The sequence below is a fragment of the Streptomyces sp. NPDC005752 genome, assembly GCF_040630715.1.
Taxonomy (GTDB): Bacteria; Actinomycetota; Actinomycetes; order Streptomycetales; family Streptomycetaceae; genus Streptomyces.
Genome location: NZ_JBEXYB010000005.1, coordinates 56993 through 114663 on the forward strand (window position 1 = coordinate 56993; position 57671 = coordinate 114663).

Below are 57671 nucleotides of genomic sequence, written 5' to 3' on the forward strand. Positions count from 1 at the left end.
ATCCTCGCGCGCCACAGTTTGCGGCTGGCGGCGGCCAGCAGCCGTCCGTCCTCGAACACGGTGAGCTCGAATCCACCTTCGGACGTCGCGTTGCTGCCCACTCCGACCGCCTTCATCACATGGCTGAAGCGGCCGGGGTTGAGGACGGCGTGGGGGAACCTCTGCCCCGGGGTGTCGGACCTGAGGAACACCCCGAAACCGGCGTGCGCGTTGACGAAGCCGGACGCCCCGCCGGCCACCAGCCCCGACCGGGCGTCCAGACCGACGCCTCCGGTGCTCCGGTCCAGGATCCGGCTGAACGGCGGGTGGCCGTTCCCGTCGTGCCAGGCCCAGCTGAAGTCGTACGGCGGGACGAACCCGAGGGAGCGCAGCTCCGCACCGTGCGGTCTCATGGGCGCGGTGTCGAAGGCCGAGGCGGACACACCGCCGTCGCCGAGTGTGGCGGCCGCGTCGGGGCGCACGAGTTCCCGGGAGCGCAGGCGCTCGAGTGCCCTGACCGCCGAGGGATCGCCTTCGATCAGCTTCACGAGGGGTGCGTCCAGTGGAGCCGTCAGCTCCGCCACTTCGGCTTCCGAGGCCCGCTCACGCGCGACCGCCGAGGCGGACCGCTCGACGAGCGCGGCGACGGAACGCTCCGCGTTCTCCCGATCGGCCGGGGCCGCGTCGTCGCGGATGGAGATCTGAAGATCCATCGACGACGCGTCCGGGCGCGCGTACTTCTCCGTGTCGGTCATCTCGCCCTTCCCTCTCTTCCGGCATGTGCGACTGACGGGCTCCCGCCCGGATCCCCGCTCACGAGCCGTAGCGGGCAGCGAGACTCACCTGGGTGTCGGCCCCGGCGCCGTTCAGCGTCCACTGGATGTAGTGGTTGCCGCCTGTGACGTCCACCGACAGCCAGTGCCCCGGCAGAACGACGCCTTCCCAGAACTCGATCCAGAGGCAGGTGGGTCCGCCGATACAGAAAGGCGTGGTGCACGCGCATTTCCAGTAGTACGAAGTGAACTTCGCGTTGACAGATCCTTCGCTGCCCACCATGCAGATTCCGGTGCCGTTGCCCAGCTTCCATTTGGACGTCGCGATGGCCCAGTCCCAGCCCTGGACACAGCTCTGCGCGCCGTTGCAGAAGGTCTGCTTGAACCAGGCCTGCTCGCCGGCGTCCCTCGTCACGACCTGGCGGCCTTCTCCCGCGCGGTCCTGACCGGCCTCGGGCGGCTTGCCCCCCTGCTCCTGCGTGATCGGGGTGTCCGCCATCACGCGGCCGGACTGAATGACTCCTGTCATTCCCGGTTCGAATTCAACGAACTGGAATCCGCGCCCCTCTCCCAGCGAGAAGGTGGCGTGGACCGTCGTGGGCGCTGCCTGCGGCAGCCTCTTCGGCGGTGATTGTTCGGAATGCTTCTCCATCGTCGATATCCCTTCGCCCGGCGCGACTTGCGCCGATTCGAATATCACACGGGCACTCCGGACGGTCCTGCCGAAAAATTCGTGGAGGTATCCGTGCGGGCCTCCCGGTGACCGTGCGCGCAGCCGGTCGGCGAGCCGTTTCCCCCTTCCCGCCCCGACGGGACGCGGGACACACACCGCGGCATCTCTGTGGACCGCCGCTGACCCGTCGGAGCGATACCGGCCCGCGGCCCGGCGCGCGGGCGGCCGGACCGTCCGGTTCCGCCTGTGCCGGGGCCGAGCGCGAGGTCACGGCGCCGCGGCACTACCATGGCTCTGATCTTTTCCGCGGGTGGACCCCCAGGGCGCACCGCTACACACCGATCAGGGAGCGACCATGGGCCTCGGCGTGCGCTGGACCTTGCACGGCGACGGGAAGACCCCCGCACCGGGGGCCGTGGTGCGCCCCGACGAGCGCCTCTCCTGGCCGCGTACGTTCGGTCTCGGCGCCCAGCACGTGGTGGCCATGTTCGGTGCGTCCTTCGTGGCACCCGTCCTGATGGGCCTCGACCCGAACCTCGCCATCATGATGTCCGGCGTCGCCACTGCCATCTTCCTGCTGGCGACGAAGGGCAGGGTGCCGAGCTACCTGGGGTGCTCCCTCTCCTTCGTGGGGGTGGCCGCCACGATCCGGGCCAGTGGCGGCAGCAGTGCCACGGTCACGGGTGCGGTCCTGGTGGTCGGTGCCGTGCTGTTCCTGGTGGGGCTCGTGGTGCAGCGGTTCGGCGCGCGGATCATCCACGCGGCCATGCCTCCCGTGGTGACCGGGGCCGTCGTGATGCTCATCGGATTCAACCTGGCACCCGTCACCGCCTCGACGTACTGGCCGCAGGACCAGTGGACGGCCCTGCTGGTGATGCTCTTCACCGGGCTGGCGGTCGTCTGCCTGCGCGGCTTCTTCTCCCGTATCGCCATCTTCCTCGGGCTCGTCTTCGGTTATGTCCTGTCCTGGGTGCTCGACCTGGTCTTCGGGAAGATCCACTCCCCGGCCGGCGGCGCCGAGGCGGTCGACCACTGGCGGCTGGACCTGTCGGCCGTGGCGGACGCGGACTGGATCGGCCTGCCGTCCTTCCACGCGCCGAGCTTCGAATGGTCGGCCGTCCTGGTCGCCCTGCCCGTCGTCATCGCCCTGATCGCCGAGAACGCCGGGCATGTGAAGGCCGTCGGAGAGATGACCGGTGACTCGCTCGACGACAAGCTGGGCACCGCCATCGCCGCGGACGGCGCCGCCTCGATGCTGTCCACGGCCGTCGGTGGCCCGCCCAACACCACCTACTCCGAGAACATCGGCGTGATGGCCGCGACCCGGGTCTACTCCACCGCCGCCTACTGGGCCGCCGCCTGCTTCGCGCTGCTCTTCGGCCTCTGCCCGAAGTTCGGTGCGGTCGTCGCCGCGATCCCCGGCGGAGTGCTCGGCGGCATCACCGTCATCCTGTACGGCATGATCGGCCTGCTGGGCGCCCAGATCTGGCTGAACGCCAAGGTCGACCTGCGCAACCCCCTCAATCTCGTACCGGCCGCCGCGGGCATCATCATCGGGATCGGCGGGGTCAGCCTCAAGATCACCGACAACTTCGAGCTGAGCGGAATCGCGCTCGGCACGCTCGTGGTGATCACCGGCTACCACGCGCTGCGGGCGTTCGCCCCCGCACACCTCAAGACCCAGGAGCCCCTGCTGGACTCGGGCACGTCCCAGTACGACGAGAAGCCCCCGGCCGGCACCTCCTGAGCACGCCGGGCAGGGGCCGGACGGCCCTACCGCTCGGCCCGTGGCCAGCTCGTTGGCGTAGTCCGGGGTGAACGATACGGCCGCCCCTGCAGCCGTCGGACTCCCCCGGCAGCCACACCCGGAGGTACGCGTCGCTCCCTGACGACGCTCCGCCGTTCCTCAGCCCTCGGGCAGCTCGACCGGCGCGATCTCGTCGAAGACGTCGCCCGGCCCGGGGTTCGTCGGATCGGTGGACCCGCCGAACTGCGCCATCACGCCCCATACGGCGTTCAGCGCGGTCTGGACGGCGCCCTCGGCCCAGCCCGCCGTCCAGGAGATGTCGTCGCCCGCGAGGAACAGACTCCGCTTGTCGGCGGGCAGCCGGTCCTGCATGAAGTGGGTGAACAGACGTCGCTGGTAGCGGTAGTGGCCGGGCAGGTTGGCCTTGAAGGCGCCCATGAAGTACGGCTCGTTCTCCCAGGAGACGGTGACCGGGTTCCCGATGACGTGCTTGCGGATGTCGACGCCCGGATAGATCTCGCCGAGTGACTTGAGCATGACGTCCATGCGCTCCTTCGGGGAGAGCGGCAGCCACTTCAGACTGTCGTCGCACCAGGTGTAGGAGAGGCAGATGACGGCCGGCTTGTCAGGCCCGTCGTCCAGGAGGTACGTCCCCCGGGTCATCCGGTCGGTGAGGGTCATGGACATCGTGTCGCGGCCGGTGCTCTCGTCCTTGTCCAGCCAGAACGGCCGGTCGACCGGCACGAACAGCTTGGACGACTCCATGTAGTGGGTGCGCTCCATCGCCGTCCAGTGGTCGATCGGGAAGAGCGCGTCGTCGCAGGCGATCTTGGAGAGGAGCAGCCAGGACTGACCGGTGAAGACCGCGGCACGGTAGGTGCGGATGTCGCCGGTGGCGTCGGTGACGGTGATCCGGTTCCCGGCGGTGCGGTCGAGCCTCGTCACGGCGGTGCGCGGCTGCCCGTCGTGCAGGGAGGACAGCGACGTGCCGGCCGGCCAGTGCACGAGCTTCCGTGGCTCGCGCTCCCACAGGCGCAGCGGCAGCTGCTGGCTGCCGCCGACGATGCCCCTGTGGTGGTCGTCGGCCTCGGTGTAGACGACGCGGAGGATCTCCAGGATCGAGTTGGGGAAGTCGGTGTCCCAGCCGCCCGTGCCGAAGCCGACCTGCCCGAAGATCTCGCGGTGCCGGAAGGAGGCGAAGGCCTCGGAGCCGCAGAGGAAGCCGTAGAAGGTCTGGTCGTCGAGCTTCTCCACGAGCTTCGCCCAGATCTCGCGGATGCGCGGTACGTCGCGCTCGCGCATCGCGTGGTTCATGTCGGAGAAGTCGGCGCCCTCCTCCAGGCAGGAGTTCCAGGCGTCCATCACCTCGCGGTACACCTGGGGCAGGTCGTCGATGGTCCGCGCGTAGTGGGACTCACCCTTGAGGTCGACGACGGTCGACGGGGTGGCCGGGGAGAGGGGGTTGGGGAACGGCTTCGTCTCCAGGCCCACCAGGTCGATGTAGTGCTGCAGAGCCGTGGACGACGGCGGGAAGCGCATCGCGCCCATCTCGGCGGTCAGCGAGGGGTCGCAGCCGTCGAAGCCGACGGTGCGCAGCCGGCCCCCGATCCGGTCCGCCTCGTAGACGACGGGCTTCAGGCCCATCTTCATGAGTTCGTACGCGGTGATGATCCCGGAGAGCCCACCGCCGATGACGGCGATCTCGCTGCCGTGCTCGGTCGCCGGTATCTGCCCGATGCCCGCCGGGTGGGCGAGGAAGTCGTCGTAGGCGTAGGGGAAGTCCGGCCCGAACATGGTGATCGGCGGCTGCGCGTCGGTGTGCTGGACGGCGTTGGGCACCGTGGACGTCATGGGGTACGGACTCCTTGCGGGGTAAGCGCGGAACGGGCAGGGGTGCTCAGACCAGGGAGCGGTACAGGCGCGGGACGCGGTCCTGGAGATACGGGTTGGCGGCGCGTGACCCGGCGAGCAGCCCGGGGTCCACCTCGCCGAGGACGAGTTCCTCACCGCGTCCGGCGCGGGCGCGGACCGTGCCGTCGGGGCCCGCCAGGCAGCTCAGCCCGGTGAAGTCGAACTCGCCTTCCTCGCCTGCCCTGTTGACGTACGCGATGTAGAGCTGGCTTTCGAAGGCGCGGACCGGCACGACGGCTTCGGCGACGAACGGGAAGGGGTGCATCAGCGCGGTCGGGACCAGGAGCAGTTCGGTCCCGGCCAGGGCGTGCGCGCGTACGTTCTCCGGGAACTCGACGTCGTAGCAGATCAGCAGCCCGACCCGTACGCCGTCCAGGTCGGCCTGCACCACGGGGTCCTCGCCGGGGGTGAACCACTGTTCCTCGAAGCTGCCGAAGAGGTGGGTCTTGCGGTAGTTGGCGAGCGGCGCCCCGGCGGGGCCGATGAGCTGCGCCGCGTTGAAGACCGCTTCACCGGCCCGCTCCGGGTATCCGTAGTGGACGGCGAGGCCGTGGCGTACGCAGATGTCGGCAACCGCCTGGGCGGCCTGCCCGTCCGCGGGTTCGGCCAGCTCGGGGACCGCGTCACCGATGGCGTATCCGGTGAGGAACAGCTCCGGGCAGACCAGCAGGCGAGCGCCCGCGGCGGCGGCCCGCTCGGCGGCCTCGTCGAGCGCGGCGAGGTTGGCGTCCACGGAGCCGACTCGTCCGGAGCTCTGGAGCAGGGCGGTGCGCAGCGGCGGCATGACTGACCTCGGGCGGGACGGGCGGGGTGGGGAGACCTCTTGAAGGTACGGGGCCGGGATCACGGCCGACAAGGCGCGATTGTTGCGCGTCCACCGTCGATCCGTTGCGCGTGGAGCGGCCCGACCGGCGATTTGTTGCGCACGGCGACTTCGCAGGTCGGAGGAGTGATTTCGGTCTCGCGGGACGGTCGCGGGCGCCCGGTCTCGCGGAGGGCCCCCGACCGGTCCACCGGGACGGGCCGGCCCCGCCCCGGACCGCCGTCGGCCGCCCGGCATCGGCCTTCCCGGCGCCGGCCGGTCATGACGCCGGTCGTCAGGCGGGCGGCCCCGACGAGTACCGCCTCAGCAGCGGGGAAAGTACGAGGACCGACTTCGTCCGCTCGACGTAGGGCTCACCGGCGATGCGCTCCAGCACCTGCTCGAAGTGCCGCATGTCGGCGGCGAAGACCTGGACGATCGCGTCGGCGTCGCCTGTCACCGTGGACGCGGACGCGACCTCCGGGTACGCCGACAGGCCCCGCTTGATCGCTTCGGGGGCGGTGTTGCGGCTGCAGTAGATCTCGATGAACCCCTCGGTCTCCCAGCCGAGCGCCGCCGGGTCGACCCGCACGGTGAAGCCCGTGATGGCGCCTTCGGCGCGCAGCCTGTCCACCCGGCGCTTGACCGCGGGTGCGGAGAGGCCGATGAGGGCACCGATGTCCGCGTAGGAGCGACGGGCGTCCTCGGCGAGGGCGTGGACGATGCGTTCGTCGAGGTCGTTAAGGCGCACGTCGGGCGGATCACTTTTCTGCGGCGGAGGGCTTCGGGGGGGCGGCTCGGGGCCGCCCCCCGAAGTAGACCACGCGCGCCCGGCGCGGGGCGCGCCCACCGCGGGGGCCGACCGGTCAGAAGGGGAACCGCGAGCGGCCGTGCTGGACCGAGATCCACTTCTGGGTGGTGAAGGCCTCGAGCATCGACTCGCCGTTCAGCCGCCCGAGGCCTGAGTTCTTCTCCCCTCCGAAGGGGACGATGGGCTCGTCGTGGACCGTGCCGTCGTTGATGTGGATCATGCCGGTGCGGATTCGCTGTCCCACCCGTACGCCGCGCTCGACGTTGCCGGTGTGGACCGCGCCGCTCAGACCGTACGGGGTGTCGTTGGCGATGCGTACGGCCTCGTCCTCCCCGTCGAAGGGGACGAGCAGGGCCACCGGCCCGAATATCTCCTGCCGCAGTACGGGCGAGTCGGCGGCTATGCCCGTCAGCACCGACGGGCTCACCACGTTGCCCTCGGCCCGGCCGTGCAGCAGTGCCGTGGCACCCGCCTCCACGGTCTCGTCGACGAGCTTGGACACCGCGTCGGCCTGCGAGGAACTGATCAGCGGGCCGATGTGGGTGGTGGGGTCGGCCGGGTCGCCGACACGCAGGGAGGCGACCTTCGCGACGAACTTCTCGGTGAACTCCTTCTCCACCGAGCGGTCCACCAGGATGCGGTTGGCGGCCATGCAGACCTGGCCCTGGTGGATGTAGCGGCTGAAGACGGCCGCGTCGACGGCGTAGTCCACGTCGGCGTCGTCCAGGACGATCAGCGCACTGTTGCCACCGAGTTCGAGTACCGCGCGCTTGAGGTTGGCCGCGCAGACCGTCGCGACGTGGCGGCCGATCCTGTCCGACCCCGTGAAGGAGATGACCTGCGGCACGGGGTGCTCCAGCAGGCTGTCGCCGATCTCCGCGATGTCGGTGACCACGACGTTCAGCAGTCCGGCGGGCAGCCCCGCCTCCTCGAACACCTTGGCGATCAGGGTGCCACCGCAGACCGGGGTGTTCTGGTGCGGCTTGAGGACCACGGCGTTGCCGAGGGCGAGGGCGGGCGCGACCGACTTGAGCGACAGCAGGAAGGGGAAGTTGAAGGGACTGATGACACCCACGACGCCGACGGGCAGCCGGTAGACACGGTTCTCCTTGCCCTCGGTCGGCGAGGGGAGTATCTGCCCCGTGGACCGCAGCGTCAGCTGGACCGCCTCGCGCAGGAACTCCTTGGCCAGGTGCAGTTCGAAGCCCGCCTTCAGCCGGGTTCCGCCGAGCTCCGCGACGATCGCCTCGCTGATCTCCGCCTCGCGCTCCTCGACGACCCGCAGCGCCTTCTCCAGCACCGTCCGCCTGGCGTAGGGGTTGGTGTCCGCCCATTCCGGCTGGGCCCGCTCGGCCGCCCGGTATGCCTGGTCGACCTCGTCGGCCGTCGCGACGGTGATCGAGGCGAGCTTCTCCCCGCTGTACGGGTTGAAGTCGATGATGTCCCAGGACCCCTTACCCGGCCTCCACTCGCCGTCGATGTACTGCTGGGCCAGGTCGGTGAAGTAGGAAGTCATGAGATCCCTTACCGCAGAGGGGCGGGCAGCTGATTCCGGCTCATATTACTTATCCTTCAACCATGTTGAGGGCGAGTCGGGAGTGCTCGCGTCGATGACGCGTCCGGGAGCGGTCAGCCGTCCACGCACGCGGTCGCGCACACGAAAGGTGCTCCTCCCCGGCGCGAACGCCGGGGAGGAGCACCTCTGTTGCGGGCCGCGGGCCCCGCGGTCTCAGTTCCAGCTGGCGTGCAGCGGCTTGCCCTCCGCGTAGCCGGCGGCGCTCTGCACGCCCACGATCGCCTTCTCGGCGAACTCCTCGAGCGAGGAAGCTCCCGCGTAGGTGCAGGAGGAGCGGACACCCGCGATGATCGAGTCGATCAGGTCCTCCACGCCGGGGCGGGTGGGGTCGAGGAACATCCGCGAGGTGGAGATGCCCTCCTCGAACAGACCCTTGCGGGCACGGTCGTAGGCGGACTCCTCCGAGGTGCGGTTCTTGACCGCGCGCGCCGAGGCCATCCCGAACGACTCCTTGTAGTACCGACCGTCGGCGGACTGCTGGAGGTCGCCGGGCGACTCGTACGTGCCGGCGAACCAGGAGCCGATCATGACGTTGGACGCGCCCGCGGCGAGCGCCATCGCCACATCGCGCGGGTGGCGGACGCCCCCGTCCGCCCAGACGTGCTTGCCGTGCTTCTTCGCCTCGGCGGCGCACTCCAGCACGGCCGAGAACTGCGGCCGTCCGACGCCGGTCATCATCCGGGTGGTGCACATCGCGCCGGGGCCCACACCGACCTTGATGATGTCGGCGCCGGCCTCGATCAGGTCGCGCACACCCTCGGCGGCCACGACGTTGCCCGCGACGATCGGCACGTCCGGGTCGAGTGCCCGGACGGCGGCGACGGCGCTGATCATGGATTCCTGGTGGCCGTGCGCGGTGTCCACGACGAGGGTGTCCACGCCCGCGTCGAGAAGCTGCTTGGCCTTGCCCGCCACATCGCCGTTGATACCGACGGCCGCCGCGATCCGCAGCTTGCCGTCCGCGTCCGTGGCGGGGGTGTAGAGCGTCGCACGCAGCGCGGCCTTGCGGGTGAGGATGCCGACGAGCCGGCCCTCCGCGTCGACTGCCGGAGCGAGCTTGCGGTTCGCGCCGTCGAGCTTGGTGAAGGCCTCGCGCGGATCGATCCCGGCGTCCAGCACGACCAGGTCCTTGGACATGACCTCGGACAGCTGGGTGAAGCGGTCCACGCCGGCCAGGTCGTGGTCGGTGACGACTCCGACGGGCCGGTACCCGGCGTCCACGACGACGCCGGCCCCGTGGGCCCGCTTGTGCAGGAGGGACAGAGCGTCGGCGACGGTCTGGCCGGGGGCCAGCACGATCGGTGTGTCGAGGACGAGGTGACGCGTCTTGACCCAGCCGATGACCTCGGTGACGACCTCGATAGGGATGTCCTGGGGGATCACGACCAGGCCGCCGCGACGGGCGATGGTTTCAGCCATCCGGCGGCCCGCGATGGCGGTCATGTTGGCGACCACGAGCGGAATGGTGGTGCCGCTGCCGTCCGGCGAGGAGAGATCCACGGCCTGCCGGGACCCGACCGCGGAACGGCCGGGGACCATGAAGACATCGTCGTACGTGAGGTCGTAGGGGACCGAGGGAGAGGCCGTGTAGCGACCGGTGCCGGGCTCGAGAAAACGCATAACACCCATTTTTTCATACGAAACGGTGCAGGTCGTTTCCACGAAGACACAGCAATGAGCCCCCGCGTTCGTCCGTTCCTCCAAGGAGGCTGCCCGGGGGCCGGGCAAGTGGAACCTGCCTTACCCATGGACCCTACCCGAACAGGATTCGCCCCTTCGTGATCACGATCCCTGGACCGGGTGACGAGGGGTCAGGTAGCTTCAAACCCGCAGGTCCTCGCGGCAGGCGCGACGCCGCCCACGAGCCCGGAACACCTGTCACGCGTTCGGCCGGAGAGGATGGGGATCCGCCTGTGGAAAGCGAACTGCCTGACATCTACTGCCCGTTCACCCAGCGGAGCAATCCGCACGTGGAGCACACCCGTGAGCACCTCGGAGCGTGGACCCGGCGCACCGGCCTGATCCATCGGGAATCAGCCAGGCAGCGCTTCCAGCAGGCCGACTTCGCCGCCTTCGTGGGCATGGTCCACCCGACGGCGAACAGCGAGCACCTGGACCTGGCCGCCGACTGGTTCGTCTGGCTCTTCCTCGTCGACGACCAGCTGGACGACGGGCACCTGGGCCGCAGCCCCGACCGTGTGCGTGACGTGGTGGAGCGGATGCGCTCCGTGGTCGGGAGCGCGGCGCCGGCGCCCGGCCCCCGGCCGGAGGCGGACGCCCCCGCCGCGCTCGTCGCCCTGGCGGACCTGTGGGAACGTACGATTCCGCGGGCCTCCCCCCACTGGCGCGCCCGTTTCACCTGGCATCTCACGACGTATCTGACGACCGCCACCGGCTGGGAGGCGGGAAACCGCGCCGCGGGGGTCGTGCCGTCCGAGGCGACGTACATAGCAAAGCGCCGGCACACCGGGGCGATCCACGTGTGCATGGACCTCATAGAGATCGTGGCCGGCGTGGAGGCGCCCGAATCGGTGCACAACGACGCCCGGTTCATCACGGCGCTGGAGGCGTCCTGCAACGTCGTCTGCTGGGCGAACGACGTCTACTCCTACGAGAAGGAGCAGGTTCTGGGCGAGATCCACAATCTCGTCCACCTGGTCCGTCATCACCGCGGCTACGGGAAGCACCAGGCGCTCGAACACGTCTGCGCGGAGATAGCCACCGAGACGAAGCGCTTCCTGACCGCTGAGGCCGAGCTGCTCGGTCTGTACCCGGAGCTGGCGGGGCTGCTCGTGCCCTATCTCGACGGGATGCGGAGCTGGATGCGCGGAAATCTCGACTGGTCGCGGCAGACCCCTCGCTACAACCCGGCGGACGTCGGTCAGTACGCGGAACCCGGGGCCTATCTGGAGGAGTCCGTTCTCGGCGTGGTCGCGGGCAACGCGGGACTGCACGCGGGCGACGTGCGCTGAAACCGGGTACGACGGAGGCCGGGCACCTGTACGGACTGCGGTGCCCGGCCTCCGTCGTGATCGGCGTCAGCCCTGGTCGGCGTCTCTCCTGACCGGGCTCACACGTCCGGGTCGGCCCGCTCCAGAGCGGGCCGCTGTCCCGCCGCGGACTCCGTCAGGAGGTAGTCGGCCGCGGCCGTGTCCGTGACGAGGCTGGTGACCAGCCCCGAGCGCAGCACCGCGCCGATCGCCGCCGCCTTGCGCTGCCCTCCGGCGATGGCCACCACCTCGGGGATCCGGCGCAGCCGGTCGGCCTCCACCGTGATGCACCGCTCGCCGAGATCGCGCCCGACCCGGCGCCCGTTCGTGTCGAAGAGGTGGGCGGACATCTCGGCGGCCACGCCGAGCGAGGCGTAGTGGGCGCGCTCCTCGTCCGAGAGCATGTCGTGGACCGTGGAGATGCCGGGCTCCCAGGATCCGATGGAGACCGCGGCGACCGTCACCTTGTCGAAGTACTCGAAGGCGCGGGCGATCCCCGTCTGATGACGCAGCGCGGCTGCCGTCGCCGGATCGGGCAGCAGCATCGGGGCGTAGATCGGGTGCGCCTCGCCGCCGGACACCTGGGCTGCGCGGCGGACGGCCTCGACGGAGCCGCGCTCGGCCGTCCCCGCGTCGTAGACACCGGTCAGCTGCACGACGGTGCACGGGGGCAGCCGGTCGAGGGCCGCCGCCATGTGGATGGTGGAGCGGCCCCAGGCCAGCCCCAGCACGTCCCCCTCGTTCACCAGCTCGCCGAGCAGCTCGGCCGCCACCTCGCCCAGGTTCTCCGGATCGGCGGCGTCGTCCTGCTCCTCCGCCGGGGATTCGACCACGACGGCGTGCCGCAGACCGTAGCGGGCCCGGAGCGCGTCCGAGCGCTCCGCGTCCAGCTCCGCCGGTACCCGGATCTCGATCCTCACGAGATCACGTTCGAGGGCCGTCTCCAGAACCCGGGCCACCTTGAAGCGGCTGACGCCGAACTCCTCGGCGATCTGGATCTTCGACTTTCCCTCGAGGTAGAACCGGCGGGCCATGGCCGCCGCCTGGACCAGCTCCGCGGGTCCCATCCGCATGGCTGACCGACCCGCCGAGATGCCAGACACCGCGATCTCCTCACTGCTGTTCACACTCTCGATTCGCCTTCATCCTGTCAGATCAGGCGATCCTTGATCAGGCCCCTCGGGCCGCGTTCATCAGGACTTGGTTCAGTGGCCGCACGCCCAGGGTGCGGAAGCGGTCACCGCGTCCGCCTGCGCGCGCAGGGCCCGCACCGCCTCGGCCGGGTCCTCGGCCCCGTACACCGCGGAGCCCGCGACGAACACGTCGGCGCCGGCCTCGGCGCATCGCTCGATGGTGGTGGCGGAGACCCCGCCGTCGACCTGCAGCCACAGCTCGAGACCGTGCTTCGAGATCAGCTCACGGGTGCGGCGGATCTTCGGCAGCATGATGTCGAGGAACGCCTGACCGCCGAAGCCCGGCTCCACCGTCATGATCAGCAGCATGTCGAGCTCGGGGAGGAGGTCCTCGTACGGCTCGATGGGCGTCGCCGGCTTGAGGGCCATGGAGGCGCGGGCGCCCTTCGCCCTGATCTCCCTCGCCAGCCGGACGGGCGCTGCCGCGGCCTCCGCGTGGAAGGTGACCGAACCCGCACCGGCCTCGACGTACCGGGGCGCCCAGCGGTCCGCGTCCTCGATCATGAGGTGGCAGTCCAGCGGGGTGCCGGTCGCCTTGCTCAGCGCCTCCACGATCGGCACGCCGAGCGTCAGGTTCGGCACGAAATGGTTGTCCATGACATCGACATGGAGCCAGTCGGCGCCTTCCACCGCCTTCGCCTCCTCGGCGAGTCGGGCGAAGTCGGCGGACAGGATGCTGGGGTTGATCTGGGCCATGCACCCAAGCCTGCCATGCTCGGAGCCACTTCCTTGACCCGGTGCGCTCCAAAGCCTCACGGGATCATTACGGTTCGCTCGATCCCCGGTCTTTTCTCCCCCGCCGTTCCGTTCGCGGAGACCCGGCCGCCCCCGCGGGCTCCACCGGTGCGGGCACACCGCCGCCGGTCCCACCGGCCTTGATCCGCCGCCGCCTCCGGCCCGCCGAGGAGCGGCGCGACGGCCGACGGGTGACGTGCGGTCCCGATGGGCCCGCTCCGGTCCGTACCAGGGCGCGGACAGCCCCTGGTGCCCGTAGTGAGGCTGTGTTAGAAACTCCCCGTGACCAGCGACCAGTTCCTGAAGGAGCGCCTCAGCATCGATCTCTGCCGTGTGACCAGCTGCTCCTGTTGAGCCTGGCCCGGCAGCGCTGAGCGCTACCAGAACTGTGCGGCGTCGTCCGCCCGCCCTCCGGCCGCCCCTCGGGTGAGCCGGCGGTCTCCCCCGGAATCCTGTCCGCGAGCCCGGACCGGACGCTTGCCGTCCGCGTACGTCGCACCGGCCACTCACGTTCTGCGGGACCCTCCTCCCCGTTGCCCGCGAGCGCTGTCGTCCGCGCTCCGCACCCCCTTGCCCGGCCCTGTCCGCCCTTCCGGCGGCCCCGGGGCCCCGGCACCTCCCGACGGAGTCCGCCATGACCACACCCACGACCACGGCAGAACGGCTGCCCGGCCCGGCGCTCTCCGGTGAGCCCGCCCCGCCGTCCCCTCCACGCAGCCGCTCGCCGGAGAGGACCGCGCGGCTGCGCAGGGTGGGGCTGCGGCTGCTGGCGCCGGCCGTGCTGCTCGCCCTGTGGCAGCTCGTCACCGCCCTGCGGTTGTGGTCGCCGCTGCTGGTACCGCCGCCGGCGGCCGTCTGGGACGCGCTCCTCGAGACGTCCGGCACCCATGACGGGGTGCGTGGCTATCAGGGCCACACCCTGATCGAGCATCTGGGCATCAGCCTGCGCCGGATCGCGATCGGTGCGGGCGCCGGTGTCCTGGCCGGGCTGGTGGCCGGCGTGCTGATGGGCACGCTGCCGTGGGTGCGGGTGGTGTTCGAACCGGCGGTGGCCTTCCTCCGTACCCTGCCGCCGCTCGCCTACTTCAGCCTGCTGATCATCTGGTTCGGCATCGACGAGGCGCCCAAACTGTGGCTGCTGGCGATCGCCGCCATGCCGCCCGTGGCCGTGGCCACCGCGTCCGCCGTCGCCTCCGCGCCCGCCTCGCTGGTCGAGGCCGCGCGTGCCATCGGAGCACGCCGCTCCCAGGTGGTGGCCTCCGTCGTCCTGCCGTCCGCGCTGCCGGAGATCCTGGTCGGCGTACGGCTGGCGTTCGGGATCGCCTACTCCTCGGTGGTCGCCGCCGAAACCGTCAACGGACTGCCCGGCATCGGCGGCATGATCCGCGACGCCCAGCGCTACAACCAGTCCGACGTGGTCGTCCTCGGACTCTTCGCGATCGGCCTCTCGGGCCTGCTGATCGACGCCCTGCTGCGGGGCGCCGAGAACCGGCTCGCGCCCTGGCGCCGGCTGTCGTGACCCTCCGGCCCTGAGCCCAGCGCTCCGTCTCCCCCTCTTCTCGTGCCGCACTCCCCCTCGGATCAACGAACGAAGGACTACGCCATGCCCGGAACACGCGGTCCGCACCGCACCTCCCTGCTCGTCGCGGCTCTGGGAGCACTCGTCGTCGTCACCGCCTGCGGTACCGGTGGTGGCGGAGCCGGTGACGACCGGGGCGACGCCAGGACGATCAGGATCGGCTACCAGGCCTTCCCCAGCGGCGACCTGATCGTGAAGGAGAAGGGCTGGCTGGAGAAGGCCCTGCCGGACCACACGATCAAGTGGATCAAGTTCGACTCCGGCGCGACCATCAACACCGCCTTCGTCGCGGGGGCGGTCGATCTGGCCGCGATCGGCTCCAGCCCGGTGGCACGCGGTCTGTCCGAGCCGCTGAACATCCCCTATCAGGTCACCTGGGTGCTGGACGTAGCCGGTGACAACGAGGCGTTGGTGGCCCGTGACGGCTCCGGCATCAAGGAGGTCAAGGACCTCGCCGGCCGCAAGGTCGCCACCCCCTTCAGCTCCACCTCGCACTACAGCCTGCTCGCCGCGCTCGAGAAGTCGGGCGTGGACGCGTCGGAGGTCGATCTGCTCGACCTCGAACCACAGGACATCGTCGCGGCCTGGTCGCGTGGGGACATCGACGCGGCGTACGTCTGGCTGCCCACGCTCGACGAGCTCGGGAAGACCGGCACGACCGTGGTCTCCAGCCGGGAGCTGGCCGCGTCCGGCAGGCCAACCCTCGACCTGGGGGTGGCGTCGACGGCCGTCATCGAGAAACAGCCCGAGGTCATCAGCGCCTGGCGCAAGGCCCAGGCACGGGCGCTGGACCTGATCCATGACGACCCGTCGGCCGCCTCCGAGGCCGTCGGCAAGCAGCTCGGGGTCAGTCCCCGGGACGCGGCCGCCCAGCTGAAGCAGGGCATCTTCCTCAAGCCGGCCGAACAGGCCGACGACAAGTGGCTGGGCCGCCCGGGCCAGGTCGGCGGCCTGGCACGGAATCTGAGGAGCGCCGCGGAGTTCCTGGCCGGACAGAAGCAGATCCCGGCCGCACCGGAGCTCTCGGAGCTGGAGAAGGCCGTGTACGTGGAAGGGCTCAGCGATGCAGTCTCCCGATGACCTTCGATCCGATGCCCGACCCGATGCCCGGGGCGACGCCCGGGCTGCCGCGCCGGTCGAGGACCGGGCCGGAACGGCAGCCGTCCCGTACGCCGTGGCCGTACGTGAGGTGACCCACCGCTACGGTCGCGGCGCGGATGCCGTGACGGCGCTCGGACCTCTGTCGCTCGACATCCCGGCGGGCGAGTTCCTGGTGCTCGTGGGCCCGTCCGGAAGCGGGAAGAGCACCTTGCTGCGACTGATCGCCGGCTTCGAGCACGCCTCCTCCGGCGACGTCACCGTGCATGGCGGGACACCGGAGCCGGGGCGCCAGGCGGGAGTCGTCTTCCAGCAGCCGAGGCTGTTCCCCTGGCGCACGGTCGGGGAGAACATCTCCCTCGCGCTGCGCTACGCGGGAGTCCCCGGGGCGGAACGCCCGGCGCGCGTGGAGGAGCTGCTGGAGCGGGTCGGGCTGGCCGGCACCGCACGGCGCAGGACCTGGCAGATCTCGGGGGGCCAGCAGCAGCGGGTGGCCATCGCCCGTGCGTTGGCCGGCGGCAGGGACCTGCTGCTGCTCGACGAGCCGTTCGCCGCCCTGGACGCGCTCACCCGTGAGCGGCTCCAGGAGGATCTGCGCACCGTCAGCTCCAGGACGGGGATCACCTCGGTCTTCGTCACGCACAGCGTGGACGAGGCCGTATTTCTCGGAACCCGCGCGGTGGTTCTGGGCGCCGGTCCGGGTACCGTCGCACTGGACGTCCCAATTCCCCTGCCCCGTACCGGGAATGACGACCCGGACGGGCTGCGGGGGCTGCCCGAGTACGCCGCGTTGCGCGCCGAGATCGGATCGGCGGTACGCGACGCCGCCCGCTGAACCGACCGAGGCCGCCCGCCCCTTGCGAGTGGCCCGCGCACACCCCACGCAGACAGGAGCCCCCATGTCCCTCACCGCGTCCATCGGTTCCGCCCCCGCGCTACGCGTCTCCCGGCTGCCTCCGGACGGGCTGTACGAAGGCCCCCGCGAGCTGCGCAGGCTGGCGCCGGGACAGCCCGACCGGCCTTACACACTGTTCGACGTGGCTCCGCTCGGTGCGCTCATCGGGGCCGGGATCAGTGGTGTGGACCTGACCCGTCCGCTCACGCCCGCCGTACGCGAGGAGCTCGACCGGGCGCTGCTGGAGTGGAAGGTGCTCTTCTTCCGAGGACAGCACCCCAGCTCGGCCGAACAGCGTGCCTTCGCCCGCAACTGGGGCGAGCTGGAGACCAATCCGCTGCTGGCCGCGGGGGACGATCCGCAGGTGGCGCGCTTCGACCGCTCGTCCACGCCGAGCTTCGAGAACGTCTGGCACACCGATGTGACGTTCCGGGAGCGGCCCGCTCTCGGTGCGGTCCTCCACCTGCGCGAAGTGCCTCCGTACGGTGGCGACACGATGTGGGCCGACATGGCTGCCGCGTACGACAACCTTGCGCCGGAGGTGAAGGAGCGTCTCGAGGGCGCGCGTGCGGTGCACGACTTCGTACCGGGTTTCGCACGGTTCACCCAGCGGGAGCGGCTGGTCCAGTTCCAGGACCGCTTCCCGCCGGTCGAGCACCCGGTGGTGCGGACGCATCCCGCGACGGGCCGCCGGATGCTCTTCGTCAACACCTCGTTCACGACCCGGATCGTGGGCTGGGACCGGGAGGAGAGCGACAGGATGCTGCGCCTGCTCTTCCAGCAGGCGCATGTGCCCGAGTTCCAGGTGCGCTTCACCTGGCGCGCGGGCGATGTCGCGTTCTGGGACAACCGGGCGACGCAGCACTACGCGGTGAACGACTACGCTCCGCACCGCAGGGTGGCCGAGCGTGTCGCCGTCGCGGGCGACCGTCCGTACTGACGGCCGCCCCCGCCGGCGACTCGGGCTGCGCCGCCGGGTCAGCCCGTGCGGCGCAGCAGGGCGAGGTACATCGCGTCCGTTCCGTGGAGATGCGGCCACAGCTGTACGTCCGGGCCGTCGCCCAGCGCGGGCACACCCGGGAGCAGCGGCCGGGCGTCGATCCACTCCGCCTCTGGGGCGGCTCCACCGCGTCCCTTGAGCACGTCCTCGACGACGACCCTGGTCTCCGCGAGGTGCGGCGAGCAGGTCGCGTAGCCGACGACCCCGCCGATGCGTACGGCCTTCAACGCCTCACGCAGCAGACCGCGTTGCAGGGGTGCGAAGCTCTCCAGGTCCTCCGCGCGGCGCCGCCAGCGCGCCTCCGGACGCCTGCGCAGCGCGCCCAGGCCGGAGCAGGGCACGTCCATGAGGACCCGGTCGAAGGAGCCGGGCTGCCACGGCGGCCGGGTCCCGTCGGCGGTGATCACCTGGTACGGCCCCGGGTTGCCGGCCAGCGCCCGCTCGACGAGCCGGGCGCGGTGTGGCTGCTTCTCCGCGGCGAGCAGGGTCGCGCCGCGTCCGGCGGCGAGCGCGGCGAGCAGCGCGGCCTTGCCGCCGGGACCCGCGCAGCCGTCGAGCCACCGGGTGTCCTCGCCCTCGACCGGCGCGGCGGCCAGGGCGGCGGCGACGAGCTGGCTGCCCTCGTCCTGCACACCGGCGCTGCCGTCCCGCACGGCGGCCAGGGCACCGGGCTCGCCGCCCTCGGCCATCCGCACGGCGTACGGCGACCAGCGGCCGGGAAGACCGCTCTCCTCGCCGAGGGCGTCGAGCAGTTCCCCGGGGGTGGAGCGGCCCGGGCGTGCGACGAGCGTCACCTCGGGGCGTTCGTTGTCGGCCTCCAGGAGGTCCTCGATGCCCGCGCGCCCTCCGCCCAGGGCGTCCCAGAGGGCCGAGACGACCCAGCGTGGGTGCGAGTGGACGACGGAGAGGTGTTCCTCCGCGTCCTCGTCGTACGCGGGGGCGACGCGCTCCACCCATCCGTCGAGGTCGTGCGCGGAGACCTTGCGCAGCACCGCGTTGACGAACTTGGCGCGGCCCTCGCCCAGCACCACCCGTGCCAGCTCCACGCTGGCCGACACCGCCGCGTGCGTCGGGATGCGGGTGCCGAGCAGTTGGTGGACACCCATGTTGAGCACGTCGAGCACCGGTGGGTCGACCTCGCGCAGCGGCCGGTCGATGCAGGCGGCGACGATCGCGTCGTAGGTGCCCTGACGGCGGAGGGTCCCGTAGACCAGCTCGGTCGCCAGCGCCGCGTCCCTGCCGTCGAAGTCGCCCTTGGCGCGTGCCTTCTTCAGCAGCGGCGGGAGGACGAGGTTGGCGTAGGCGTCGCGCTCGTCGACGGCCCTGAGCACCTCGAAGGCGAGGAAGCGGACCGGGTCCTTCTGAGGACGGCGGTGCGGCTTGGCGGGACGGCGACGCTGCTGGTCGTTCACGTGAAAGGTGCTCCGCTGATGGTGAGGGGGCGAACCCGTCCAGCGTACGTCGCGCGGCACGGCCCCGGTCCCGGGGCCGTGTGCGCGGCCTCAGAGGCCGAGCAGCTCCCCGTGGACGATGCGCACGCCGCGGGCCCAGTCGGCGGCCCTCATCCGCTTCTTGCCCTGGGGCTGGACCCAGAGCAGCTCGACGGCGTGCGAGCCGGTGCCCGCGTACACGTTGTTCTTGCCCACGGCCAGCTCGCCTGGGGCCAGATCGGTCCGGTCCAGGACGGGCACGGCCTGGACCAGCTTGAGGCGCTCACCGCGGAAGAGGGTCCACGCGCCCGGGGCGGGGGTGCAGCCGCGCACCACACGGTCGACCCGCAGGGCGGGCGCGGACCACTGCACCTGGGCGTCCTCGACAGTGATCTTGGGCGCGAGGGTGACGCCCTCGGCGGGCTGCTGGACGGCGTGCAGGGTGCCGTCCTCGATGCCGTCCATGGTCGCCGCGAGCAGTCCGGCACCGGCGAAGGCGAGCCGGGTGAGCAGGTCACCGCTGGTGTCGGTGGGCCGGACCTCCTCGGTGAGGACGCCGTACACCGGTCCGGAGTCCAGCCCCTCCTCGATCAGGAAGGTCGACGCGCCGGTGACCTCGTCCCCGGCCATCACCGCGTGCTGCACGGGCGCGGCCCCACGCCAGGCGGGCAGCAGCGAGAAGTGCAGGTTGACCCAGCCCCGCGCGGGGACCGCGAGCGCCACCTTGGGCAGCAGTGCGCCGTACGCGACGACGGGGCAGCAGTCCGGCGCGATCTCCCGCAGCCGCGCCAGGAACTCCTCGTCGCGCGGCCGGGCGGGCTTGAGCACCTCGATGCCGGCCTCCTCGGCACGCTCGGCCACGGGACTGGCGATCAGCCGGCGTCCGCGCCCGGCAGGTGCGTCGGGGCGGGTCACCACGGCGGCCACCTCGTGGCGGTCGGAGGCGATCAGGGCGTCCAGAGCGGGAACGGCGACCTCGGGGGTGCCTGCGAAGACGAGCTTCATGGGTGGCGGACTGCCTCTCGGGCCGGTACGTACGTGGCGAGCAGCACACCAGTCTAGGGGGTGGCCCACACGGCCGGGGCACGGCGAACGGGGGCGCACGCACGCTCGCGCGCCCCCGCGTACGTGCGCGTACGCCCCCCGTTGCGTGACCAGATGGCCAGGTGACGCGTTGGTCAAGTGAAATTGACCGAAGTGGACCGCCCCACGCGGTCCGGATCCCTGTCAACGCCGGTTCGAGAGGCTTGTTCATGGCCGACCACGCAACCCACGACGCTCAAGCGCGCGCCAGTCTGCACCTGTTGGTGCGGGACATCGAGCGGGTCAGGCGGCAGGTGGACGCGCTGCGTACCCTCACTGCGCAGCTGGGCAACGTCTACCGTCCGCGCCGCTCCGGCCCGTCCGCGGGTTTCGTCGTCTACGGCAGGGCTCCGGCCCCGACGGTACGGCTCGCCCAGGAACTGCGGGACAGCGTGGAGACGCTGGTGACCGCGGCGGTGGACTTCGACCGCTCGCTGGGCTTCTCGTGGGACGCGGTGGGCTCCGCCCTCGGGGTCACCAAGCAGGCGGTGCACCGCCGTTACGGCGCACGCCGCTCCACCCCGCAGCCGGGGACGGAGGCCGCTCCGGAGAACGCCGGCCGTGCGGTGCCCGCCGAGCCGAGCTCCTCCCCCGCGCTTCCCGCCGTGCCCGCGGCCCGGTCCATGCCGCCGCAGCCGTCGGAGCGCCCCGGCGCCTTCCCCGGCCCGCGCAACGGCTGACGCCGAGGGCGGGACCGCCGGGCCGCGTGAGCCCACGCTGACGCGGGGCGCCCGCGCGGGTCGTATCAGCCGATGTCCGGCGGATCGACCCTGATCCGTACGGGATCCCCGGTGCCCCTGGCCGTGCGCGCGGCCTGCGCCGCCTTCAGCGCGGCAGCGAGGGCCGCTCCCCGCCCGGGCGGGACCCTGACCAGCGCCCGCTCCCAGCTCTCCCCGGCCGGTGCGTCCCCCTGTCTGCGGGGCCGGCCGGGAGCGCCTCCCGGCGCCGGAACGGGGCCGAGGACCTCCGCCTCGGGCGGGAGCTCCGCACCGGCGAGGAAGGCGGCCACCGCCTCCGGGGGGCCGGTCACCGAAGCCATCCGGGACACCGGCGGGAAACCGAGCTCCGCGCGTTCCGCGAGCTCACGGCGGGCGTGGCCGACCGGGTCCCAGCGGACCAGGGCCTGCACGGGCCGCAGCGTCGGCTCGGCCACGATCACCACCGTGCCGCCCTCGGGCTGCCCCCGCACCAGCGCCGCGGCGGCCGTCCAGCGCCGCAGCGCCTCCTCGCCCGCCCGCAGGTCGGGGCGGCCGACCATCGCCCAGCCGTCCAGCAGCAACGCCGCCGCGTAGCCTCCCTCGGCCACGGGTTCGGCCCCGGGGGTGCTGACGACGAGCGCGGGCTGGTCGGGCACGGAGTCCAGCACGTGGTCCCGGCCCGACGTCCGCACGGGGACGGCGGGAAACGCCCGGCCCAGCTCCTCGGCGGTACGGCGGGCGCCGACGATCCGGGCCCGCAGCCGCACCCCGCCGCAGGCCGCGCAGCTCCAGGCCGTCTCGGCCCTGCCGCACCACGCGCAGTTGAGATCCCGCTGGTCCGGCGCCTCCAGCGGCCCCGCGCAGTGCCGGCACCGGGCGGGCTCCCGGCAGCGCTCGCAGGCCAGCCTCGGTGCGTAACCCCGGCGCGGCACCTGGACGAGCACCGGCCCGCTGCGCAGGCCGTCCCGCACGGTCTGCCAGGCGAGGCTGGGCAGGCGCGCCGAGCGGGCGGCCCCGTCCCGGGCGAGCTCCCCGTCTCCGACGGTGCGTACGAGGGGTGCCGCGGTACGCAGCTGTTCGCGGTCCGCGCGCAGGGGCAGGGCCCAGCCGTTCTCGACGAGCTGGGCGGCTTCCACCGTGCAGTTCGTCCCGCCGAGCAGGAACGCGCACCGGCCGTGCGCCGCACGCAGCTCCAGGACCTCCCTGACGTGTGGGAAGGGGGCGTTGTCGTCGCTGTGGCTGGAGTCCCCGTCGTCCCAGAGGGCCACCAGGCCGAGGTCGGCGACCGGGGCGAACATCGCGGCCCTCGTCCCGACCACCGCGCGCACGGAACCGCGACGGACCGCCAGCCACTGCCGGTAGCGCTTCTCCGGTCCGGAGTCGGCGGTCAGCAGCGCGTGGCGCCCCTCCCCCAGCACCGCGGTGAGCGCGGCGTCGATCCGCCCCGCGCTGCGTCCGTCCGGTACGACGACGAGCGCGCCGCGGCCGGACGCCAGGGTCGCGGCCATGGCCCGGGCGATCTCCTCGGGCCAGTGCGGTCCGGGCAGCGCGGTCCACACGGCACGGGGCGCCCCGCCCTCCGCCAGCGCCCGCAGGAATCCGGGGCCCTGGGCATACCGCTCCCAGGTCCCGGGCGACGGTGCGGGCGGCGGCGGCAGGGGTGCGGGCGACGGCTTGCCCTCGGCGCGGCCGTTCCTCGGCGGCACCGCGAGCTGCAGCACGTCCGCGAGGCTCCCGGCGTAACGGTCGGCCACGGCACGCGAGAGCTCCAGCAGCTCCGGGCCGAGGACGGGCTCGGGTGACACGACGTAGGCGAGTGCCGCCAGGGCTCCCTGGTAGTCCGACGACGCCCGCCGCTCGATCAGGAAACCGTCGATCAGCCCGCCGCCCTCGCGCCGGCCGCCGCGGACCTGGCGCCCTCCGGCCCCGAACCGCACCCGGACCCGGACACCGGGCTGCGCCTCCGCGTCGAGCTCCTCGGGGACGGCGTAGTCGAAGTACTGGTCGAGGTGGAGCGCGCCCTTGTTCACCAGGACGCGGGCCACCGGCAGCTCCCCGGCGAGCGCGGCGCCCCGCCAGGTCCTCGGTTTGGCGCGCGGCACCTTGGCCCGGCGCACCGTCTCCCGGATGAGCGCAAGCTGCTCCGGCGCCCCGGACCCGGGCTCCTCGGACCGCTCGTCGTCGCTGCTCACAGCCACCTTCCTACCAGACACCACTGACACGCCCCGGCCTCCTCGGGCACCGGCCCGCCGGGCCGCACGCACCGGGGCCCGGACACCTCGTGCGGTGTCCGGGCCCCGGTGTGAAGGACTGCCGGTGTGCTACAGCCCCGCCGCCTCGCGGAGCGCGTCCACGCGGTCGGTGCGCTCCCAGGTGAAGTCGGGGAGCTCGCGGCCGAAGTGGCCGTACGCCGCGGTCTGGGCGTAGATCGGGCGGAGCAGGTCGAGGTCGCGGATGATCGCGGCCGGGCGGAGGTCGAAGACCTCGCCGATGGCGTGCTCGATCTTCTCCGTGTCCACCGCGGCCGTGCCGAAGGTCTCGACGAACAGGCCCACCGGCTCGGCCTTGCCGATCGCGTAGGCGACCTGGACCTCGCAGCGGGCGGCGAGCCCGGCCGCGACGACGTTCTTCGCGACCCAGCGCATGGCGTAGGCGGCCGAGCGGTCGACCTTGGACGGGTCCTTGCCGGAGAAGGCGCCGCCGCCGTGACGGGCCATGCCGCCGTAGGTGTCGATGATGATCTTGCGGCCGGTGAGGCCCGCGTCGCCCATCGGGCCGCCGATCTCGAAGCGGCCGGTCGGGTTCACCAGCAGGCGGTAGCCCTCGGTGTCCAGCTTGATGCCGTCCTCGATGAGCTGGTTGAGGACGTGCTCGACGACGAACTCGCGGATGTCGGGCGCGAGCAGCGAGTCCAGGTCGATGTCGGAGGCGTGCTGCGAGGAGACCACGACCGTGTCGAGGCGGACGGCCTTGTCGCCGTCGTACTCGATGGTGACCTGGGTCTTCCCGTCCGGGCGCAGGTACGGGATGGTGCCGTTCTTGCGAACCTCGGACAGCCGGCGGGAGAGCCGGTGCGCCAGGTAGATCGGCAGCGGCATCAGCTCGGGCGTCTCGTCGCAGGCGTAGCCGAACATCAGCCCCTGGTCGCCCGCGCCCTGCTTGTCGAGCTCGTCCTCGTCGCCCTCGACCCGCTTCTCGTACGCGGTGTCGACGCCCTGGGCGATGTCGGGGGACTGCGCCCCGATGGACACCGAGACTCCGCAGGAGGCTCCGTCGAAGCCCTTCTTGGAGGAGTCGTAGCCGATCTCCAGCACCTTGTTGCGCACGAGGTTGGGGATGTCGGCGTAGGCCTTGGTCGTGACCTCACCCGCGACATGCACCAGACCAGTGGTGATCAGGGTCTCGACGGCGACGCGCGAGGAGGGGTCCTCACGCAGGAGCGCGTCGAGAATCGTGTCGCTGATCTGGTCAGCGATCTTGTCGGGGTGGCCCTCGGTGACAGACTCCGAGGTGAAGAGACGGCGGGACACATCGCTCCCTGGGGTTGCAGCGGCTGCTGGCTGATCATTGATGGAACTCCGGGAGCTGCGCCCGGCACATTCCGTCGACCAGTTTATCGGTCAGTTCCGGTGATTGGGTCACGTGTCTCGCTCCTTGGGAGGTCTGTGACCTGCGGCACTGTTGACGGCAGTACGACAATCCCCCCATTTCCGGTAGCGAGACATGGCCGGTCGTCGTGAGATCCTCCCGTCGGAGCGGCGCCTACGCAATCTAACGGAAACGTGCCGCCACCAGGTCCCATACGGTGTCGGCGAGTGCTTCCTTGGGTCCGTACGGCACAGCGGTCTCGCTGCCGTCGGCCCCGAGCACCACCGCCTCGTTCTCCTCGGAGCCGAAGGTCTTGCGCTCCCCCACCTCGTTCACGACGAGAAGATCACAGCCCTTGCGGCGCAGTTTCTCCCGGCCGTTGACCAGGACGTCGTCGGTCTCGGCCGCGAATCCGACGACGAGCTGCCCCTGCCGGGCCCGGTCCGCGGCGACCTCGGCGAGGATGTCGGGATTACGGACGAGCTCGACGGGGGCGGGCTCCTGGCCGTCCCTCTTCTTGATCTTCCCCGTCGCGTAGGCGGCGGGCCGGAAGTCGGCGACCGCCGCCGCCATCACCACCACATCGGCGTCGGCCGCCGCCTCCAGCACGGCCTCGCGCAGCTGGAGGGCGGTCCCGGCGCGCACGACGTCGGCGCCCGCGGGGGCGGGGAGCCCCGTGCCGGTCTCGATCAGCGTCACCCGGGCACCGCGTGCGACGGCGGTGCGGGCGAGGGCGTAGCCCTGCTTGCCCGAGGACCGGTTGCCCAGGTAGCGCACCGGGTCGAGCGGCTCACGGGTACCGCCCGCGGTGATGACCACGTGACGGCCGGCGAGGTCGGGGGCACCGGGACCGCGGGTCAGCACGCGTCGGCAGACCTCGAAGATCTCCCCCGGGTCCGGCAGCCTGCCCTTGCCCGTGTCCACACCGGTGAGCCTGCCGACGGCGGGCTCGATGACGACGGCGCCGCGACGGCGGAGGGTGGCCACGTTCTCCTGGGTGGCCGGGTGCTCCCACATCTCGGTGTGCATCGCGGGCGCGAAGACGACCGGACAGCGTGCGGTGAGCAGCGTGTTGGTCAGGAGGTCGTCGGCGAGGCCGTGGGCCGCCTTGGCGAGCATGTCGGCCGTGGCGGGGGCGACGACGACGAGATCGGCCGCCTGGCCGATCCGGACGTGCGGCACCTCGTGCACTCCGTCCCACACCTCGGTCGACACGGGGTTCCCCGAGAGCGCCGACCAGGTGGCAGCCCCGACGAAGTTCAGCGACGCGTCGGTCGGCACGACCCGTACGTCGTGGCCGGACTCGGTCAGCCTGCGCAGCAGCTCGCACGCCTTGTACGCGGCGATGCCCCCGCTGACCCCGAGGACGACCCTCGTCTTCTCCACTGCGTCTCCCCGCACTCGTGTCCCTGCGCACTCGCGTGCGGCCTCGTGACGTACGCACCCCATGCTGCCTCACCGTCCCGGACGCGCTCCGGCGGGTCCGGGGGCGGACACACCACAGGCCCGGCGGACAACGGCCGCCGGGCCTGTGGTGAAGGTGCATCTCCTGCTTACTGCGCGGGGCCCTCGATGGCCTCGGAGGTCAGCAGGCCCGCGTTGATCTCGCGGAGCGCGATCGAGAGCGGCTTCTCGTGCACGTGGGTGTCGACGAGCGGACCGACGTACTCGAGGAGGCCTTCACCGAGCTGCGAGTAGTACGCGTTGATCTGGCGCGCGCGCTTGGCGGCGTAGATCACAAGGCTGTACTTCGAGTCGGTGGCCTCGAGGAGCTCATCAATCGGCGGGTTGATGATGCCCTCGGGCGTGGTGATGGAAGAGGACACTCTCTGCCTTCCGAAGGGGATAGAGATCAAAGAGATCTTTGATCATGCTGGTTCCGCAGTGGTGATGCTCTGCGTCCGCGGAAACGCGGGGACCGTGAGGTCAGTCGTCGGTGCCGCGGAGGCCGGAAGCCTGCAGCATCAACGTTAGCAGCTCGCGGGCCACGTCCTCGACGGAGGTGTTGACGAGCGTGGTGTCGAACTCGGACTCGGCGGCCAGTTCGACCTTCGCCGCCGCGAGCCGGCGCTCGATCACGTCGGGCGACTCCGTTCCGCGTCCGGTGAGCCGGCGCACCAGCTCGTCCCAGCCCGGCGGAGCGAGGAAGACGAGCTGCGCCTCGGGCATCGACTGGCGGACCAGCCGGGCGCCCTGCAGGTCGATCTCCAGCAGCACCGGCTCGCCCGCCTCCAGGCGGTCGAGCACGGCCCGGCGGGGCGTGCCGTAGCGGTTGCCCGCGAACTCGGCCCACTCCAGCAGCTCGCCGTTGGCGATCAGCTTGTCGAACTCCTCGTCGTCGACGAAGAAGTAGTGGACGCCGTTGCGCTCGCCGGGGCGGGGCTTCCGGGTCGTGGCGGACACCGAGAGCCACACCTCGGGGTGAACCTTGCGCATATGAGCGACGACCGTGCTCTTGCCGACCCCTGAGGGGCCGGAGAGCACGGTCAGCCGCGGACGTACGTCCGGGGGTACGGGGGACGTCCCCCGGGATGTTGCAGCCATGGGGCGATTATCCAGGTTCTCAGGAGTGCCTGAGAACCTCAGGCGGCGCTGCCGCCGAACTCACGCTCCAGGGATGCGATCTGGTTGGAGCCAAGACCCCGGACCCGGCGGCTCTCGGAGATGCCGAGCCGCTCCATGATCTGCTTGGCGCGGACCTTGCCCACGCCCGGCAGGGACTCCAGGAGGGCGGAGACCTTCATCTTGCCGATGACGTCGTTCTCCTGGCCCGACTTGATGACCTCATGGAGGGAGGCGCCGGAGTGCTTGAGTCGATTCTTGACCTCGGCCCGCTCCCGGCGAGCCGCGGCGGCCTTTTCGAGCGCGGCTGCGCGCTGTTCAGGGGTAAGGGGCGGAAGAGCCACGCCTACGTCACCTCGGATGTCGATCTGTCGGATACGGACCGGTGAGGAACCTGGTGGCTCCACACCTGGTGAGCAACGGACAACCTGTGCTCGTTGCTCTCGACGGAGACTAGCGGCCAAGGCCGCCTGAGTCAGCGAGAACAGCGGAAAAGTCCTGGTCAGCCTCAACCGACCCGGACATTCAGGTCATAACAACCCGGATTTTCGCTCAGGATTACGTCGACAGGCTGTTACGTGGCATCGTCAGCTTTCCGAGACGGCCGTACGGACTTCGTCCGCGAACCGTCCGGCGGCTTCGCGCAGCCCTGACGCGTCCGGTCCGTGCCGGAGCACGCCCCGGCTCACGCTCGGCACGACGTTGCCCACAGCGGCCCCGAAGACGCGGGGCAGATCCGCGGGGGTCGCGCCCTGGGCACCGATGCCGGGAGCCAGCAGCGGTCCGTTGACCGCCAGGTCGACACCGGCGTCCCCGAGCGTGGCGCCGACCACGGCGCCGACGGAGCCGAGCGGTGTCGCGCCCGCGTTCTCCGCGGCCATGTGGTCGAGCATCACCTGGGCCAGCGACCGGCCGTCCGCGGCGGTGGCGCGCTGGACCTCCGCGCCCTCCGGGTTGGAGGTGAGGGCGAGCACGAAGACGCCCGAGCCGGAGACCGCGGCCGCGTCGAGCGCCGGGCGCAGCGACTCGAAGCCGAGGTACGGCGAGACGGTGACCGCGTCGGAGAACAGCGGCGAGTCCTTGTCGAGGTAGGTGGCGGCGTAGGCGCCCATCGTGGAGCCGATGTCGCCGCGCTTGGCGTCCATGAGGACGAGCGCGCCGGCGGCTCGTGCCTCCGCGACGGCCGTCTCCAGGACCGCGATGCCGCGCGAGCCGAAGCGCTCGAAGAACGCGGACTGCGGCTTGAGCACGGCGACCCGGTCGGCCAGCGCCTCGACGACCGTGCGGGTGAAGCGCTCCAGCCCGGCGATGTCGTCGTTCAGGCCCCAGGAGGTGAGCAGCGAGGCGTGCGGGTCGATGCCGACGCAGAGCGGCCCGCGGGTGTCCATGGCGTGGCGCAGGCGTGCGCCGAAGGGTTCGGGGGTCACCGCACGGCCTTCCGTGTCTCGGCGCCGACGGCTTCGGCGAGGGTGGCGTACGGGGAGGCGGCCAGACGGGCGGCCAGGCCCTTGTGGATCGCCCGGGCGTAGAACGGGCCCTCGTAGACGAAGGCGCTGTAGCCCTGGACGAGCGTGGCGCCGGCCAGGATGCGCTGCCAGGCGTCCTCGGCGTTCTCGATGCCACCGACACCCACCAGGGTGATCCGGGTACCCACGCGTGCGTACAGGCGGCTCAGGACCTCCAGGGAGCGCTCCTTGAGGGGCGCTCCGGAGAGCCCGCCGGTCTCCTGGACCAGGGCGGCGTGGGACTTCAGGCCGAGGCTGTCACGGGCGATGGTGGTGTTGGTGGCGATGATGCCGTCCAGGCCGAGTTCGACGGCGAGGTCGGCGACCGCGTCGACGTCCTCGTTTGCGAGGTCCGGGGCGATCTTGACGAGCAGCGGGACCCGCCGGTCGGTGACGGTGCGGTCCGCGGCCTCGCGCACCGCGCCGAGCAGCGGTCGCAGCGCCTCGGTCGCCTGGAGGTTGCGCAGGCCGGGCGTGTTGGGCGAGGAGACGTTCACCACGAGGTAGTCGGCATGGGCGGCGAGCCGCTCGGTGGACTTCACGTAGTCGCCCACGGCCTCGTCCTCGGGGACGGACTTGGTCTTGCCGATGTTGACGCCGACGGTCGTGCGGAAGACGGGATTGCGGGCGGCGAGCCGCTCGGCGACGGCCGCGGAGCCCTCGTTGTTGAAGCCCATGCGGTTGATCAGCGCCCGGTCCTCGACGAGGCGGAACAGCCGCTTCTTCGGGTTTCCCGGCTGCGGCTCGCCGGTGACCGTGCCGATCTCGATGTGGTCGAAGCCGAGCATGGACATGCCGTCGATCGCGACGGCGTTCTTGTCGAAACCGGCGGCGAGCCCGAAGGGACCGTGCATCCGCAGGCCGAGGGCCTCGGTGCGCAGCTCCTCGTGGCGGGGGGCGAGCGCGGCTGCGGCGAAGGTGCGCAGTACGGGGGTGCGGGCCGCCAGGCGGATCCAACGGAACGCCAGGTAGTGGGCCTGCTCCGGGTCCATCCGCTTGAAGACCAGTCGGAAGAAGAGTTTGTACATCACGGTGTCCTGGTGTCCTCATGAAGAGGGGGACACCGTTTCCGGTGTCCCCCTGTGAGCGTCCTAGTCGCGGGCCGCGGTGAGATGTTCGGCGTGTTCCTGGAGGGAACGTACGCCGACGCCACCGTGGTTGAGCGCGTCGATGCCCTGGACGGCGGCGGCGAGCGCCTGGACCGTCGTCAGGCACGGCACGGCCCTGGCCACGGCGGCGGTACGGATCTCGTAGCCGTCGAGCCGGCCGCCCGTGCCGTACGGGGTGTTGACGATGAGGTCGACCGCGCCCTCGTGGATCAGCTGGACGATGGTCTTCTCACCGGCGGGGCCCTCGCCCTCGGACAGCTTGCGCACGACGGTGGCGTTGATGCCGTTGCGCTTGAGGACCTCGGCGGTTCCGGAGGTGGCGAGCAGCTCGAAGCCGTGGGCGACGAGTTCGCGCGCGGGGAAGATCATCGAGCGCTTGTCGCGGTTGGCGACGGAGATGAAGGCGCGGCCCTTGGTGGGCAGCGGACCGTAGGCGCCCGCCTGCGACTTGGCGTACGCGGTTCCGAACACCGAGTCGATGCCCATGACTTCACCGGTGGAGCGCATCTCCGGACCGAGGACGGTGTCGACGCCGCGGCCGTGGATGTCGCGGAAGCGCGACCACGGCATGACGGCCTCCTTGACGGAGATCGGCGCGTCGAGCGGCAGCGTGCCGCCGTCGCCCCGCTTCGGCAGCAGTCCCTCCGCGCGGAGTTCGGCGATGGTCGCGCCCAGCGAGATGCGTGCGGCGGCCTTCGCGAGCGGCACCGCGGTCGCCTTGGAGGTGAAGGGGACGGTCCGCGAGGCGCGGGGGTTGGCCTCGAGGACGTAGAGGATGTCGCCGGAGAGCGCGAACTGGATGTTGATGAGTCCGCGTACGCCGACGCCCTTGGCGATGCCCTCGGTCGAGGCCCGCAGCCGCTTGATGTCGTAGCCGCCGAGGGTGATCGGGGGCAGTGCGCACGCGGAGTCGCCGGAGTGGATGCCGGCCTCCTCGATGTGCTCCATGACGCCGCCGAGGTAGAGCTCGGTGCCGTCGTAGAGCGCGTCGACGTCGATCTCGATCGCGTCGTCGAGGAAGCGGTCGACCAGGACCGGCCGGGTGGGGCTGATCTCGGTGGACTCGGCGATGTACGAGGAGAGGCGGGTCTCGTCGTAGACGATCTCCATGCCGCGCCCGCCGAGCACGTAGCTGGGCCGTACGAGGACGGGGTAGCCGATCTCGTCGGCGATGGCCTTGGCCTCGTCGAACGTGGTCGCGGTGCCGTGCTTGGGGGCCGGCAGCCCGGCCTCGGCGAGCACCCGGCCGAAGGCGCCGCGGTCCTCGGCGGCGTGGATCGCCTCCGGGGAGGTGCCGACGACCGGCACGCCGTTGTCCTTGAGCGCCTGGGAGAGGCCGAGCGGGGTCTGGCCGCCGAGCTGGACGATGACGCCGGCCACCGGGCCCGCGAGGGTCTCCGCGTGCACGATCTCCAGCACGTCCTCGAGCGTGAGCGGCTCGAAGTACAGGCGGTCGGAGGTGTCGTAGTCGGTGGAGACGGTCTCCGGGTTGCAGTTGACCATCACGGTCTCGTAGCCGGCGTCGCTGAGTGCGAAGGAGGCGTGGACACAGGAGTAGTCGAACTCGATGCCCTGGCCGATGCGGTTCGGACCGGAGCCGAGGATGATCACCGCGGGCCTGGTGCGGGGCGCGACCTCGGTCTCCTCGTCGTAACTGGAGTAGAAGTACGGCGTCCTCGCGGCGAACTCCGCCGCGCAGGTGTCCACCGTCTTGTAGACCGGGCGGATCCCGAGCGCGTGCCGGACCTCGCGCACGACGTCCTCGCGCAGGCCGCGGATCTCGCCGATCTGGGCGTCGGAGAAGCCGTGCCGCTTGGCCTCGGCGAGCAGGTCGGTGTCCAGCCGCTCGGCCGCGGCCAGCTCGTCGGCGATCTCCTTGATCAGGAAGAGCTGGTCGACGAACCAGGGGTCTATCTTCGTGGCGTCGAAGACCTCTTCCTGGGTGGCGCCGGCGCGGATCGCCTGCATCACGGTGTTGATGCGGCCGTCCGTGGGGCGGCCCGCCTCGGCCAGCAGCTCTGCCTTGTCGCCGGTCTCGCCGGTGAAGGCGAACTGCGAGCCCTTCTTCTCCAGGGAGCGCAGGGCCTTCTGCAGGGCCTCGGTGAAGTTTCGGCCGATCGCCATGGCCTCGCCCACCGACTTCATGGTGGTGGTGAGGGTGGAGTCGGCGGACGGGAACTTCTCGAAGGCGAAGCGCGGGGCCTTGACGACGACGTAGTCGAGCGTCGGCTCGAAGGAGGCCGGTGTCTTCTCGGTGATGTCGTTGGGGATCTCGTCGAGCGTGTAACCGACGGCCAGCTTGGCGGCGATCTTCGCGATCGGGAATCCGGTGGCCTTCGAGGCGAGCGCCGAGGAGCGGGAGACGCGCGGGTTCATCTCGATCACGATGATGCGGCCGTCGGCCGGATCGATCGCGAACTGGATGTTGCAGCCGCCGGTGTCGACGCCGACCTCACGGATGATCGCGATGCCGATGTCACGCAGCCGCTGGTACTCACGGTCGGTGAGCGTCATGGACGGGGCGACCGTGATGGAGTCGCCGGTGTGGACGCCCATCGGGTCGAAGTTCTCGATGGAGCAGACCACCACGACGTTGTCGTTCCTGTCGCGCATCAGCTCCAGCTCGTACTCCTTCCAGCCGAGGATGGACTCCTCCAGGAGCACCTCGGTGGTGGGCGAGAGCGTGAGGCCCTGCCCGGCGATGCGGCGCAGTTCCTCCTCGTCGTGGGCGAAGCCGGAACCGGCACCGCCCATGGTGAAGGAGGGCCGGACGACGACGGGGTAGCCGCCGAGGGTGCCGACGCCGGCGATGACGTCGTCCATGGTGTGGCAGATGACGGAGCGGGCGGACTCGCCGTGCCCGATCTTCGCCTTGACGGCCTCGACGACTCCCTTGAAGAGGTCGCGGTCCTCGCCCTTGTTGATGGCCTCGACGTTGGCGCCGATGAGCTCGACACCGTACTTCTCCAGGACACCGTTCTCGTGCATGGAGATCGCGGTGTTGAGCGCGGTCTGGCCGCCCAGGGTCGGGAGCAGGGCGTCGGGGCGCTCCTTGGCGATGATCTTCTCGACGAACTCGGGGGTGATCGGCTCGACATACGTGGCGTCGGCGATCTCCGGGTCGGTCATGATCGTCGCCGGGTTGGAGTTCACCAGGATGACGCGCAGCCCCTCGGCCTTGAGCACGCGGCATGCCTGGGTACCGGAGTAGTCGAACTCTGCGGCCTGCCCGATGACGATCGGGCCGGAGCCGATGACCAGGACGGACTGGATATCGGAGCGCTTAGGCACGCTGGCCCTCCATCAGGGTGACGAAACGGTCGAAAAGGTATGCGGCGTCGTGCGGGCCCGCGGCTGCTTCGGGATGGTACTGGACGCTGAACGCCGGCTGGTCGAGCAACTGGAGCCCCTCGACCACCTGATCGTTCAGGCACACGTGGGAGACCTCGGCGCGGCCGAACTCGGTGTCGGAGACCTTGTCGAGCGGGGCGTCGACGGCGAAGCCGTGGTTGTGCGCGGTGACCTCGACCTTGCCGGTCGTGCGGTCCTGCACGGGCTGGTTGATGCCCCGGTGGCCGTACTTCAGCTTGTAGGTGCCGAAGCCGAGCGAGCGGCCGAGGATCTGGTTGCCGAAGCAGATGCCGAAGAGCGGGGTCTTCCGCTCCAGGACACCCTTCATGAGGGCGACGGGGTGGTCGGCGGTGGACGGGTCGCCGGGGCCGTTGGAGAAGAACACGCCGTCGGGCTTCACCGCGTACACCTCCTCCAGGGTGGCGGTCGCGGGCAGCACGTGCACCTCGATGCCGCGCTCGGCCATGCGGTGCGGGGTCATGCCCTTGATGCCGAGGTCGATCGCCGCGACGGTGTACTTCCTGGTGCCGACCGCGGGGACGACGTACGTCTCCTTGGTGGCGACCTCGGCAGCGAGGTCGGCACCGGCCATCTCGGCGGTCTGGCGCACCTTGGCGAGCAGTACGCCCTCGTCCTCGAGGGCGTTCCCGGAGAAGATGCCGACGCGCATCGCGCCGCGCTCGCGCAGGTGGCGGGTGAGCGCGCGGGTGTCGATGCCGCTGATGCCGACGACGCCCTGGCTCGCGAGCTCCTCGTCCAGCGAGCGGCGGGAGCGCCAGTTGGAGGGAACCCGGGCGGGGTCGCGCACGACGTAGCCGGAGACCCAGATCCGCTTCGACTCGGGGTCCTCGTCGTTCACGCCGGTGTTCCCGACGTGCGGGGCGGTCATGACGACGACCTGGCGGTGGTACGAGGGGTCGGTGAGCGTTTCCTGGTAGCCGGTCATACCGGTGGAGAACACCGCCTCGCCGAAGGTCTCCCCCACGGCCCCGTAGGCGCGGCCGCGGAAGGAGCGGCCGTCCTCCAGGACGAGTACGGCGGGAGCCTTTCCGGCTCCCCGGGTGGAGATCGTCATCGTGCGGTGCCTTCCGTCGGGCTGGTGGTGGTGCTGGTGAGGTGGTCGCCGGCCGTACCGGCGAGGTGGTTGACCGCGTCGACCCACGCCTGGTGCTCCGCGGCGTGGTCGGAGCGGAAACCCGAGTCGATCAGCTGGTCGCCGTGCGCCCAGGTGATGACCAGCAGGCCGCCCTCGGGCAGGACCTTGCCGGCGAGCGCCTTGTCGAGCCTGGCCTCGCGCAGTGAGGCGGCCGGTACGAAGAAGTCGGCCGCCCCGGGGCGTACGACGTCGAGGCCCTGCCCGTTGAGGGTCAGCTCGACGCGGCTGCGGGTGCCCAGGCCGTGGGCGACGATCCGGTCGAGCCACTGCCCGGCTGTGGTCGAGGCGTGGTAGCGGCCGGTCAGTGTGAGCAGGGTCTCGCCGTCCGTGAACCCCTCCGGGGTGGCGGGGAGCTCCGGGAGTCCGGACTGGAGGCTTCCGCGCCACTTCCATCCCTGGCGCATCAGCCAGTAGACGAAGGCGATGAAGACGAGCAGTCCGACGACCCAGCTGATGCGGGCGGACCAGTCCGTCACGTCGGCCGACTTCTGCTCGGCGGCCAGTAGGTACAGGGAGTTGAGAGTTGTCACGCGAGCTTCCCGTCGACGACCGTGGCACGGCCCCGCAGGAAGGTGTGGGTCACTCGGCCCGGCAGCTCACGACCCTTGTAGGGGGTGTTGCGGCTGCGGGAGGCGAAGCCCGCGGGGTCCACAGTTCCACGGTATGCCGGATCGACCAGGGTGAGGTTGGCGGGCTCACCCGCCGAGACGGGCCGGCCGTGTCCTTCCAGCCTGCCGATGGCCGCGGGGCGCAGCGACATGCGGTCGGCGACGCCCGCCCAGTCGAGGAGCCCGGTGTCCACCATCGTCTGCTGGACCACGGAGAGCGCGGTCTCCAGGCCCACCATCCCCATGGCGGCGGCGGCCCACTCGCAGTCCTTGTCCTCGTGCGGGTGCGGGGCGTGGTCGGTGGCCACGCAGTCGATGGTCCCGTCGGCGAGCGCCTCGCGCAGGGCGGTGACGTCGGCCTCGGTGCGCAGCGGCGGGTTCACCTTGTAGACCGGGTCGTAGGTCCGTACGAGCTCGTCGGTGAGCAGGAGGTGGTGCGGGGTGACCTCGGCGGTGACGTTCCAGCCCTTGGACTTGGCCCAGCGCACGATCTCCACGGAGCCGGCCGTCGACAGGTGGCAGATGTGCACCCGTGAGCCGACGTGGGCGGCGAGGAGCACGTCGCGGGCGATGACCGACTCCTCGGCGACGGCGGGCCAGCCGCCGAGACCGAGCTCGGCCGAGACGACGCCCTCGTTCATCTGGGCGCCCTCGGTGAGGCGGGGCTCCTGGGCGTGCTGGGCCACGACACCGTCGAAGGCCTTCACGTACTCCAGCGCGCGGCGCATGATCACGGCGTCGTCGACGCACTTGCCGTCGTCGGAGAAGACCTTCACACCGGCGGCGGAGTCGTGCATGGCGCCGAGCTCGGCGAGCTGCTTGCCCTCCAGGCCGACGGTGACGGCGCCGACGGGCTGCACGTCGCAGTAGCCGGACTCCTTGCCGAGCCGCCAGACCTGCTCGACGACCCCGGCGGTGTCGGCGACGGGGAAGGTGTTGGCCATGGCGTGGACGGCGGTGAAGCCGCCGATCGCGGCCGCCTTGGTCCCGGTGAGGACGGTCTCGGAGTCCTCGCGTCCGGGCTCGCGCAGGTGGGTGTGCAGGTCGACGAGACCGGGCAGCAGGATCTGGCCGGCCGCGTCGATCACGGTGGCGTCGCCCGCCTCGATGCCGGTGCCGACCTCGGCCACGGTCTCGCCGTCGATGAGGACGTCCCTCGGCTCGCCGCCGAGGATCTTCGCACCGCGGATCAGGATCTTGCTCATGGTTACTTGTTCTCCTCGGTACGGGCGGCGGCGGACGGCAGGGCGGTCTCGGAACCGCCCAGCAGCAGGTACAGGACGGCCATGCGGGTGGAGACGCCGTTCGCGACCTGTTCGACGGCGGTGCAGCGGTCGGAGTCCGCGACCTCGGCCGTGATCTCCATGCCGCGGACCATCGGGCCGGGGTGCATCACGATGGCGTGTTCCGGCATCCGGGCCATGCGTTCGCCGTCCAGGCCGTAGCGGCGGGAGTACTCACGCTCGGTCGGGAAGTAGGCGGCGTTCATCCGCTCTCGCTGCACACGGAGCATCATGACCGCGTCCGACGTGGGCAGCACGTCGTCGAGGCGGTAGCTGACGTCGCAGGGCCACTGCTCGACCCCGACCGGGACCAGGGTCGGCGGGGCCACCAGGGTGACGTGCGCGCCGAGTGTGTGCAGCAGGTGGACGTTGGAGCGGGCCACCCGGCTGTGCAGGATGTCGCCGACGACGGTGATCCGGCGGCCTTCGAGGTCGCGGCCGATCCCCGCGTCGGGCCCGACCAGCCGGCGGCGCATCGTGAACGCGTCGAGCAGTGCCTGGGTGGGGTGCTCGTGCGTGCCGTCACCGGCGTTGACGACCGCGCTGTCGATCCAGCCCGACGTGGCGAGCCGGTACGGGGCACCGGAGGCGCCGTGCCGGATGACGACGGCGTCGGCGCCCATGGCCTCCAGGGTGAGGGCCGTGTCCTTGAGCGACTCGCCCTTGGAGACCGACGAGCCCTTCGCGGAGAAGTTGATGACATCGGCGGAGAGCCGCTTGGCGGCGGCCTCGAAGGAGATCCGTGTCCGGGTCGAGTCCTCGAAGAAAAGGTTGACGACCGTTCGTCCACGAAGGGTGGGAAGCTTCTTGATCGGCCGGTCCGCGACCCGCGCCATCTCCTCGGCGGTGTCGAGGATCAGTACGGCGTCGTCGCGGGTGAGGTCTGCGGCCGAGATGAGGTGACGGGGTGTCCGGGGGGTGTCCCCGTGAGGGCGCAGCATCTGGGGGTCTCCGTGAAGGGTGGAGGGATCAGGCAGGCGGGCGTGCGGAAGCAGCCGTGCGACCGGTGGGGCGCACGGGACGGGACTCGGCTACTGCTCGCCTGCCGGGACGGTCTGCTTGACGCCGAGCAGCACGGCGTCGCGGCCGTCCTCCTCGGCGAGCTGGACCCTGACCGTCTCCCGCAGCGACGTGGGGAGGTTCTTGCCGACGTAGTCGGCGCGGATCGGGAGTTCGCGGTGGCCGCGGTCGACGAGGACCGCGAGCTGCACGGCGCGTGGCCGGCCGATGTCGCCGAGCGCGTCGAGTGCGGCGCGGATCGTGCGGCCGGAGAAGAGGACGTCGTCCACCAGCACGACGAGACGGCCTTCGATTCCCTCACCGGGGATCTCGGTGCGTCCGATGGCACGTGCGGGACGCATCCGCAGATCGTCGCGGTACATGGTGATGTCGAGTGACCCGACCGGCGTCTTCCGGCCGGTGATCTCTTCGAGCTTTCCGGCGAGCCGGTCGGCGAGGAAGACTCCTCGTGTCGGGATACCGAGGAGCACCACGTCGTCGGCGCCCCTGGCGCGTTCGACGATCTCGTGGGCGATTCGGGTCAGTACCCGGGCGATGTCGGGAGCCTCGAGAACGGGGCGTGCCGCATTGCCGGTGTGGTCATGCTGTGCGTCCATAAGAAACGGACCTCCTTCTCCGCCTCACCGGACGGACGTTAAAGGACGTCGAAATTGCGTCATCCACGTTACCAGGGCTTGCGCGAGACCCTGGCCCCGCCCCCAGGAGGTGGCAGCCCGCCCCTTTCGGCTTGACGCAGCCAAGTAACGCTGCGTAACCTCACAGTGAGTTACCAGCCACGCGGCCCAGCCGCAGAATGTTCCAGCGTCCGGGGAGCCTTATGTCCAGCGAATACGCAAAGCAGCTCGGGGCCAAGCTCCGCGCCATCCGCACCCAGCAGGGCCTCTCCCTCCACGGCGTGGAGGAGAAGTCACAGGGTCGCTGGAAGGCCGTCGTGGTCGGCTCCTACGAGCGCGGCGACCGCGCCGTGACCGTGCAGCGCCTTGCCGAGCTGGCCGACTTCTACGGCGTCCCGGTACAGGAGCTCCTGCCCGGCACGACCCCCGGTGGTGCCGCCGAGCCGCCGCCGAAGCTGGTCCTCGACCTCGAGCGCCTCGCCCACGTGCCGCCGGAGAAGGCCGGACCGCTGCAGCGTTACGCGGCGACGATCCAGAGCCAGCGCGGCGACTACAACGGCAAGGTGCTGTCGATCCGCCAGGACGACCTGCGCACCCTGGCCGTGATCTACGACCAGTCGCCGTCCGTGCTCACGGAGCAGCTGATCAGCTGGGGTGTGCTGGACGCCGACGCTCGCCGCGCGGTGGCGCACGACGAGGGCTGACCAGCCCCGCACAGAGACGTACCGCCGGGCCGGCGGGGGCATCGACGCCCCCCGCCGGCCCGGCTTTTTTCACGGGCCGGCCGCCTTTCGGCGGTCGGGTACGCCGAAGGGCCCACGGTCGCTGGAAAACGCCCCTCGACCGTGGGCCCTTCGTTCGGCTCAACGCCGCCGGAGGCTGTTCACTGCTCCCGGCGGAGGTTCGGCTTGAGGTCCTTGAACCGGGCCAGCAGGCCGTTCACGAAGGCCGGGGAGTCGTCCGTGGAGAACTCCTTGGCGAGCTGGACGGCCTCGTCGATCACCACGGCGTCCGGAGTCGAATCCATCCAGATCAGCTCGTAGGCGCCGAGCCGCAGGATGTTCCGGTCGACGACCGGCATGCGGTCGATCTCCCAGTCCACGGCATAGGTGATGATGAGGTCGTCGATGCGGTCCGCGTACTGCGCGTACCCCTCGACCAGCTCCATCGTGAACTCACCGACCGGCGGCTGACGGTCGTCGGTCCGCGAGAGCCGTACCCAGTCCGCGAGGACCGTCTGCACGGACTGACCGCGCTGGTCGGCCTCGAAGAGGATCTGGAAGGCGCGCTTGCGGGCCTTGTTCCGGGCAGCCACGGTTAGCTGTTCACCCGGCCGAGGTAGTCGCCCGTGCGGGTGTCGACCTTGATCTTCTCGCCGGTGGTGATGAAGAGCGGGACGCCGATCTCGTAACCGGTCTCCAGGGTGGCGGGCTTGCTTCCACCGGTGGAGCGGTCGCCCTGCACACCCGGGTCGGTGTGCTGGATGGTCAGCTCGACAGCGGCGGGCAGCTCGACGTAGAGCACCTCGCCCTCGTGCTGGGCGACGGAGGCGGTGAAACCCTCGATCAGGAAGTTGGCGGCGTTGCCGACGGCCTTGCGGTCGACCATGAGCTGGTCGTACGTGTTCATGTCCATGAAGACGAAGTACTCGCCGTCCATGTACGAGAACTGCATGTCGCGGCGGTCGATGGTGGCCGTCTCGACCTTCACACCGGCGTTGAACGTCTTGTCGACGACCTTGCCGGAGAGCACGTTCTTGAGCTTGGTGCGCACGAAGGCGGGGCCCTTGCCGGGCTTGACGTGCTGGAACTCGACGACGGACCAGAGCTGGCCTCCGTCGAGCTTGAGCACCAGGCCGTTCTTGAGGTCGTTCGTGGAAGCCACGGTTGCGGAATCTCCTGGACTGAAGCTGGTGGACGACCGAGGATGCGCGCCGGAGTCCCCCGCGAGGAGTTCTCCTAGAGCGCGAGCAGCTCCTTGGTCGTAATGGTGAGTAGCTCGGGTCCGCCGTCCGCCTCGGGGCGCACGACGAGCGTGTCATCGATCCGGACACCGCCCCGGCCCGGGAGGTGGACCCCCGGTTCGACGGTGACCGGCACGCAAGCGTCCAGTTTACCCATGGCCGTCGGTGCCAACTGCGGGTGCTCGTCGATTTCGAGTCCGACCCCGTGCCCGGTGCTGGGCTGGAGGCCCTCCGAATGACCCGCCGAGTCCAGGAGATGGCGGGCCGCGCGGTCCACTTCGCGGTAGGCGGCACCGGGGAGGAGAGCCTCCCGTCCGGCCCGCTGAGCGGCGAAAACGAGGTCGTAGAGCTCGATCTGCCAGTCCGCGGGGCTCGTCCCGATGACGAACGTCCGGCCGATCTCGCAGCGGTATCCGCGGTAGTTCGCCCCCAGGCAGACGGAAAGGAAATCACCTTCCTCGACCCTGCGGTCGGTGGGCCTGTGGCGGCCCCGGCCCGAGTTGGGGCCCGTTCCCACGGATGTGGCGAAGGCCGGACCGTCCGCGCCGTGGTCCACCAGCCGGCGCTCCAGCTCCAGGGCCAGGTGGCGTTCGGTGCGGCCCACGAGGATGGATTCGAGGAGTTCGCCGAGCGCCTGGTCGGTGATCTCGGCGGCGATCCGCAGACAGGCGATCTCCTCCTCGTCCTTCACCAGGCGGAGCTGCTCCACGGTGCTGCCCAGGTCCCGCAGGCGCACGCGCGGGGCCACGGAGCTCATGGCGCGGTGGCGGGAGACGGTCAGATCGTGTTCCTCGACCGCCAGGGACTCGGCGTGCAGCCCGCCGGCGAGTCCGGCCGCGGCTACGACCGGGTCGCCGTCGGCATCGGGAAGGACGGTCAGCCGGAGCTGGTCGTCGGGGCGCCCGTGTGCGGGGTCCCCGGTCGGTGCGCGGGGGCAGAGCAGGACGTCCTCGCCGGGGCCCAGCAGCAGCACGGCGCCCGGCGGGGCACCGCCCGCGAGATAGCGGACGTTGGCGGGGCGGGAGACCAGGGCGGCCGCGGATCCGGCGGCGGCGTACCGGTCACGCAGCAGCCCGCGTCGGACGGCGTACACCTCTGACATGCCCCGAGCCTACGAGCGCGGGCCGGGCCCCGCCCGGTCAGCGCACCCGGCCGGGAACCGTGCGGGGCACTACCAGGCCGGGGGGCTGGCTATGGAGCGGGCCAGGACGTCGTCCAGGACGCGCGCGGTCGTCTCCACGTCGTAGGTGGAGTTGTCGATGATCGGCAGGCCGGAGCCGTACCAGCCGGCCATCCGGCCGTGGATCCGGGCGACCTCCTCGTCGGAGAGCCTGCGATTCCCGCTGCGTGCGGCGTTGCGCTCCAGGACGACCTCCAGACCGGGCAGGAGGACCACGGGCAGCAGTCCCGGGCCCACATGGCGCTTCCAGCCTCCGAGGCCGACGACGGGGCGGTCGGGGAAGACCGCGTCGTCGAGGATGCAGGAGATGCCGTTGGCCAGGAAATTACGGGCGGCGAAGCCGCAGGTGCGCCGGGCGAGGCGGTACTGGGCCTCGGAGTGGTCGTTCCATCCGGCCTGCGGGTCGGCGAAGCCGGAGCAGACCCACTCGCGCACGTCGTCCAGGGACACATGCGCCGTGGGAACCCTGCGGCGGCCGGCCCAGAGCTTGGCCACCGTGGTCTTGCCCGCTCCGGCGGGGCCGATCAGCAGCACGGCCAGGGTCGCGGCGCCGGTGCCCGGTTCGGCATGCGGCGCGGGCAGCGGGACGGGACCGCCGGGCGGGAGCTGGATGTGCCCGGTCGTCTCCCGGGAGGGCGGGACGGGCGCCTGCTGCGGCGCGGGGGGCTGGGGCTGCGGCGTCCCGGACCCGGATGCCGTGGGCACGGGAGGCGGCCCCGCCGGGCCGGGATGGTCTGAGTGCTGGGCCTGGTGCGTCCACGGTCCGACTCCTGGACCCTGGGGCGGCGGCAGCGGGGCCCCCACTGCGTGCTGCATCCGGTGGCACTCCGTCTCGTACAGGCAACTGGCGCTGGTCGACGGCAACCGTACCTTCCCCGGCCGCCATGCGGTGAACGGGCGGGGAAGGTCCGAAGTGCCCGGTGTCAGTCCGTCAGTTCGTCGGCCAGGGCACGCAGGGCGAGCCGGTAGGAGCCGATGCCGAAGCCCGCCACCGTGCCGGTGGCCACCGGGGCGACCACCGAGGTGTGGCGGAACTCCTCCCGCGCGTACGGGTTCGAGATGTGCACCTCGATCAGCGGGGCGGTGCGCTGGGCTGCCGCGTCCCGCATTCCGTACGAATAGTGCGTGAAGGCACCCGGGTTGAGGACGACCGGGACCGAGCCGTCCGCCGCCTCGTGGAGCCAGCGGATCAGCTCGCCCTCGTCGTTGGTCTCGCGGACCTCGACGTCGAAACCGAGCTCCTTGCCGAGGGCCTGGCACGCGTCGACGAGGCCGGCGTAGGACGTGGCCCCGTACACGTCGGGCTCGCGGGAGCCGAGCCGTCCGAGGTTGGGTCCGTTGAGCACGAGGACCCTGCGGGCCGTCACGCGGAGACCTCCCCGAAGGCGGCGAGCAGGACGGCCGGGTCGGGACCCTCCAGCACGGTGGGCCTGCCGATGCCGTCCAGGACGATGAAGCGCAGCAGGTCGCCGCGGGACTTCTTGTCGACCTTCATGTTCTCCAGGAGCTTGGGCCACTGGTCGCCGCGGTAGGTGAGCGGCAGCCCGACGGACTCCAGGACGGCGCGGTGCCGGTCGGCGGTGGCGTCGTCGAGGCGTCCCGCGAGGCGGCCCAGCTCGGCGGCGAAGACCATACCGACCGAGACGGCGGCGCCGTGACGCCACTTGTAGCGCTCGTTCTTCTCGATGGCGTGCGCCAGCGTGTGCCCGTAGTTGAGGATCTCCCTCAGGCCGGACTCCTTGAGATCGCTGCCGACGACCTCGGCCTTGACCCGGATGGAGCGCTCGATCAGCTCCGCGGTGTGCGGTCCGGCGGGCGTACGAGCGCCCTGGGGGTCGGCCTCGACGAGGTCGAGGATGACCGGGTCGGCGATGAAGCCGGCCTTGATGATCTCGGCCATGCCGGAGACGTAGTCGTGGACCGGCAGCGAGTCGAGCGCGGCGAGGTCGCAGAGCACACCGGTCGGCGGGTGGAAGGCGCCGACGAGGTTCTTGCCCTCCGCGGTGTTGATGCCGGTCTTGCCTCCGACCGCCGCGTCGACCATGGCGAGCACGGTCGTCGGTACGGCGATCCAGCGCACCCCGCGCAGCCAGGACGCGGCGACGAAGCCCGCGACGTCGGTCGTGGCGCCACCTCCGACACCGATGATGACGTCGGTGCGGGTGAACCCGGTCTGGCCGAGCGCCTTCCAGCAGTAGGCGGCGACCTCGACGGTCTTGGCCTCCTCGGCGTTGGGCAGCTGGATCGCGATGGCCTCGTACCCCTGGGCGGCGAGGTCCTCACGGACGGCCTCACCGGTCTCGGCGAGGGCCTCGGGGTGCAGGACGGCGACCCGCTTGGCTCCGTCACCGATGAGGTTCGGCAGCTCACCGAGGAGCTGACGGCCGACGAGCACCTCGTACGGGTCGGTGCCCGCCGTGCCGGGGATCTGGATGCGCGTGGTGCCCTGCTCGGTCATGCGTGTGTTCTCCCGGCCGGGCGGCGCGGCGTCGACCGTGCGCTCCGGCAGTTCCGTTGCGTCGAGGATCGCCCGGGCGACCTCTTCGGGGGTGCGTGCGTCGGTGGCGACGGTGACGGTGGCCACCTCTTCGTAGAGCGGGCGCCGCGCGTCCATGAGCTCGCGCCACTGCCGTCGCGGGTTGACCGCCAGGAGGGGGCGGGCCGTGTTGAGACCGACCCTCCGGACCGCCTCGTCCACGTCCATGGAGAGGTAGACCACCGGCCGGCCGGCGAGCAGGGCGCGGGTCTCCGCGTCGAGCACGGCGCCGCCACCGAGGGCGAGGACGCCCGTGTGCCCGGCGATCGCGTCCCGCACGGCCTGTCGTTCGAGGGCGCGGAAGCGTTCCTCGCCCTCGTCGAAGAAGATCTCGGGAATCGCCTTGCCTGCCGCGGTCACGACGTCCGCGTCGGTGTCCCGGTAGGAGGTGCCCAGGCGTTCGGCGAGCAGCTCGCCCACCGTGGACTTGCCCACTCCCATCGGACCGACCAGGACGATCAGGGGGCCGCTCACCGGATCTGGAGGTGGGAGAGGTACGACTGCACGTTGCGGTGGGTCTCGGCGACGCTGTCGCCGCCGAACTTCTCCGCGACCGCGTCGGCCAGCACCAGGGCGACCATCGCCTCGGCGACGATCCCGGCGGCCGGAACGGCGCACACGTCGGAACGCTGGTGGTGGGCCTTGGTCGCCTCACCGGTGACGACGTCGACCGTGGCGAGCGCGCGGGGCACCGTGGCGATCGGCTTCATCGCGGCCCGGACGCGCAGCAGCTCACCGGTGGTCAGTCCGCCCTCGGTGCCGCCGGCGCGGCCGGAGGTGCGCCGGATCCCGTCCTCGGTGGCCACGATCTCGTCGTGGGCCTTGGAGCCCGGCACCCGGGCGAGGTCGAAGCCGTCCCCGACCTCGACGCCCTTGATGGCCTGGATGCCCATCAGCGCGGCGGCGAGCCGGGCGTCGAGCCTGCGGTCCCAGTGCACGTGCGAACCGAGTCCGACCGGGACGCCGTACGCCAGTACCTCGACAACCCCGCCGAGCGTGTCGCCGTCCTTGTGGGCCTGGTCGATCTCCGCGACCATCGCCTTCGACGCGTCGGTGTCCAGGCAGCGCACGGGGTCGGCGTCGAGCCTCCCGACGTCGGAGGGCTTCGGGTGGACGCCGTAGGGCGCCTTGGCCGAGGCGAGCTCGACGACGTGGGAGACGATCTCGATGCCCGCGGTCTCCTTGAGGTAGGAGCGGGCGACGGCACCGAGGGCCACACGGGCCGCGGTCTCCCGGGCGCTGGCGCGCTCCAGGACCGGCCTGGCCTCGTCGAAGCCGTACTTCTGCATCCCGGCCAGGTCGGCGTGTCCCGGCCTGGGGCGGGTCAGCGGGGCGTTACGGGCCTGCGCGTCCAGCACCTCGGGGTCGACCGGGTCGGCCGACATGACCTGCTCCCACTTGGGCCATTCGGTGTTGCCGACCATGACCGCGACGGGCGAGCCCATGGTCAGGCCGTGCCGGACGCCGCCGAGGAAGGTGACCTCGTCCCTCTCGAACTTCATCCGGGCGCCGCGCCCGTAACCGAGCCGTCGCCTGGCGAGCGCGTCCGCCACCATCTCCGTGGTGACGGGGATACCGGCGGGAAGACCCTCCAGCGTCGCCACCAGTGCGGGGCCGTGCGACTCTCCGGCGGTCAGCCAGCGCAACCTGCTCAACGGTGCTCCTCATGCTCGCGCCTGTAACTGCGACGGCGCGACCGGGTGCGCGGCCCTGGCCCGCCATGTCCGATCCTCCCACGATCAGGAGGACGGACCTGCCGCCGGTCCAGCAGACGGACGGTTCGCGGTCCGTGTTCGACAGGGCCTAGTGACGTTCCCGCGCCGCGAGGGCCTGTTCGCCCGCCGCCCGCATGACGGCGAGCGGACCCGGGCTGCGTCCGGTCATCTGCTCGGCCTGGAGGACCGCCTGGTGGACGAGGAGGTCGAGGCCACCGACGACGATTCCGCCGCTCGCCGCCCAGCGTGAGGCGAGCACGGTCGGCCAGGGTTCGTACAGCACGTCGAACAGGGTGCCGGGGGCCGCGGGCACGGCGTCGGCGAGGGCGTCCGTGGTGCCGGCCGGTGTGGTGGCGATCACCAGGGGGGCGTGCAGGGCCTCGTCGGCCTTGGACCAGTCCGCGATCCTGACGTCGACGCCGAGGCTCTCGCCCCACCCCCGCATCTCGTCCGCCCGTGCCTCGCTGCGCACGTAGGCGGTGACCGGGCCGGTGCAGATCTCCGCGAGAGCCGCCAGCGCCGAGGACGCGGTGGCACCGGCGCCCAGCACGGCGGCGGACCCGACCTTGTCGACCCCGCGTTCACGCAGGGCGGCGATCATGCCGGGGATGTCGGTGTTGTCGCCGAGCCGCCGGCCGTCCTCGGTGAAGACGACCGTGTTGACCGTCCCGACCGACGCCGCCGTGTCGCTGATCCCGTCCAGCAGGGGGATGACGGCCCGCTTGAGCGGCATCGTCAGGGAGAGCCCGGCCCAGGAGGGGTCAAGGCCCTCGACGAAACCGGGCAGGGCCGCCTCGTCCACGTCGAACCGGTCGTACGACCAGTCGTCCAGGCCGAGTTCCGCGTACGCGGCCCGGTGCAGGACCGGGGAGAGCGAGTGGGCGATGGGCGAACCGAGGACGGCCGCCCGGTGAGCCTCAGTCGAGGGCATCGAACTTTTCCTTGAGTCTCAGGAACTCGTCGTACTCCTTGGCGAACTCGGTCTTGTGCTGTCCGTCGGTCGCCACGAAGTAGAGCCAGCCGTCCGCGGTGGGGTTCAGTGCCGCCGCGAGCGCGTCGGCGCCCGGGTTGCTGATAGGTCCGGGCGTCAGACCCCGCTGCGTGTACGTGTTGTACGGATCCTTGTTCTTGTGGATCTCGGCCACGCCGATATTGATCTTGCTCTGTTTCTTGAGGTAATTGAACGACGAGTCGAATTGGAGCAACTGATTCGTCTGTGTATTGGTGGGCTTGAGCCGGTTGTAGACGACTTCGCTCATCTTCCGGAAGTCGTCATGCGTCTTGCCCTCGGCCTGGACGAGACTCGCGACGGTGAGAACCTGCCAAGGGCCGTCCAGGTCGTACGTCTTGGCTGCCTTCTCGAGGTCGAGCTTCCCGTACTCCGCGTTGGCCCGCGAGACCATGCTCTTCAGGACCGTCTCCGGCTTCGCGCCCTTCGACACCGGGTAGGCGGCCGGGTAGAGGAATCCTTCCACCGGATCCTTGACGAGGGGGTCTTCGACCGCCCATTCGGGCAGGCCGAGACTGCCCGACCTGGTCTTGGCGACCTCGGCGGTCGTGCCGGCCTCTAGGCCCAGCTTTTCGTCGATCTTCTCGTAGACCTGGATGTTGCGCATTCCCTCGGGAATGACAAGCGAGTTCTGGCTCTTCGGGTCCAGCATCATCGCCACGGCGCTGTCCGCCGACATCTCCTTCTTCAGGAGATAGACACCGGCCTGAATGGACTCCCCCTTGGGATTTCCCTTCTGGGCGGAAATGAAGGCGCCGGACGACTTCACGACACCGGCCTTCTTCAGGATGCCGGCGATCTCGTTCCCGTAGGCACCCTCGGGGATCTCCACCTCGACCGTGCCCGTGCCGTCGCCCGCGAAGTCGGGGGCCTCGCCGAACTGGCTCTGGTAGTACGAGTAGCCGAGGTAGCCCACCCCGCCGAGGCCGCCGACGAGGACCGCCGCGACGCCCAGGCACGCACAGCCGTTGCGGCTCTTCTTCTTGCCCTTGCCGCGGCGCTCGCCGCCACCGGCACCGCGGCGGGACTCACGCGGGTCGTCGTCGTGCTCGTCGTCCTCGTGGGACCGGGAGCGGGAGTCCCGGCCGTCGGCCGGCTCGTCCGCACCCGTGAAGAAGGGATGCGTCTCCTCCTGCGGCGCTTCCGGCTCCCAGTCCGGACTCTGCTGCCGCTCAGGTTCCTCACGACGCCCCGGGGGCTGCGGCGGAGGGTACGCCTCGGGGGTGCCGTAGTAGTCGGACTGCTCGCCGTAGCCGCCGGGGTTGCTGCCGTACGGGGGCTGCTGCGCCGCGTACGGCATCGCCGCCTGCTGGCCGGTGTCCCAGCCGCCGTCGTACTGAGGCTGCTGGGGCTGCGGGGGCTGCTGGGGGTGTTGGCCGTACGGGTCCTGCTGGGAGCCGTACGGCTGCTGGTACTGCTGCTGCGCGTACGGGTCGTGCTGCTGCGGCTGCTGTTGCGCGTAAGGGTCCTGCTGGTAGCCCTGCTGGGCGTAGGGGTCCTGCGCGTAGGGCTGCTGCTGGCCGTCGTACTGGCCCTGGCCGTGGGTGGCCTGGTGGCCTCCCCATCCCTGGTCCCCGTACAAGGGGTCCTCGGGATGCCACGGTTCGGAGCCGGAGCCCCGGCCATACTCAGTCATCGATCCCCTTGAGCCGCGAGACGACGCTCCGCCTCTTCGCTTTGCTGTGCGGTGTCTGTTCGAACACCGGCGCATCGCGCGGAACGTTACCGTATCGCGATCAGACAACCACTTCGACGCCCTCGCCCGGAGCAGCGCCGGACGCCCGTTCGGACTCCAGAGCGTTCTGGAGGATCACCACAGCGGCAGCCTGGTCGATGACAGACCGGCCCTTCTTGGACTTCACGCCCGAAGCACGCAGTCCTTGAGTGGCCGTCACTGTGGTCATCCTCTCGTCCACGAGACGCACCGGGACAGGCGCGATCGCCTGGGCGAACACCTGCGCGAAGGCACGGACCTTCGCGGCCGCAGGCCCCTCACCGCCGCCCAGGGACCGGGGCAGCCCGACGATGACCTCGATCGGCTCGTACTCCTCGACGATGCGGCCGAGCCGCCGGTGGGCGGCCGGGACGTCACGTCCCGGCACGGTCTCCACCGGCGTGGCGAGGATCCCGTCGGGGTCGCACGAGGCGACCCCGATCCGGGCGTCACCGACGTCGACGGCGAGTCGGCGTCCCCGGCGCATCTGCGGCATGTCCGGCGTCACGCCGTCTCGGTGACGAGGCGCTCGACAGCGGCGACGGCGTCGCCGATGGCGTCCGGGTTCTGGCCGCCGCCCTGGGCGACGTCCGGCTTGCCGCCGCCCCCGCCGCCGAGGGTCTTGGCGGCGGTGCGGACCAGGTCACCGGCCTTGAGACCGCGCTCGCGGGCGGCCTCGTTGGTGGCGATGACGGTGAGCGGGCGTCCGTTGGCCGTGGTGAACAGGGCCACGACGGCCGGCCGGCCGCCCTGGATGCGTCCGCGCACGTCGAGGACCAGCTTGCGCAGGTCGTCGGCCGAGGTGCCGTCCGGCACCTGCCCGGTGACCAGGGCGACGCCCCGTACGTCCTTGGCCGAGTCGACGAGTCCGGCGGCGGCCGCCAGGACCTTCTCCGCGCGGAACTTCTCGATCTCCTTCTCGGCGTCCTTCAGCTTGCCGAGCATTCCGGAGATCTTCTCGGGAAGCTCCTCGGGGCGTCCCTTCAGCAGCTCCTGGAGCTGGGCGACGACCGTGTGCTCCTTGGCGAGGAAGTTGTACGCGTCGACGCCGACCAGGGCCTCGATGCGGCGCACACCGGAACCGATGGAGGACTCGCCGAGCAGCTTCACCAGGCCCAGCTGGGCGGTGTTGCCGACGTGCGTACCGCCGCACAGTTCCTTGGAGAAGTCGCCGATGGTGACCACGCGGACCCGCTCGCCGTACTTCTCGCCGAACTCGGCGATGGCGCCCTGCTTCTTGGCGTCGTCGATGGACATGACCTCGGCCTGGACGTCGAGTTCCCGCGAGAGGACCTCGTTGATCCGCTGCTCGACGTCGGTGAGGACCGTGCCGGGTACGGCGGCGGGCGAGCCGAAGTCGAAGCGGAAGCGGCCGGGCGAGTTCTCCGAGCCCGCCTGGGCGGCCGTCGGGCCCAGGGCGTCGCGGAGCGCCTGGTGCGTGAGGTGCGTGGCGCTGTGGGCGCGGGCGATGGCACGGCGGCGTGTGTTGTCGATGGCGGCATGGGCGGAGGCCCCGACCGTCACCTCGCCGACCTGGACCGAGCCCTTGTGCACCGAGACGCCCGGGACGGGCTGCTGCACGTCACGGACCTCGATGACGGCACCGGTGTCGAGCCGGATGCGGCCCTGGTCGGCGAGCTGGCCGCCGCCCTCGGCGTAGAACGGGGTGCGGTCGAGGACGACCTCGACCTCGTCGCCCTCGGAGGCGGCGGGCGAGGGCACACCGTCGACGAGCAGGCCGACGATCGTCGACTCGCCCTCGTTGCTGGTGTAGCCGGTGAACTCGGTGACGCCCGAGTTGTCGGCGACCTCGCGGTAGGCGGACAGGTCGGCGTGACCGGTCTTCTTGGCCCTGGCGTCGGCCTTGGCGCGCTCCCGCTGCTCCTTCATCAGGCGGCGGAAGCCGTCCTCGTCGACAGCGAGGCCCTGCTCGGCGGCCATCTCCAGCGTGAGGTCGATCGGGAAGCCCCACGTGTCGTGGAGCAGGAACGCCTTGTCGCCGGCCAGGACCTTGCCACCGGCGGCCTTCGTCTCGGTGACGGCGGTGTCGAGGATGTTCGTGCCGCCCTTGAGGGCCTTGAGGAAGGCGACCTCCTCGGCGAGCGCGACGGTCTCGATGCGCTTGCGGTCGGTGACCAGCTCCGGGTACTGCTGCCCCATCGTGTCCACGACGACGTCGACGAGTTCGCGGACGACCGGACCGGTGGCACCCATCAGCCGCATGTTGCGGATGGCGCGGCGCATGATGCGGCGCAGGACGTAGCCACGGCCCTCGTTGCCCGGGGTGACACCGTCACCGATGAGCATCACGGACGTACGGATGTGGTCGGCGACGACCCGGAGGGAGACGTCGGAGCCCTGCTCGGCGCCGTAGCGCACGCCGGTGAGCTCGGTGGCCTTGTCCATGACGACGCGCAGGGTGTCGGTCTCGTACATGTTCTGTACGCCCTGCAGGATCATGGCGAGGCGCTCGAGGCCGAGTCCCGTGTCGATGTTCTGCGACGGCAGGTCGCCGAGGATCGGGAAGTCCTCCTTGCCGTCGCCGGCGCCGCGCTCGTACTGCATGAAGACCAGGTTCCAGATCTCCACGTACCGCTCGTCGTTGACGGCGGGGCCACCCTCGGCACCGAACTCGGGGCCGCGGTCGTAGTTGATCTCGGAGCAGGGCCCGCAGGGGCCGGGGACGCCCATGGACCAGAAGTTGTCCTTCTTGCCCAGGCGCTGGATGCGCTCGGCCGGGACGCCGATCTTCTCGCGCCAGATCTGCTCGGCCTCGTCGTCGTCCAGGTAGACGGTGATCCACAGACGCTCGGGGTCGAGCCCGAAACCGCCGTCCGCCACGGAGTTCGTGAGGGCCTCCCAGGCGAACTGGATGGCGCCTTCCTTGAAGTAGTCCCCGAAGGAGAAGTTGCCGCACATCTGGAAGAACGTGCCGTGCCGGGTGGTCTTGCCGACCTCTTCGATGTCCGGCGTGCGGACGCACTTCTGCACGCTGGTGACGCGCGGAGCGGGCGGCTTGACCTCGCCGAGGAAGTACGGCTTGAAGGGGACCATGCCCGCGGGGACCAGCAGCAGAGTCGGGTCGTCCGCGATGAGCGACGCCGAGGGCACGACGGTGTGACCGCGCTCCTCGAAGAAGCTCAGCCAGCGGCGACGAATTTCGGCCGACTCCATCAGTGGTCCTCATTCCGGTTGTTCGAGTTGTAGGGGAGTGTGCGGTGAGCGATGAGCTCGGGGTCCGCCGGTGCCTCGATACCGAGCGCCCCGCCCAGCTCGGCCTCGCGCCTGACCATGCCCTCACGCACGTCCAGGGCGAAGTCCTTCAGCTTGTGACCCGCCTCGATCGCCTTGTCGGCGGCCTGCGCCGCGAGGCTCTCGGGAGTCAGCTGCTTGATCTTGCGGTTGACCTTGGTGGTGGCCCAGACACCGGCGGCTGCGCCGGCGGTGAACCAGAACGTACGGCGGAACATCGCTGCGTCAGTCCTTCTGTCCGCGGGGGCTTCGGCCGTTCCGCCTCTTGCGGGCGGACGGCACGGTACGGCCGACGATCACGGTCCGGCGGGCGGGCCGGGGGGCCGGCTCCGGTTCGGGAGCGGTCCGGCGGCCCAGCGCCTGCCGCACCCCGTAGCCGAACGCGGCGACCTTCACGAGCGGGCCGCCGAACGTCGACGCGACGGTGGTGGAGAGCGCTGAGGCGTTGGACGTGACTTCCTGGACGTCGCTCGCGATGGCATCGACCTTGTCGAGCTGGGTCTGCGCGGAGCGCAGCGTGGCCGAGGCGTCGGCGAGCAGCGGGACCGCCTGCTCCGTCACGTCCGCCACGAGTGCGGTGGTCGCCTTGAGTGTCTGGGCCAGCCTCACCAGTACCACGGCGAGGAAGGAAACCAGGATCGCCCAGAAGACAGCCACCAGGATGCCGGCCACCTCTCCACCGGACACAGTGCACCGCTCTCTGCTCGTCGCCCGCATCGGCCGGAACCTCTCCCGGCCGGTGTCTGCCTGTCACCGCTCGGCCGGCGCGTACCCGCCACCACTGCCGATCGTCGTCCCCCGAGCCTATCGCGCCGGGCATGACGCGCCGTACCGGATTACGGCCCGGCGGAACGGGCCCCGGACGCGGGGAGATTGTACGGAGAGCTTACGTGCCAGTACTCTGCGTGTTTCATGCGACGCCCTCAGCGCCCCTGCCCCACGCCCGACGACGCGGAGCCCGCCCCCGTGCGCGGGAATCTCCCGGCGGAGCTGAACGCCTTCGTGGGACGTGCCGACGAACTGGCGGAGCTGGAGACGGTCCTGCGTGGGTCGAGGCTCGTCACCGTCGCCGGGGCCGCCGGGGTCGGCAAGACCCGCTTCGTCACCCGGTTCGCGGCCCTCATGGAGAAACGGTACTGCGACGGTGTGTGGATCGCCGAGCTGTCGGACATCCACGACCCCGGGCTCCTGGAGCACGCGTTGGCCGAAGCGCTGGGCCTCACCGACCACACCAGCAGGCCGCCCCGCGCCGTACTGGTCGAGCACTGCGCGGAGCGTCGGCTCCTGCTCGTGATCGACGGCTTCGAGCATCTCGCAGGCCCGTGTGCCGGACTCGTACGGGAACTGCTGCGCCGGGCACCGCGTCTCCAGGTGCTCGCGGCCGGCCGGCGTCCGCTGCGGGTGGACGGTGAACTCACCTTCCCGCTGATGCCGATGGGCGAGGACGACGGTCTGGAACTCTTCACCCGGCGCGCCGCCGCCGTGCGCCCGGGGTTCCGGCTGACGGACGACGACCGGGAGACCGCACGGGAGCTCTGCCGGCGGCTCGACGGTATCCCGCTCGCGCTGGAGCTCGCCGCGGGACGGTTGCGGGCCCTGACGACGGAGCAGGTGCTGCAGCGCCTCGACGACCGTTTCCGCCTGCTGACCGGCGGCAGCCCGAGCGCGCTCCCCCGCCACCAGACCCTGCGTACGGCCGTCGGCTGGAGCCATGAGCTGTGCGCTCCCGAGCAGCGGCTGCTGTGGGCGCGGCTCTCGGTGTTCGCCGGACAGTTCGATCTCGAGGCCGTCGAGTACATCTGCAGCGGCCCCGGCCTCCCGGCCGGGGCCGTACTGGACGTGCTGGACGAACTGCTGGCGCAGTCCGTGGTGCTGCGCGAGGACTCGGCCGCCGGCAGCCGCTACAGACTCCTGGACACCCTGCGGGAGTACGGCGCCGAGTGGCTGCGGGCGAGCGGGGACGCCGAGCGGCTGAGCCGCCGGCACCGGGACTGGTACCTGGGGCTCGCGACGTGGTGCGAGCTCGACTGGTTCAGCCCCAGGCAGGCGGAGGCCGCGGCGCGGATCGACAGTGAACTGCCCAATCTCCGCCGCGCGATGGAGTGCTCGCTGGAGAATCCGGAGGAGGTCCATCTCGCGCAGTATCTGGCGGGCACGCTCTGGTTCTACTGGGCGGGCTGTGGACGCCTCTCGGAGGGCCGCCACTGGCTGGACCACGTCCTGGAGGAGGAGTCCCCCTACGACCACTCGCGGCTCAAGGCCCTGTGGGTGCTCGGCTACGTCGCGGTACTGCAGGGGGACCCGGCCGGCGCGATGTCGGCCCTGCAGGAGTGCCGGGAGGAGGGTGAGCGTTCGGGGGACGCCACAGCCGTGGCCTACGCCGTGCACCGCACGGGCTGCCTCTCGATCGTCACGGACGACCCGGCCCGCGCCGAGGAACTGCTCCGCGAGGCGCTCGGCCGCTACCGGGAGATCGGCGAGCTGAACAGCAGCGTGCTGATGGCCCAGGTCGAACTGGGTATGGCCGTGGCGTTCCGGGGGGATCTCGACACGGCCTCGGCGATCTGCGAGGAGGTCCTGGAGATCTGCGAGGACCACGGCGAGCGGTGGGCGCTGGCCTACGCGCAGTACGTCCTGGGTTACGCGGCACTTCGGTCCGGGCTGACGCGGCGGGCGCGCCGGATGCTGGAGGAGTCGCTCTCGATCGCGCACGCCTTCCACGATCTGCTCGGCACGGTCCTCTCCCTCGAACTGCTGGCTCTCCTCGCGGTGACCGAGGGCGACGCCACGGAGGCGGCGGTGCTGCAGGGAGCGGCGGACCGCATCTGGCCCTCGGTGGGCCTCCCCCTGTTCGGCTCCGTCCACTACGGCAGACCCCGGGCCGAGTGCGAGGAGCGGGCCAGGGCGGAACTCGGCGACGCCCGCTACGACGCGGAGCGGCGGGCGAGCCGCCGACTGGACCCGAGGGCCGCGGTGGCGCGGGCACTCGGTGGTGCCGCTGAGGACGGCACGGCGGCGGAGCGGGGGTCCGGTGACGGGACGTCCGGCGGGGCGGGGGCCGCCGGGGGAACGCGAAGGCCCGCCGCCTCCCGTACGACAGGGAGGGGCGGGCCCGAGCTCGGTTGAGAGCTACGCCGGGATCAGCGGGCGTAGTACTCGACGACGAGCTGCTCGTCGCAGATGACCGGAATTTCCTTGCGGTTCGGGTCACGGTCCAGGCGGAAGGCCAGGGCCTTCAGGTTCACCTGGAGGTAGCGCGGGGTCTCGCCGTCCGTGTCGTAGCCACCCTCGCGGGCCACCTGGAAGGGGACCTTGGTGCGGCTGCGCTCGCGGACCTGCACGACGTCGTCGGGGCGCACGCGGAAGGAAGGCTTGTCGACCTTGCCACCGTTGACCTCGATGTGGCCGTGGACGACCATCTGACGGGCCTGGTAGATGGTGCGGGCGATGCCCGAACGCAGGACCAGGGCGTCGAGGCGGCGCTCGAGCTCGACGACCAGCGCCTCGCCCGTCTTGCCCTCGGCCTTACGGGCACGGTCGTAGGCACGCGCCATCTGGCGCTCGCTGATGTCGTACTGCGCACGCAGACGCTGCTTCTCGAGCAGACGGACCTTGTAGTCCGAGTTCTGCTTGCGGCCACGGCCGTGCTCGCCCGGCGGGTAGGGGCGGGCTTCGAAGTACTTGACAGCCTTCGGCGTCAGGGCGATGCCGAGGGCACGCGACTTCTTGACCTTGGGACGCGACTGGTTAGGCACGTTCTCCAGACCTCCGTTGTAGGTTAGGTTAGGCTTACCTTACTCAAGGAGATCGCATGTCTCGCCCTGGGAACACCACACACGTCACGGACAGCACAGACAGCGACGGCGCACATGAAGGCGCCGTAACGACGGAAGGCCGATCTGATCGTGGTCAGCCGCGTCCCAGCGGGCTTGAAAACACTCGGATGCCGTCAGCAGCCGAGCGCACACGAACTCTCGTACAGAGTACCTGCTCCGCGGCGCTGCTCGTACCCGGGCTGTCGGTGCTCCACCCGGACCAGCTGTTGCCCGACAGCAGGAGCATGGGTCCCCAGGGGGATGTGTTCCTCGGCCTCCCAGCCGATTCTCCGGTCGTACGGGCCGCGACGCACGCCCGGGGCGACGAACTGGCCGCTGTGCTGGAGATCACCGACGTCGCTCCGGTCTCCGTCCCGCACCGGATTCGCGGCCGCGCCCGGATCGCCGGCCCGCTCACCGTCGTGCCGGGGCTCGCGGAGCCCGGCCGGATGATGCTCAGGCTGGAGACCTGCGAGGCGTCGGTCGACGATCTGTGGGGATTCGAGGAGGTCGAGCCGGAGGACTTGCGGGACGCCGCCGCCGATCCGCTGGTCGCCCACGAGGCCGAGTTGCTGCAGCATCTGCACGCCGCCCACACCGAGCAGATGGCCACACTGTCCGCACTGCTCGGTGACCGGGGTGAGTGCGGCTGTGCCGAGCACCGGCTCGACGCGGTCCCTGTCGCCCTCGACCGCTTCGGCCTGAGGGTCAGGTTCATCGAGGACGGCAGCGTCTGCTTCGACGCCCGGTTCGAGTTCCCCGATCCCGTACGCGACGTCGGCGAGCTGCGCCGCGCGATGCACACCCTCTTCGAGGCCGCGTCCTGCTGAGCCGCGGTCACGAGGACGCGGAACCGCCCTGCTCACCGCCGCGGCCGAGCCGCTCGCGGACCCGGTCCGCCACGTCGGCGTAGCGCGCCTCCGCGCCGTACCGCGTGGGCTCGTAGTAACGCCTGCCGCGGACGGCGTCCGGTGCGTACTCCTGGGCGGCGATCCCGCCGGGTACGTCGTGCGGGTAGACGTAGCCCTGGGCATGGCCCAGCTTGGCGGCGCCCTTGTAGTGACCGTCCCGCAGATGGGCCGGGACCGGGCCCGCGAGGCCCCGGCGCACGTCCTCCTGCGCCGCGGAGATCGCCAGCGTCGCCGCGTTCGACTTGGGGGCGAGCGCCAGCGCGATCGTGGCGTGGCTAAGGGTGAGCGCCGCCTCCGGGAAGCCGATCATGGCGACCGCCTGGGCCGCCGCCACAGCCGTGGGCAGCGCCGTCGGATCGGCGAGCCCGATGTCCTCACTGGCGGAGATCATCAGCCGCCGGGCGATGAAGCGCGGGTCCTCCCCCGCCTCGATCATCCGGGCGAGGTAGTGCAGGGCGGCGTCCACGTCGGAGCCCCGGATCGACTTGATCAGCGCACTCGCGACGTCGTAGTGCTGGTCGCCGTCGCGGTCGTACTTCACCGCGGCGCGGTCGACGGTCTCCTCGAGCGTCTTGAGCGTGATCTCCGCCTCGTGCGTGGTGAGGGCTGATCCGGCCGCCGCCTCCAGGGCGGTCAGCGCACGCCGCGCGTCACCACCGGCGATGCGCAGCAGGTGCGCCTCGGCGTCCTCGGGCAGGGTCACCGCCCCGCCCAGTCCCCGCTCGTCGGTCAGCGCCCGGCGCAGAAGCGCGCGCAGGTCGTCGTCGGTGAGCGGCTCCAGGGTGAGCAGCAGGGAGCGCGACAGCAGCGGGGAGATGATCGAGAAGTACGGATTCTCCGTGGTGGCCGCGATCAGGGTGACCCAGCGGTTCTCCACGGCGGGGAGCAGGGAGTCCTGCTGTGCCTTGGAGAAGCGGTGGATCTCGTCGAGGAAGAGGACGGTCTCCTTGCCGAAACCACCGGTGGCCCGGCGCGCGCCCTCGATGACGGCCCGGACCTCCTTGACGCCCGCGGTGATGGCGGAGAGCTCGACGAAGCGCTTGTTGGTGGCCTTGCTGACCACGTACGCCAGGGTCGTCTTCCCCGTGCCGGGCGGGCCCCAGAGGATCACCGAAGAGGGTCCCGCGGGGCCTCCCCCGCCCTCGCCGACGAGGCGGCGCAGTGGCGAGCCCGGCTTGAGCAGATGCTGCTGGCCGACCACCTCGTCCAGCGTACGAGGGCGCATCCGGACAGCGAGGGGGCTGCTGGACGGGTCCTTCTCCTGGCGGTCTTCGGCGGCTGCGGTAAAGAGGTCGGGCTCCACACGGGAAAGCCTATGTCACCCCACTGACAGGACCTCCTGGCGCGTCAGCTGGTCCAGAAGTCCCACCAGCGGGTCAGGATCAGCATGCCGATGATCCCGATCCAGAGCACCGGGGGCACCCAGTGGAACTCGGTGAGGGCGTTCCGGAGCCAGGCGGGGGCGGGCAGGATGCCGTGCTTGATGTTGTGCGTGGTGACGTAGCAGAACATGAGGATGGTGGCGACCCAGGCCAGGCAACACCACAGGCAGAGCGAGTTGATGTTGTACAGCGACTGGTACTGCAGCCAGGTGCAGAACCCGACGCCGAACAGCGTGCCCGCGTTGAGGCCCAGCCAGTACCAGGCGCGGAAGCGGGCACCGGCGAGGAGCGCCATCCCGATGCCGATGACCACCGAGTAGGTGGCGATGCCGAGCATGGGGTTGGGGAAGCCGAAGGCGGCCGCCTGCTCGCTCTTCATGATGTTGCCGCACGCGACCACGGGGTTCAGGCTGCAGCCCGGGACG

General features: G+C 71.0%; 51 protein-coding genes (2 of these 51 running past the window's edge). 10 read left to right on the plus strand and 41 right to left on the minus strand.

Annotated features, from left to right (window positions below; all coding sequences use genetic code 11):
* Positions 1 to 734, minus strand: the 5' portion of a protein-coding gene (locus ABZ441_RS06040; protein WP_358968924.1) for a hypothetical protein. Its footprint begins 202 nt before the window's first position; the window shows 734 of its 936 coding nt (coding positions 1-734); the start codon lies at positions 732 to 734; the stop codon falls past the left edge of the window.
* A gap of 58 nt (positions 735 to 792) precedes the next feature.
* Entirely contained in the window at positions 793 to 1452 is a 660-nt protein-coding gene (locus ABZ441_RS06045) for a hypothetical protein (protein ID WP_358968926.1), read from the minus strand.
* Between the two features lie 328 nt (positions 1453 to 1780).
* Here ABZ441_RS06045 and ABZ441_RS06050 point away from each other — a divergent pair, with 328 nt between their 5' ends.
* Positions 1781 to 3172: a solute carrier family 23 protein gene (locus tag ABZ441_RS06050; RefSeq protein ID WP_358968928.1), complete on the plus strand. Its 1392-nt coding sequence runs from the start codon at positions 1781 to 1783 to the stop codon at positions 3170 to 3172.
* Positions 3173 to 3331: 159 nt separating this feature from the next.
* Here the strand turns inward: ABZ441_RS06050 and ABZ441_RS06055 are convergent, their stop codons facing one another.
* The 5 genes from ABZ441_RS06055 to ABZ441_RS06075 form a co-directional block, all read right to left on the minus strand.
* Positions 3332 to 5023 carry an NAD(P)/FAD-dependent oxidoreductase gene (locus ABZ441_RS06055; RefSeq protein ID WP_358968930.1) on the minus strand — a complete coding sequence of 564 codons (1692 nt, stop codon included), beginning with the start codon at positions 5021 to 5023 and terminating at the stop codon, positions 3332 to 3334.
* Positions 5024 to 5069: 46 nt separating this feature from the next.
* Positions 5070 to 5867, minus strand: a complete 798-nt coding sequence (locus ABZ441_RS06060) for a carbon-nitrogen hydrolase family protein (protein WP_358968932.1) — start codon at positions 5865 to 5867, stop codon at positions 5070 to 5072.
* 313 nt (positions 5868 to 6180) lie between these two features.
* Complete coding sequence (locus ABZ441_RS06065; protein WP_205021971.1) at positions 6181 to 6636, minus strand: Lrp/AsnC family transcriptional regulator; 456 nt, start codon at positions 6634 to 6636, stop codon at positions 6181 to 6183.
* A gap of 115 nt (positions 6637 to 6751) precedes the next feature.
* Positions 6752 to 8212, minus strand: coding sequence for an aldehyde dehydrogenase family protein (locus tag ABZ441_RS06070; protein ID WP_358968935.1), 1461 nt, complete (start codon positions 8210 to 8212; stop codon positions 6752 to 6754).
* 213 nt (positions 8213 to 8425) lie between these two features.
* Positions 8426 to 9892 carry a GuaB1 family IMP dehydrogenase-related protein gene (locus ABZ441_RS06075; protein WP_205021969.1) on the minus strand — a complete coding sequence of 489 codons (1467 nt, stop codon included), beginning with the start codon at positions 9890 to 9892 and terminating at the stop codon, positions 8426 to 8428.
* 293 nt (positions 9893 to 10185) lie between these two features.
* Between ABZ441_RS06075 and ABZ441_RS06080 the strand changes: the two genes are divergently transcribed.
* Positions 10186 to 11244 (plus strand): terpene cyclase, encoded by a 1059-nt coding sequence (locus ABZ441_RS06080; RefSeq protein ID WP_358968937.1) that lies wholly within the window; start codon positions 10186 to 10188, stop codon positions 11242 to 11244.
* A 98-nt stretch (positions 11245 to 11342) separates the two neighbouring features.
* Here the strand turns inward: ABZ441_RS06080 and ABZ441_RS06085 are convergent, their stop codons facing one another.
* Entirely contained in the window at positions 11343 to 12329 is a 987-nt protein-coding gene (locus ABZ441_RS06085; RefSeq protein ID WP_358969217.1) for a sugar-binding domain-containing protein, read from the minus strand.
* A gap of 138 nt (positions 12330 to 12467) precedes the next feature.
* Positions 12468 to 13151: a ribulose-phosphate 3-epimerase gene (gene rpe / locus ABZ441_RS06090; RefSeq protein ID WP_358968939.1), complete on the minus strand. Its 684-nt coding sequence runs from the start codon at positions 13149 to 13151 to the stop codon at positions 12468 to 12470.
* Between the two features lie 673 nt (positions 13152 to 13824).
* On the opposite strand from rpe, the gene ABZ441_RS06095 reads away from it, so the two are divergent.
* The 4 genes from ABZ441_RS06095 to ABZ441_RS06110 all read left to right on the plus strand — a co-directional run bounded on the left by ABZ441_RS06095 (position 13825) and on the right by ABZ441_RS06110 (position 17702).
* Complete coding sequence (locus ABZ441_RS06095) at positions 13825 to 14709, plus strand: ABC transporter permease (protein ID WP_358968941.1); 885 nt, start codon at positions 13825 to 13827, stop codon at positions 14707 to 14709.
* Positions 14710 to 14793: 84 nt separating this feature from the next.
* Positions 14794 to 15849, plus strand: a complete 1056-nt coding sequence (locus tag ABZ441_RS06100; RefSeq protein ID WP_358968943.1) for an ABC transporter substrate-binding protein — start codon at positions 14794 to 14796, stop codon at positions 15847 to 15849.
* Positions 15833 to 16702, plus strand: coding sequence for an ABC transporter ATP-binding protein (locus ABZ441_RS06105; protein ID WP_358968945.1), 870 nt, complete (start codon positions 15833 to 15835; stop codon positions 16700 to 16702). Before ABZ441_RS06100 ends, ABZ441_RS06105 begins: the two co-directional genes overlap by 17 nt.
* Positions 16703 to 16766: 64 nt before the next feature.
* A complete protein-coding gene (locus tag ABZ441_RS06110) occupies positions 16767 to 17702 on the plus strand; it encodes a TauD/TfdA family dioxygenase (RefSeq protein WP_358968947.1) in 936 nt (311 codons plus the stop codon).
* Between the two features lie 38 nt (positions 17703 to 17740).
* On the opposite strand, the gene ABZ441_RS06115 is transcribed toward ABZ441_RS06110, so the two are convergent.
* On the minus strand, positions 17741 to 19174 hold the full coding sequence (locus ABZ441_RS06115) for a transcription antitermination factor NusB (protein WP_358968949.1): 1434 nt from the start codon (positions 19172 to 19174) through the stop codon (positions 17741 to 17743).
* Between the two features lie 90 nt (positions 19175 to 19264).
* Positions 19265 to 20197: a methionyl-tRNA formyltransferase gene (gene fmt, locus ABZ441_RS06120; protein ID WP_358968951.1), complete on the minus strand. Its 933-nt coding sequence runs from the start codon at positions 20195 to 20197 to the stop codon at positions 19265 to 19267.
* A gap of 248 nt (positions 20198 to 20445) precedes the next feature.
* Here fmt and ABZ441_RS06125 point away from each other — a divergent pair, with 248 nt between their 5' ends.
* Positions 20446 to 20955, plus strand: a complete 510-nt coding sequence (locus ABZ441_RS06125; RefSeq protein WP_358968953.1) for a hypothetical protein — start codon at positions 20446 to 20448, stop codon at positions 20953 to 20955.
* A gap of 65 nt (positions 20956 to 21020) precedes the next feature.
* On the opposite strand, the gene ABZ441_RS06130 is transcribed toward ABZ441_RS06125, so the two are convergent.
* The 14 genes from ABZ441_RS06130 to pyrR form a co-directional block, all read right to left on the minus strand.
* Positions 21021 to 23165, minus strand: a complete 2145-nt coding sequence (locus tag ABZ441_RS06130; protein WP_358968955.1) for a primosomal protein N' — start codon at positions 23163 to 23165, stop codon at positions 21021 to 21023.
* Between the two features lie 129 nt (positions 23166 to 23294).
* The gene (metK, locus tag ABZ441_RS06135) at positions 23295 to 24503 is read right to left on the minus strand and encodes a methionine adenosyltransferase (RefSeq protein WP_205021961.1); all 1209 of its coding nucleotides are present in this window, start codon (positions 24501 to 24503) and stop codon (positions 23295 to 23297) included.
* Between the two features lie 241 nt (positions 24504 to 24744).
* On the minus strand, positions 24745 to 25947 hold the full coding sequence (gene coaBC / locus ABZ441_RS06140) for a bifunctional phosphopantothenoylcysteine decarboxylase/phosphopantothenate--cysteine ligase CoaBC (protein WP_358968957.1): 1203 nt from the start codon (positions 25945 to 25947) through the stop codon (positions 24745 to 24747).
* Between the two features lie 167 nt (positions 25948 to 26114).
* Complete coding sequence (rpoZ, locus tag ABZ441_RS06145; protein ID WP_003970369.1) at positions 26115 to 26387, minus strand: DNA-directed RNA polymerase subunit omega; 273 nt, start codon at positions 26385 to 26387, stop codon at positions 26115 to 26117.
* A 100-nt stretch (positions 26388 to 26487) separates the two neighbouring features.
* Complete coding sequence (gene gmk / locus ABZ441_RS06150; protein ID WP_205021959.1) at positions 26488 to 27105, minus strand: guanylate kinase; 618 nt, start codon at positions 27103 to 27105, stop codon at positions 26488 to 26490.
* 38 nt (positions 27106 to 27143) lie between these two features.
* A complete protein-coding gene (locus ABZ441_RS06155; RefSeq protein ID WP_018524251.1) occupies positions 27144 to 27467 on the minus strand; it encodes an integration host factor in 324 nt (107 codons plus the stop codon).
* A 243-nt stretch (positions 27468 to 27710) separates the two neighbouring features.
* Positions 27711 to 28550 (minus strand): orotidine-5'-phosphate decarboxylase, encoded by an 840-nt coding sequence (gene pyrF / locus ABZ441_RS06160; RefSeq protein ID WP_358968961.1) that lies wholly within the window; start codon positions 28548 to 28550, stop codon positions 27711 to 27713.
* Positions 28547 to 29656, minus strand: a complete 1110-nt coding sequence (locus ABZ441_RS06165) for a quinone-dependent dihydroorotate dehydrogenase (protein ID WP_358968963.1) — start codon at positions 29654 to 29656, stop codon at positions 28547 to 28549. Before ABZ441_RS06165 ends, pyrF begins: the two co-directional genes overlap by 4 nt.
* Positions 29657 to 29719: 63 nt before the next feature.
* Positions 29720 to 33028 (minus strand): carbamoyl-phosphate synthase large subunit, encoded by a 3309-nt coding sequence (gene carB / locus ABZ441_RS06170; protein WP_358968965.1) that lies wholly within the window; start codon positions 33026 to 33028, stop codon positions 29720 to 29722.
* Positions 33021 to 34163 (minus strand): glutamine-hydrolyzing carbamoyl-phosphate synthase small subunit, encoded by a 1143-nt coding sequence (gene carA, locus ABZ441_RS06175; protein WP_358968967.1) that lies wholly within the window; start codon positions 34161 to 34163, stop codon positions 33021 to 33023. Before carA ends, carB begins: the two co-directional genes overlap by 8 nt.
* A complete protein-coding gene (locus ABZ441_RS06180) occupies positions 34160 to 34774 on the minus strand; it encodes a hypothetical protein (RefSeq protein WP_358968968.1) in 615 nt (204 codons plus the stop codon). The genes carA and ABZ441_RS06180 overlap by 4 nt, the downstream gene beginning before the upstream one ends.
* A complete protein-coding gene (locus ABZ441_RS06185) occupies positions 34771 to 36057 on the minus strand; it encodes a dihydroorotase (protein WP_358968970.1) in 1287 nt (428 codons plus the stop codon). The genes ABZ441_RS06180 and ABZ441_RS06185 overlap by 4 nt, the downstream gene beginning before the upstream one ends.
* A 2-nt stretch (positions 36058 to 36059) precedes the next feature.
* The gene (locus ABZ441_RS06190; RefSeq protein ID WP_358968972.1) at positions 36060 to 37076 is read right to left on the minus strand and encodes an aspartate carbamoyltransferase catalytic subunit; all 1017 of its coding nucleotides are present in this window, start codon (positions 37074 to 37076) and stop codon (positions 36060 to 36062) included.
* Between the two features lie 90 nt (positions 37077 to 37166).
* A complete protein-coding gene (gene pyrR / locus ABZ441_RS06195; protein WP_358968974.1) occupies positions 37167 to 37751 on the minus strand; it encodes a bifunctional pyr operon transcriptional regulator/uracil phosphoribosyltransferase PyrR in 585 nt (194 codons plus the stop codon).
* Between the two features lie 221 nt (positions 37752 to 37972).
* Here pyrR and bldD point away from each other — a divergent pair, with 221 nt between their 5' ends.
* Positions 37973 to 38473: a transcriptional regulator BldD gene (gene bldD / locus ABZ441_RS06200; protein ID WP_014157378.1), complete on the plus strand. Its 501-nt coding sequence runs from the start codon at positions 37973 to 37975 to the stop codon at positions 38471 to 38473.
* Positions 38474 to 38652: 179 nt separating this feature from the next.
* Here bldD and nusB read toward each other — a convergent pair whose 3' ends face one another.
* From nusB to ABZ441_RS06265, 13 genes are all read right to left on the minus strand, one after another.
* Positions 38653 to 39084, minus strand: a complete 432-nt coding sequence (nusB, locus tag ABZ441_RS06205) for a transcription antitermination factor NusB (RefSeq protein ID WP_358968977.1) — start codon at positions 39082 to 39084, stop codon at positions 38653 to 38655.
* Between the two features lie 2 nt (positions 39085 to 39086).
* Entirely contained in the window at positions 39087 to 39653 is a 567-nt protein-coding gene (gene efp / locus ABZ441_RS06210) for an elongation factor P (protein ID WP_205021949.1), read from the minus strand.
* Positions 39654 to 39727: 74 nt separating this feature from the next.
* Complete coding sequence (locus ABZ441_RS06215; protein ID WP_358968979.1) at positions 39728 to 40834, minus strand: M24 family metallopeptidase; 1107 nt, start codon at positions 40832 to 40834, stop codon at positions 39728 to 39730.
* A 69-nt stretch (positions 40835 to 40903) separates the two neighbouring features.
* Positions 40904 to 41728, minus strand: a complete 825-nt coding sequence (locus ABZ441_RS06220) for a Pro-rich N-terminal domain-containing protein (RefSeq protein ID WP_358968982.1) — start codon at positions 41726 to 41728, stop codon at positions 40904 to 40906.
* Between the two features lie 107 nt (positions 41729 to 41835).
* Entirely contained in the window at positions 41836 to 42279 is a 444-nt protein-coding gene (gene aroQ / locus ABZ441_RS06225) for a type II 3-dehydroquinate dehydratase (RefSeq protein ID WP_205021946.1), read from the minus strand.
* Positions 42276 to 43922, minus strand: coding sequence for a 3-dehydroquinate synthase (aroB, locus tag ABZ441_RS06230; protein ID WP_358968984.1), 1647 nt, complete (start codon positions 43920 to 43922; stop codon positions 42276 to 42278). The genes aroQ and aroB overlap by 4 nt, the downstream gene beginning before the upstream one ends.
* On the minus strand, positions 43919 to 45103 hold the full coding sequence (aroC, locus tag ABZ441_RS06235; RefSeq protein ID WP_358968986.1) for a chorismate synthase: 1185 nt from the start codon (positions 45101 to 45103) through the stop codon (positions 43919 to 43921). The genes aroB and aroC overlap by 4 nt, the downstream gene beginning before the upstream one ends.
* A gap of 148 nt (positions 45104 to 45251) precedes the next feature.
* Positions 45252 to 46094: a shikimate dehydrogenase gene (locus ABZ441_RS06240; RefSeq protein WP_358968988.1), complete on the minus strand. Its 843-nt coding sequence runs from the start codon at positions 46092 to 46094 to the stop codon at positions 45252 to 45254.
* Positions 46081 to 47808: an endolytic transglycosylase MltG gene (mltG, locus tag ABZ441_RS06245; protein ID WP_358968990.1), complete on the minus strand. Its 1728-nt coding sequence runs from the start codon at positions 47806 to 47808 to the stop codon at positions 46081 to 46083. The genes ABZ441_RS06240 and mltG overlap by 14 nt, the downstream gene beginning before the upstream one ends.
* 100 nt (positions 47809 to 47908) lie before the next feature.
* Positions 47909 to 48382 carry a Holliday junction resolvase RuvX gene (gene ruvX / locus ABZ441_RS06250; RefSeq protein WP_358969219.1) on the minus strand — a complete coding sequence of 158 codons (474 nt, stop codon included), beginning with the start codon at positions 48380 to 48382 and terminating at the stop codon, positions 47909 to 47911.
* A gap of 8 nt (positions 48383 to 48390) precedes the next feature.
* Positions 48391 to 51060, minus strand: coding sequence for an alanine--tRNA ligase (alaS, locus tag ABZ441_RS06255; RefSeq protein WP_358968992.1), 2670 nt, complete (start codon positions 51058 to 51060; stop codon positions 48391 to 48393).
* Entirely contained in the window at positions 51060 to 51356 is a 297-nt protein-coding gene (locus ABZ441_RS06260) for a DUF6167 family protein (RefSeq protein ID WP_358968994.1), read from the minus strand. Before ABZ441_RS06260 ends, alaS begins: the two co-directional genes overlap by 1 nt.
* Before the next feature lie 7 nt (positions 51357 to 51363).
* The gene (locus ABZ441_RS06265) at positions 51364 to 51810 is read right to left on the minus strand and encodes a DUF948 domain-containing protein (RefSeq protein ID WP_358969221.1); all 447 of its coding nucleotides are present in this window, start codon (positions 51808 to 51810) and stop codon (positions 51364 to 51366) included.
* Between the two features lie 240 nt (positions 51811 to 52050).
* On the opposite strand from ABZ441_RS06265, the gene ABZ441_RS06270 reads away from it, so the two are divergent.
* Positions 52051 to 54264 (plus strand): tetratricopeptide repeat protein, encoded by a 2214-nt coding sequence (locus ABZ441_RS06270; RefSeq protein WP_358968995.1) that lies wholly within the window; start codon positions 52051 to 52053, stop codon positions 54262 to 54264.
* Positions 54265 to 54278: 14 nt separating this feature from the next.
* On the opposite strand, the gene rpsD is transcribed toward ABZ441_RS06270, so the two are convergent.
* Positions 54279 to 54893 carry a 30S ribosomal protein S4 gene (gene rpsD, locus ABZ441_RS06275; protein ID WP_031097728.1) on the minus strand — a complete coding sequence of 205 codons (615 nt, stop codon included), beginning with the start codon at positions 54891 to 54893 and terminating at the stop codon, positions 54279 to 54281.
* Positions 54894 to 55081: 188 nt separating this feature from the next.
* Here rpsD and ABZ441_RS06280 point away from each other — a divergent pair, with 188 nt between their 5' ends.
* The gene (locus ABZ441_RS06280) at positions 55082 to 55783 is read left to right on the plus strand and encodes a DUF2470 domain-containing protein (protein ID WP_358968997.1); all 702 of its coding nucleotides are present in this window, start codon (positions 55082 to 55084) and stop codon (positions 55781 to 55783) included.
* Between the two features lie 7 nt (positions 55784 to 55790).
* On the opposite strand, the gene ABZ441_RS06285 is transcribed toward ABZ441_RS06280, so the two are convergent.
* Positions 55791 to 57167 carry a replication-associated recombination protein A gene (locus ABZ441_RS06285; protein WP_358968998.1) on the minus strand — a complete coding sequence of 459 codons (1377 nt, stop codon included), beginning with the start codon at positions 57165 to 57167 and terminating at the stop codon, positions 55791 to 55793.
* Positions 57168 to 57211: 44 nt separating this feature from the next.
* Positions 57212 to 57671, minus strand: the 3' portion of a protein-coding gene (locus tag ABZ441_RS06290) for a vitamin K epoxide reductase family protein (RefSeq protein ID WP_358969000.1). Its footprint extends 176 nt past the window's final position; the window shows 460 of its 636 coding nt (coding positions 177-636); the start codon falls outside the window, past its right edge — the gene reads right to left on this strand; its stop codon occupies positions 57212 to 57214.

Excerpts from the sequence above, each read along its gene's own strand:
- ABZ441_RS06050 (WP_358968928.1), top strand. The coding sequence starts at position 1,781 with ATGGGCCTCGGCGTGCGCTGGACCTTGCACGGCGACGGGAAGACCCCC.
- ABZ441_RS06055 (WP_358968930.1), bottom strand. The coding sequence starts at position 5,023 with ATGACGTCCACGGTGCCCAACGCCGTCCAGCACACCGACGCGCAGCCG.
- ABZ441_RS06060 (WP_358968932.1), bottom strand. The coding sequence starts at position 5,867 with ATGCCGCCGCTGCGCACCGCCCTGCTCCAGAGCTCCGGACGAGTCGGC.
- ABZ441_RS06070 (WP_358968935.1), bottom strand. The coding sequence starts at position 8,212 with ATGACTTCCTACTTCACCGACCTGGCCCAGCAGTACATCGACGGCGAG.
- ABZ441_RS06075 (WP_205021969.1), bottom strand. The coding sequence starts at position 9,892 with ATGCGTTTTCTCGAGCCCGGCACCGGTCGCTACACGGCCTCTCCCTCG.
- ABZ441_RS06085 (WP_358969217.1), bottom strand. The coding sequence starts at position 12,329 with ATGGGACCCGCGGAGCTGGTCCAGGCGGCGGCCATGGCCCGCCGGTTC.
- rpe (WP_358968939.1), bottom strand. The coding sequence starts at position 13,151 with ATGGCCCAGATCAACCCCAGCATCCTGTCCGCCGACTTCGCCCGACTC.
- ABZ441_RS06095 (WP_358968941.1), top strand. The coding sequence starts at position 13,825 with ATGACCACACCCACGACCACGGCAGAACGGCTGCCCGGCCCGGCGCTC.
- ABZ441_RS06100 (WP_358968943.1), top strand. The coding sequence starts at position 14,794 with ATGCCCGGAACACGCGGTCCGCACCGCACCTCCCTGCTCGTCGCGGCT.
- ABZ441_RS06105 (WP_358968945.1), top strand. The coding sequence starts at position 15,833 with ATGCAGTCTCCCGATGACCTTCGATCCGATGCCCGACCCGATGCCCGG.
- ABZ441_RS06110 (WP_358968947.1), top strand. The coding sequence starts at position 16,767 with ATGTCCCTCACCGCGTCCATCGGTTCCGCCCCCGCGCTACGCGTCTCC.
- fmt (WP_358968951.1), bottom strand. The coding sequence starts at position 20,197 with ATGAAGCTCGTCTTCGCAGGCACCCCCGAGGTCGCCGTTCCCGCTCTG.
- ABZ441_RS06125 (WP_358968953.1), top strand. The coding sequence starts at position 20,446 with ATGGCCGACCACGCAACCCACGACGCTCAAGCGCGCGCCAGTCTGCAC.
- gmk (WP_205021959.1), bottom strand. The coding sequence starts at position 27,105 with ATGGCTGCAACATCCCGGGGGACGTCCCCCGTACCCCCGGACGTACGT.
- ABZ441_RS06165 (WP_358968963.1), bottom strand. The coding sequence starts at position 29,656 with ATGTACAAACTCTTCTTCCGACTGGTCTTCAAGCGGATGGACCCGGAG.
- carA (WP_358968967.1), bottom strand. The coding sequence starts at position 34,163 with ATGACGATCTCCACCCGGGGAGCCGGAAAGGCTCCCGCCGTACTCGTC.
- ABZ441_RS06185 (WP_358968970.1), bottom strand. The coding sequence starts at position 36,057 with ATGAGCAAGATCCTGATCCGCGGTGCGAAGATCCTCGGCGGCGAGCCG.
- ABZ441_RS06190 (WP_358968972.1), bottom strand. The coding sequence starts at position 37,076 with ATGCTGCGCCCTCACGGGGACACCCCCCGGACACCCCGTCACCTCATC.
- pyrR (WP_358968974.1), bottom strand. The coding sequence starts at position 37,751 with ATGGACGCACAGCATGACCACACCGGCAATGCGGCACGCCCCGTTCTC.
- bldD (WP_014157378.1), top strand. The coding sequence starts at position 37,973 with ATGTCCAGCGAATACGCAAAGCAGCTCGGGGCCAAGCTCCGCGCCATC.
- ABZ441_RS06215 (WP_358968979.1), bottom strand. The coding sequence starts at position 40,834 with ATGTCAGAGGTGTACGCCGTCCGACGCGGGCTGCTGCGTGACCGGTAC.
- ABZ441_RS06220 (WP_358968982.1), bottom strand. The coding sequence starts at position 41,728 with ATGCAGCACGCAGTGGGGGCCCCGCTGCCGCCGCCCCAGGGTCCAGGA.
- ABZ441_RS06240 (WP_358968988.1), bottom strand. The coding sequence starts at position 46,094 with ATGCCCTCGACTGAGGCTCACCGGGCGGCCGTCCTCGGTTCGCCCATC.
- mltG (WP_358968990.1), bottom strand. The coding sequence starts at position 47,808 with ATGACTGAGTATGGCCGGGGCTCCGGCTCCGAACCGTGGCATCCCGAG.
- ruvX (WP_358969219.1), bottom strand. The coding sequence starts at position 48,382 with ATGCCGCAGATGCGCCGGGGACGCCGACTCGCCGTCGACGTCGGTGAC.
- alaS (WP_358968992.1), bottom strand. The coding sequence starts at position 51,060 with ATGGAGTCGGCCGAAATTCGTCGCCGCTGGCTGAGCTTCTTCGAGGAG.
- ABZ441_RS06260 (WP_358968994.1), bottom strand. The coding sequence starts at position 51,356 with ATGTTCCGCCGTACGTTCTGGTTCACCGCCGGCGCAGCCGCCGGTGTC.
- ABZ441_RS06270 (WP_358968995.1), top strand. The coding sequence starts at position 52,051 with ATGCGACGCCCTCAGCGCCCCTGCCCCACGCCCGACGACGCGGAGCCC.
- ABZ441_RS06280 (WP_358968997.1), top strand. The coding sequence starts at position 55,082 with ATGCCGTCAGCAGCCGAGCGCACACGAACTCTCGTACAGAGTACCTGC.